At 60.7% G+C, this 57,671-nt stretch carries 50 protein-coding genes and 1 tRNA gene (1 of these 51 cut by a window edge); 25 read left to right on the top strand and 26 right to left on the bottom strand.

Annotated features, from left to right (window positions below; translation table 11 throughout):
• Positions 1-224: the 5' portion of a CinA family protein gene (locus tag AC1RR3_RS04520; protein WP_492819706.1), read on the bottom strand. The gene continues 259 nt to the left of window position 1, outside the view; the window shows 224 of its 483 coding nt (coding positions 1-224); it begins with the start codon at positions 222-224; its stop codon lies off the left edge, out of view.
• A 165-nt stretch (positions 225-389) separates the two neighbouring features.
• Here AC1RR3_RS04520 and AC1RR3_RS04515 point away from each other — a divergent pair, with 165 nt between their 5' ends.
• From AC1RR3_RS04515 to AC1RR3_RS04505, 3 genes are read left to right on the top strand one after another with little or no spacing between them, the layout of a single operon-like run.
• The gene (locus AC1RR3_RS04515; RefSeq protein ID WP_492819704.1) at positions 390-1,448 is read left to right on the top strand and encodes an amidohydrolase family protein; all 1,059 of its coding nucleotides are present in this window, start codon (positions 390-392) and stop codon (positions 1,446-1,448) included.
• 25 nt (positions 1,449-1,473) lie between these two features.
• The gene (locus tag AC1RR3_RS04510; protein ID WP_492819702.1) at positions 1,474-2,595 is read left to right on the top strand and encodes an amidohydrolase family protein; all 1,122 of its coding nucleotides are present in this window, start codon (positions 1,474-1,476) and stop codon (positions 2,593-2,595) included.
• Positions 2,595-3,008, top strand: a complete 414-nt coding sequence (locus tag AC1RR3_RS04505) for a Rieske (2Fe-2S) protein (protein ID WP_492819700.1) — start codon at positions 2,595-2,597, stop codon at positions 3,006-3,008. Before AC1RR3_RS04510 ends, AC1RR3_RS04505 begins: the two co-directional genes overlap by 1 nt.
• Positions 3,009-3,190: 182 nt before the next feature.
• Here AC1RR3_RS04505 and AC1RR3_RS04500 read toward each other — a convergent pair whose 3' ends face one another.
• Together AC1RR3_RS04500 and AC1RR3_RS04495 are read right to left on the bottom strand one after the other, a co-directional pair.
• On the bottom strand, positions 3,191-4,522 hold the full coding sequence (locus AC1RR3_RS04500; RefSeq protein WP_492819698.1) for an MFS transporter: 1,332 nt from the start codon (positions 4,520-4,522) through the stop codon (positions 3,191-3,193).
• Positions 4,523-4,663: 141 nt separating this feature from the next.
• Positions 4,664-5,563 (bottom strand): transcriptional regulator GcvA, encoded by a 900-nt coding sequence (locus AC1RR3_RS04495; protein ID WP_492819696.1) that lies wholly within the window; start codon positions 5,561-5,563, stop codon positions 4,664-4,666.
• A 110-nt stretch (positions 5,564-5,673) separates the two neighbouring features.
• Here AC1RR3_RS04495 and AC1RR3_RS04490 point away from each other — a divergent pair, with 110 nt between their 5' ends.
• Together AC1RR3_RS04490 and AC1RR3_RS04485 are read left to right on the top strand one after the other, a co-directional pair.
• Positions 5,674-5,877, top strand: coding sequence for a DUF1127 domain-containing protein (locus AC1RR3_RS04490; RefSeq protein WP_492819694.1), 204 nt, complete (start codon positions 5,674-5,676; stop codon positions 5,875-5,877).
• Positions 5,878-5,946: 69 nt separating this feature from the next.
• A complete protein-coding gene (locus AC1RR3_RS04485) occupies positions 5,947-6,570 on the top strand; it encodes a GNAT family N-acetyltransferase (protein ID WP_492819692.1) in 624 nt (207 codons plus the stop codon).
• 146 nt (positions 6,571-6,716) lie between these two features.
• On the opposite strand, the gene AC1RR3_RS04480 is transcribed toward AC1RR3_RS04485, so the two are convergent.
• Together AC1RR3_RS04480 and AC1RR3_RS04475 are read right to left on the bottom strand one after the other, a co-directional pair.
• Positions 6,717-7,547, bottom strand: a complete 831-nt coding sequence (locus tag AC1RR3_RS04480; RefSeq protein WP_492819690.1) for an enoyl-CoA hydratase — start codon at positions 7,545-7,547, stop codon at positions 6,717-6,719.
• 136 nt (positions 7,548-7,683) lie between these two features.
• Positions 7,684-8,385, bottom strand: a complete 702-nt coding sequence (locus tag AC1RR3_RS04475) for an SDR family oxidoreductase (RefSeq protein ID WP_492819688.1) — start codon at positions 8,383-8,385, stop codon at positions 7,684-7,686.
• Positions 8,386-8,606: 221 nt separating this feature from the next.
• On the opposite strand from AC1RR3_RS04475, the gene AC1RR3_RS04470 reads away from it, so the two are divergent.
• Positions 8,607-10,391: an acyl-CoA dehydrogenase family protein gene (locus AC1RR3_RS04470; protein WP_492819686.1), complete on the top strand. Its 1,785-nt coding sequence runs from the start codon at positions 8,607-8,609 to the stop codon at positions 10,389-10,391.
• Between the two features lie 44 nt (positions 10,392-10,435).
• A complete protein-coding gene (locus AC1RR3_RS04465) occupies positions 10,436-11,518 on the top strand; it encodes a Zn-dependent alcohol dehydrogenase (protein WP_492819684.1) in 1,083 nt (360 codons plus the stop codon).
• A gap of 93 nt (positions 11,519-11,611) precedes the next feature.
• On the opposite strand, the gene AC1RR3_RS04460 is transcribed toward AC1RR3_RS04465, so the two are convergent.
• The 10 genes from AC1RR3_RS04460 to AC1RR3_RS04415 all read right to left on the bottom strand — a co-directional run bounded on the left by AC1RR3_RS04460 (position 11,612) and on the right by AC1RR3_RS04415 (position 22,239).
• On the bottom strand, positions 11,612-12,739 hold the full coding sequence (locus tag AC1RR3_RS04460; protein WP_492819682.1) for a DUF6161 domain-containing protein: 1,128 nt from the start codon (positions 12,737-12,739) through the stop codon (positions 11,612-11,614).
• Between the two features lie 260 nt (positions 12,740-12,999).
• Positions 13,000-13,353 carry a nuclear transport factor 2 family protein gene (locus tag AC1RR3_RS04455; RefSeq protein WP_492819680.1) on the bottom strand — a complete coding sequence of 118 codons (354 nt, stop codon included), beginning with the start codon at positions 13,351-13,353 and terminating at the stop codon, positions 13,000-13,002.
• A gap of 33 nt (positions 13,354-13,386) precedes the next feature.
• On the bottom strand, positions 13,387-14,859 hold the full coding sequence (locus AC1RR3_RS04450) for an amidase (protein WP_492819678.1): 1,473 nt from the start codon (positions 14,857-14,859) through the stop codon (positions 13,387-13,389).
• Between the two features lie 236 nt (positions 14,860-15,095).
• Positions 15,096-16,067, bottom strand: coding sequence for an iron exporter MbfA (gene mbfA, locus AC1RR3_RS04445; RefSeq protein ID WP_492819676.1), 972 nt, complete (start codon positions 16,065-16,067; stop codon positions 15,096-15,098).
• Between the two features lie 67 nt (positions 16,068-16,134).
• The gene (locus tag AC1RR3_RS04440) at positions 16,135-17,283 is read right to left on the bottom strand and encodes an alpha/beta hydrolase (RefSeq protein WP_492819674.1); all 1,149 of its coding nucleotides are present in this window, start codon (positions 17,281-17,283) and stop codon (positions 16,135-16,137) included.
• A gap of 124 nt (positions 17,284-17,407) precedes the next feature.
• Positions 17,408-18,277, bottom strand: coding sequence for an MBL fold metallo-hydrolase (locus AC1RR3_RS04435; RefSeq protein WP_492819672.1), 870 nt, complete (start codon positions 18,275-18,277; stop codon positions 17,408-17,410).
• Positions 18,278-18,307: 30 nt separating this feature from the next.
• Entirely contained in the window at positions 18,308-19,498 is a 1,191-nt protein-coding gene (locus AC1RR3_RS04430) for a serine hydrolase domain-containing protein (protein WP_492819670.1), read from the bottom strand.
• Positions 19,499-19,523: 25 nt separating this feature from the next.
• Positions 19,524-20,135, bottom strand: a complete 612-nt coding sequence (locus tag AC1RR3_RS04425; protein WP_492819668.1) for a glutathione S-transferase family protein — start codon at positions 20,133-20,135, stop codon at positions 19,524-19,526.
• 164 nt (positions 20,136-20,299) lie between these two features.
• Complete coding sequence (locus AC1RR3_RS04420) at positions 20,300-21,142, bottom strand: fumarylacetoacetate hydrolase family protein (RefSeq protein WP_492819666.1); 843 nt, start codon at positions 21,140-21,142, stop codon at positions 20,300-20,302.
• Positions 21,143-21,390: 248 nt separating this feature from the next.
• On the bottom strand, positions 21,391-22,239 hold the full coding sequence (locus AC1RR3_RS04415; RefSeq protein ID WP_492819664.1) for an MBL fold metallo-hydrolase: 849 nt from the start codon (positions 22,237-22,239) through the stop codon (positions 21,391-21,393).
• A 131-nt stretch (positions 22,240-22,370) separates the two neighbouring features.
• Between AC1RR3_RS04415 and AC1RR3_RS04410 the strand changes: the two genes are divergently transcribed.
• Positions 22,371-22,802 (top strand): DUF3775 domain-containing protein, encoded by a 432-nt coding sequence (locus AC1RR3_RS04410; RefSeq protein WP_492819662.1) that lies wholly within the window; start codon positions 22,371-22,373, stop codon positions 22,800-22,802.
• 3 nt (positions 22,803-22,805) lie between these two features.
• Here the strand turns inward: AC1RR3_RS04410 and AC1RR3_RS04405 are convergent, their stop codons facing one another.
• The 4 genes from AC1RR3_RS04405 to AC1RR3_RS04390 form a co-directional block, all read right to left on the bottom strand.
• Positions 22,806-23,795: an NADPH:quinone reductase gene (locus AC1RR3_RS04405; protein WP_492819660.1), complete on the bottom strand. Its 990-nt coding sequence runs from the start codon at positions 23,793-23,795 to the stop codon at positions 22,806-22,808.
• The gene (locus AC1RR3_RS04400; protein ID WP_492819658.1) at positions 23,792-24,574 is read right to left on the bottom strand and encodes an SDR family oxidoreductase; all 783 of its coding nucleotides are present in this window, start codon (positions 24,572-24,574) and stop codon (positions 23,792-23,794) included. The genes AC1RR3_RS04405 and AC1RR3_RS04400 overlap by 4 nt, the downstream gene beginning before the upstream one ends.
• A gap of 225 nt (positions 24,575-24,799) precedes the next feature.
• Positions 24,800-25,312, bottom strand: a complete 513-nt coding sequence (locus AC1RR3_RS04395; RefSeq protein ID WP_492819656.1) for a CvpA family protein — start codon at positions 25,310-25,312, stop codon at positions 24,800-24,802.
• Positions 25,313-25,573: 261 nt separating this feature from the next.
• Positions 25,574-27,154: a GMC family oxidoreductase gene (locus tag AC1RR3_RS04390; protein ID WP_492819654.1), complete on the bottom strand. Its 1,581-nt coding sequence runs from the start codon at positions 27,152-27,154 to the stop codon at positions 25,574-25,576.
• 581 nt (positions 27,155-27,735) lie between these two features.
• Here AC1RR3_RS04390 and AC1RR3_RS04385 point away from each other — a divergent pair.
• From AC1RR3_RS04385 to AC1RR3_RS04355, 7 genes are all read left to right on the top strand, one after another.
• Positions 27,736-27,812 (top strand) — tRNA-Met (locus tag AC1RR3_RS04385).
• Positions 27,813-27,944: 132 nt separating this feature from the next.
• Positions 27,945-29,243 carry a tyrosine-type recombinase/integrase gene (locus AC1RR3_RS04380; protein WP_492819652.1) on the top strand — a complete coding sequence of 433 codons (1,299 nt, stop codon included), beginning with the start codon at positions 27,945-27,947 and terminating at the stop codon, positions 29,241-29,243.
• Between the two features lie 344 nt (positions 29,244-29,587).
• Positions 29,588-29,719, top strand: a complete 132-nt coding sequence (locus AC1RR3_RS04375; RefSeq protein ID WP_492819650.1) for a hypothetical protein — start codon at positions 29,588-29,590, stop codon at positions 29,717-29,719.
• 459 nt (positions 29,720-30,178) lie between these two features.
• The gene (locus tag AC1RR3_RS04370) at positions 30,179-31,171 is read left to right on the top strand and encodes an AAA family ATPase (protein WP_492819648.1); all 993 of its coding nucleotides are present in this window, start codon (positions 30,179-30,181) and stop codon (positions 31,169-31,171) included.
• Between the two features lie 17 nt (positions 31,172-31,188).
• On the top strand, positions 31,189-33,663 hold the full coding sequence (locus AC1RR3_RS04365; protein WP_492819645.1) for a S8 family peptidase: 2,475 nt from the start codon (positions 31,189-31,191) through the stop codon (positions 33,661-33,663).
• 155 nt (positions 33,664-33,818) lie between these two features.
• On the top strand, positions 33,819-34,961 hold the full coding sequence (locus tag AC1RR3_RS04360) for a hypothetical protein (RefSeq protein WP_492819643.1): 1,143 nt from the start codon (positions 33,819-33,821) through the stop codon (positions 34,959-34,961).
• A gap of 86 nt (positions 34,962-35,047) precedes the next feature.
• Complete coding sequence (locus tag AC1RR3_RS04355; RefSeq protein WP_492819641.1) at positions 35,048-40,336, top strand: hypothetical protein; 5,289 nt, start codon at positions 35,048-35,050, stop codon at positions 40,334-40,336.
• 24 nt (positions 40,337-40,360) lie between these two features.
• Here the strand turns inward: AC1RR3_RS04355 and AC1RR3_RS04350 are convergent, their stop codons facing one another.
• Together AC1RR3_RS04350 and AC1RR3_RS04345 are read right to left on the bottom strand one after the other, a co-directional pair.
• Complete coding sequence (locus tag AC1RR3_RS04350) at positions 40,361-41,791, bottom strand: hypothetical protein (RefSeq protein WP_492819639.1); 1,431 nt, start codon at positions 41,789-41,791, stop codon at positions 40,361-40,363.
• A 228-nt stretch (positions 41,792-42,019) separates the two neighbouring features.
• Positions 42,020-43,084, bottom strand: coding sequence for a YiiX/YebB-like N1pC/P60 family cysteine hydrolase (locus AC1RR3_RS04345; RefSeq protein ID WP_492819637.1), 1,065 nt, complete (start codon positions 43,082-43,084; stop codon positions 42,020-42,022).
• Between the two features lie 457 nt (positions 43,085-43,541).
• Here AC1RR3_RS04345 and AC1RR3_RS04340 point away from each other — a divergent pair, with 457 nt between their 5' ends.
• The 8 genes from AC1RR3_RS04340 (at position 43,542) to AC1RR3_RS04305 (ending at position 50,063) form a co-directional block, all read left to right on the top strand.
• Entirely contained in the window at positions 43,542-43,742 is a 201-nt protein-coding gene (locus AC1RR3_RS04340) for a hypothetical protein (protein ID WP_492819635.1), read from the top strand.
• A 468-nt stretch (positions 43,743-44,210) separates the two neighbouring features.
• A complete protein-coding gene (locus tag AC1RR3_RS04335) occupies positions 44,211-45,422 on the top strand; it encodes a hypothetical protein (protein WP_492819633.1) in 1,212 nt (403 codons plus the stop codon).
• Between the two features lie 339 nt (positions 45,423-45,761).
• Positions 45,762-45,962: a hypothetical protein gene (locus AC1RR3_RS04330; protein ID WP_492819631.1), complete on the top strand. Its 201-nt coding sequence runs from the start codon at positions 45,762-45,764 to the stop codon at positions 45,960-45,962.
• A complete protein-coding gene (locus tag AC1RR3_RS04325) occupies positions 45,959-46,171 on the top strand; it encodes a hypothetical protein (RefSeq protein ID WP_492819629.1) in 213 nt (70 codons plus the stop codon). The genes AC1RR3_RS04330 and AC1RR3_RS04325 overlap by 4 nt, the downstream gene beginning before the upstream one ends.
• Positions 46,168-46,830, top strand: a complete 663-nt coding sequence (locus AC1RR3_RS04320) for a DNA methyltransferase (RefSeq protein WP_492819627.1) — start codon at positions 46,168-46,170, stop codon at positions 46,828-46,830. Before AC1RR3_RS04325 ends, AC1RR3_RS04320 begins: the two co-directional genes overlap by 4 nt.
• A gap of 103 nt (positions 46,831-46,933) precedes the next feature.
• Positions 46,934-47,965 (top strand): hypothetical protein, encoded by a 1,032-nt coding sequence (locus AC1RR3_RS04315; protein ID WP_492819625.1) that lies wholly within the window; start codon positions 46,934-46,936, stop codon positions 47,963-47,965.
• Between the two features lie 131 nt (positions 47,966-48,096).
• Positions 48,097-48,360 (top strand): hypothetical protein, encoded by a 264-nt coding sequence (locus AC1RR3_RS04310; RefSeq protein WP_492819623.1) that lies wholly within the window; start codon positions 48,097-48,099, stop codon positions 48,358-48,360.
• A gap of 62 nt (positions 48,361-48,422) precedes the next feature.
• A complete protein-coding gene (locus AC1RR3_RS04305) occupies positions 48,423-50,063 on the top strand; it encodes a hypothetical protein (protein ID WP_492819621.1) in 1,641 nt (546 codons plus the stop codon).
• 68 nt (positions 50,064-50,131) lie between these two features.
• Here AC1RR3_RS04305 and AC1RR3_RS04300 read toward each other — a convergent pair whose 3' ends face one another.
• A complete protein-coding gene (locus AC1RR3_RS04300) occupies positions 50,132-50,461 on the bottom strand; it encodes a hypothetical protein (RefSeq protein WP_492819619.1) in 330 nt (109 codons plus the stop codon).
• Between the two features lie 168 nt (positions 50,462-50,629).
• On the opposite strand from AC1RR3_RS04300, the gene mobQ reads away from it, so the two are divergent.
• Positions 50,630-51,850, top strand: a complete 1,221-nt coding sequence (gene mobQ / locus AC1RR3_RS04295; RefSeq protein WP_492819617.1) for a MobQ family relaxase — start codon at positions 50,630-50,632, stop codon at positions 51,848-51,850.
• On the opposite strand, the gene AC1RR3_RS04290 is transcribed toward mobQ, so the two are convergent.
• From AC1RR3_RS04290 to AC1RR3_RS04280, 3 genes are all read right to left on the bottom strand, one after another.
• Entirely contained in the window at positions 51,795-53,162 is a 1,368-nt protein-coding gene (locus tag AC1RR3_RS04290) for a type IV secretory system conjugative DNA transfer family protein (protein WP_492819810.1), read from the bottom strand. The genes mobQ and AC1RR3_RS04290 overlap by 56 nt on opposite strands.
• Before the next feature lie 638 nt (positions 53,163-53,800).
• Positions 53,801-54,367, bottom strand: coding sequence for a hypothetical protein (locus AC1RR3_RS04285; protein ID WP_492819615.1), 567 nt, complete (start codon positions 54,365-54,367; stop codon positions 53,801-53,803).
• 274 nt (positions 54,368-54,641) lie between these two features.
• Positions 54,642-55,277 carry a hypothetical protein gene (locus AC1RR3_RS04280; RefSeq protein ID WP_492819613.1) on the bottom strand — a complete coding sequence of 212 codons (636 nt, stop codon included), beginning with the start codon at positions 55,275-55,277 and terminating at the stop codon, positions 54,642-54,644.
• A gap of 833 nt (positions 55,278-56,110) precedes the next feature.
• Here AC1RR3_RS04280 and AC1RR3_RS04275 point away from each other — a divergent pair.
• Entirely contained in the window at positions 56,111-56,323 is a 213-nt protein-coding gene (locus AC1RR3_RS04275; protein ID WP_492819611.1) for a hypothetical protein, read from the top strand.
• Positions 56,324-56,326: 3 nt separating this feature from the next.
• On the opposite strand, the gene AC1RR3_RS04270 is transcribed toward AC1RR3_RS04275, so the two are convergent.
• Positions 56,327-56,899 carry a recombinase family protein gene (locus tag AC1RR3_RS04270; protein ID WP_492819609.1) on the bottom strand — a complete coding sequence of 191 codons (573 nt, stop codon included), beginning with the start codon at positions 56,897-56,899 and terminating at the stop codon, positions 56,327-56,329.
• Between the last annotated feature and the right edge of the window lie 772 nt (positions 56,900-57,671).

Here is a 57,671-nt window from a genome sequence, read left to right as displayed (position 1 = left end):
GAGCGAAAGCCCTTCATGCCGTCATCCGAAATATCCATCAGTACGCGACGGGCATCGCGGGTGTAGACCACCGCGCCGCCGAGGAAGTAGGCCGACGCGCCGGGCACCGCGAGCAGGCTGGCCGAGATCAGGCCGCCAGTGGAGGATTCGGCGACCGCAATGGTCTGTTTGCGCGCGATCAGTTTGGCCGCGACCTGTTCCGCAATGCCGACGAGCTCTTTCATCCCTAAAACCCCTTTTGCCTTCGCAACCGAGCTCAGCCTTCCTAGCATATGACAGTGGCCTTGGCCGAGTTGCAGGCGACGGGCAGGCCTGCTTGAATGGTGGACACAAGAGCGGAGCGGCCGAGCGCCGCCCGCGACAAGACGAGGAAACGTGAGGGAGACGTGATGGCGTCCCTGATCGCCGGCGGCGTCGATTGCGACGTGCATCCGGCCGTGCCGCATCTGACCAGCCTGCTGCCGTACCTGAACGACTATTGGCGCGATCAGGTGACGACGCGCGGCATGGTCGATCTCGTCTCGCAATCCTATCCGCAGAACTCGCCGATCGTGGCGCGGCCCGACTGGCGGCCCGAGACGGGAAAACCCGGCGAGAGCCTGGCGGACATGCAGCGCCATGTGCTCGATCCCTTTCAGCTCAAGCTCGCCATCTGCAATCCGCTTTACGGCGTGCAGATGGTGTTTTCGGAAGATTTGCAGGCCGCGTTCTGCCGCGCGCTGAACGACTGGCTGGTGAAGGAATGGCTCGATCGCGACAAGCGGCTGCGTGGCTCGATCGTGATCCCCACGCAAAGCGTCGAGAAGGCCGTCGCCGAGATCGAGCGCTGCGCGCAGGACCGGCGCTTCGTGCAGGTCCTGATGCTGGTGATGGGCGACACGCCGCTCGGCAAGCGCGCGCTGTGGCCGATCTACGAGGCGGCGGAACGGCTGGATCTCGCGGTGGGCATCCACGCCGGTTCCGCCTATCACAATCCGCCGACCGCGGTCGGCTGGGGTTCCTACCACATCGAGGATTATGTCGGTCAGGCCCAGGCGTTCCAGACCCAGCTCACCAGCCTGATCGTCGAGGGTGTGTTCGTCAAATATCCGCGGCTCAAAATGGTGATGCTGGAATCCGGCGTCTCCTGGATCTCCCCCTATCTCTGGCGGCTTCACAAGTTCTGGCGCGGGGTGCGGATGGAGACGCCCTGGGTCGATCGCGCACCGCTGGAACTTGTGCGCAGCAACATCCGCTTCTCGTTACAGCCATTTGATGCACCGCCGGACGCCGAGACATTAATTCGCCTGTTTGATCATATGCAGTCCGACGAATTGGTCCTATTCTCCACGGACTATCCGCACTGGCAATTCGACGGCCAGGACGCGCTGCCCGAAGGTCTCACCCCCGATCTCGTGCGCAAGATCATGATCGACAATCCGCATGCAACCTATCCCCGCTTGACGTGAGCCCGCTGCCAAAGGAGGCAAGGCGATGAATATCCAGTTCCGCGAAGGCACCGAAGCCGCTTCCCCCGTCAATGCCAAGAACGCGACAAAGACCGCGATCGCGGACTGCGACATCCATCCGGCCCGCGCGACCCGGACCGAACTCTATCCTTATCTCGCCAAACGCTGGCAGCATCACCTCGAAGTCTACGGCGTTCATGCCTATCAGGGCATGATGGAAGGCCCGCCCTATCCGAAGGCGCAGCCGAACGCCTCGCGCCGCGATGCCTATCCGCCGGAGGGCGGGCCGCAAGGCTCCTCGCTCTCCTTCATGCAGAAGCAGTTGCTTGATCCCAACAACGTGCAGCTGGGGGTGCTCAATCCGCTCAACACCGGGCAGGGCATCCGCAACCACGAGCTCTCGGCTGCGCTGTGCTCGGCCATCAACGACTGGCAGATCGACAAATGGACCAGCAAGGACAAGCGGCTGAAGGCGTCCATTGTCGTCGGCAATGAGGACGGCCTGTCGGCCGCCGCCGAAATCCGCGAGCGCGCCGGCGACAGGAACTTTGTGCAGGTGCTGTTGCTGAGCCGCAATGTCGAGCCGCTCGGCCAGCGCCGCTACTGGCCGATCTATCAGGCCGCGGAAGAGGCGGGGTTGCCGGTCGGCGTCCACGCCTTCGGCTTTGGCGGCAATCCGATCACGCCGTCGGGCTGGCCTTCCTATTACATCGAGGAGATGGTCGGGCATTCGCAGTGCCAGCAATCGGCGCTGGCAAGCCTCGTGCTCGAAGGCGTGTTCGAGCGTTTTCCGAAATTGAAGATGGTGATGATCGAGGCCGGCTTCGGCTGGGCGCCGTCACTGGCCTGGCGACTGGACAAGGTCTGGCAGCGGCTGCGCAGCGAGGTGCCGCATGTGAAGCGGCCGCCGTCGGAATATATCCGCGAGCAGGTGTGGTGGACCACGCAGCCGATGGAGGATCCTGAAAGGCGCGAGGATCTGTTCGATGTCATCAAATGGATCGGCTGGGACCGCCTCTTGTTCGCGACCGATTATCCGCATTGGGATTATGACGAGCCGTCGCGCGTGCTGCCGGCGGGCGTTAGCGAAGACAACCGCGAGGCGTTCTATCTCGGCAATGCCAAGAAGCTGTACGGCATGTCCTGATGGCAAGACACGTCATTGCGCCTGTGGATGAGCTTCCGCCCGGCACGCGAAAATTCCTGGAGATCGACGGACGGCCGATCGCGGTCTTCAACATCAAAGGCGAATATTTCGGCCTGATGAACCGCTGCCCGCATCAGGGCGCGGCGCTGTGCGAGGGGCCGCTGATCGGCCTCGCGCAGTCGAGTGACCCCGGCGAGATCGAATACACCAAGTTAGGCGAGATCATTCGCTGCCCCTGGCACGGCTGGGAGTTCGATATCCGTACCGGCCAGTCCTATTGCGATCCCCGCCGCTTCCGCGTGAAGGCTTATCCTGCGCACGTTGAGCCAGGCGCGACTGTCGTGAAGGGGCTGTATGTTGCGGAGACCATCCCGGTGAAGGTCGAGAGCGACTACGTGGTGGTGGAGCTGTAAGCGGCACCGGAGGTCTGCCCCCTCGCCCCGTTCTTACGGGGAGAGGGTTGGGGTGAGGGGCTCTCTCCACACACGAGATCGTCGAGAGACCTGTACCCCCTCACCCGGATCGCAAAAGCGATCCGACCTCTCCCCGCAAGCGGGGAGAGGTGAAGAAGAGCGAGCCCCGGAATGATACCGTCCTAGTGCCCCGCAACCGGCTCCGCCGCCGTATCATACGTCGTCACAGCCCTGCCGCCGCCGCGATAGACGACCAGTGCCGCGATGATGCCGAGTGCTGCCGCAAACATCAGCCAAAGACCGGGTGCGGCCTTGTTGCCGGTGTAGTCGATCAGCAGGGTCGAGGCGAACGGCGTGAAGGTGCCGAACAGGGCGGCGGCGAGTGCGAAGGCCAGCGAGAAGCAGGTGGTCCGCACATGCGCGGGCACGATCTCGACAAGGGCACCGAGCATGGTGCCGCTGTACATGCCGAAATAGAACGAGAACATCATCTCGACCGCGAGCAGCTTGCCGAAGGTTGGCGCGGCCACCAGCCAGGACAGCGCCGGATAGGCGGTGAGGAGTGCAAGGCCGGCGATGGCGAGCAGCACCGGCTTGCGGCCGATCCGGTCGGACAGCGCGCCGCCGACCGGATTCCAGATGAAGTTGGTGACGGCGACCAGCAGCGTCACCAGCAACGCATCCTGTGTCGACAGTTTCAGCACGGTCTTGCCGAAGGTCGGCGTGTACACCGTGACGAAGTAGAACGTCGTCGTGGTCAGGATCGCGATCATCATGCCGAGGAGCACGATGCGCCAGTTGGCGAGCGCGGAGGCGAACACCTCGTTTGCCGTCGGGTGCTTCTTCATGGCGAGGAAGGCCGGTGTCTCCTCGAGCGTACGCCGCAGGAAGAAGATCAAGGGAATGATCAGGCAGCCGACGAAGAAGGGAATACGCCAGCCCCATGCGGCCACGGTGTCGGCCGGCATCACCTCGGAGAGGATGAAGCCGAGGATCGAGGCCACGAAGATCGCGACCTGCTGGCTCGACGACTGGAACGAGGTGTAGAAGCCGCGATTACCGGGCGTCGAGATCTCGGCGAGATACACCGACACGCCGCCGAGCTCGACGCCGGCGGAGAAGCCCTGCAGCAGGCGGCCGATCAGCACGATGATCGGCGCCGCGATGCCGATGGTCGCGTAGCTCGGACAGAACGCGATCACGACGGTGCCGATCGCCATGATGCCGAGCGTGACGATCAGGCCCTGGCGGCGGCCGATGCGGTCGATATAGGCCCCGAGCACGATGGCGCCGACGGGCCGCATCAGCGCGCCGAGCCAGAACACGCCGAAGGTGTTGAGCAGCGACGCCGTCTCGTTGGTCGAGGGGAAGAACGCCTTGCCGATCGCGGCGGCATAGAAGCCGAACAGGAAGAAGTCGAACTGCTCGAGAAAATTGCCTGAGGTGGCGCGAAGGATCGCGCCGATGCGCGACTTGATCTCGGGTGGATTGGTTGAAGCTGCTGGTCCAGCCATGACGTTACTCCCCTGAAGACGCGGCCGGACCGGAATTCATTTCACGGCAAGGCGACAGATTGATGCTGTGACAATCTGTCTACCCCATCTCGCGCGATGCGTTGCGAGTCAATCGAATTTGCTGGGGAAGCTGATGATTTTTCAGGCTTTATTCTGCGTTGCAGCAATCATCCATTGACGGAACGCGGCAAGCTTCGGCGCCTCGCGGCGGCCCTGCGGCGAGACCAGGTAGAAGCCGGCATCCGCCGGCAGCGCGATCTTGAAGGGCACCACGAGCCGGCCCTTGGCGATGTCGTCCTGGACATAGGAGGTCCGCCCCATCGCCACGCCAATGCCGTCGATTGCGGCCTGGATGGTCATGAAGATCATGTCGAAGGTGATGCCGGGCTGCTTGGCGATGTCGGCCGGCAGGCCCGCCGCCGTCAGCCAGAGACGCCAATCATCGCTGTTGGCGTTGGAGGTGTGCAGCAGCGGATAGCCTCGTAGATCTTCTGGCTGGCGCAGCGGCTTGTCGCCCCGAAGGAGAGAGGGGCTGCACACCGGAAACAGCTCGTCCGCCATCAGCCAGTCGGCGCGCAGGCCCGGCCATTGGCCGCGGCCATAGCGGATCGCGGTATCGACATCGTCGCGCTGGAAATCGACGAGGCTGGTCGACGTGGTGATGCGGACGTCGATGCCGGGATGCTGTTCCTGGAAATCGGTCAGCCGCGGCAGCAGCCATTTTGCCGCGAGCGAGGCCAGCGTCGAGACCGTCAGCACCTTGTCGTCGTCCTTGCGCAAGAGACGGTCGGTGGCGAGGCGGAGGTCGTTGAAGGCGGCGCGCACGCCCGGCAAATAATCGCGCGCCTCTGGCGTCAACGCCAGCGCGCGGTTCTGCCGGATGAACAGGCGGATGCCGAGCTCCTCCTCGAGCCTGCGGATCTGATGGCTGATCGCGGTCTGGGTCACGTTCAGCTCGCTTGCTGCCAGCGTGAAGCTGAGATGCCGCGCGGCGGCCTCAAACGCCCGCAATCCGTTCAGGGAGGGCAATCTGGCAGTCATCTGGCAGCAGGATACATGACGTTATTTCATGCGAAGAGGTACAAATTGTCGTTTGTGGCAGTGCACCCAAAAGCAGATATTGGCGGTCAACTTAGCTCCAGGAGCTGAAAATGTCTACTTTGATCCAGAATTCGATGACAAATCATCATGCAAACGGCCTGATCCAGCAGATCGGCGAGACCCTTCACGTGTGGCACGAGCGCTATCGCACCAGGCGCGAGCTGACCAACTGGACCGCCCGCGATCTCCACGATGTGGGCCTGTCCTGGACCGACATCGCCTACGAGGCCGACAAACCCTTCTGGCGGGCCTGATTGGCCGCCAGGCCGGCGCCGCCCGTTCACGGGGGCGCCGGCGGTCCCTTTTGCCTTGGGTCATTTGTCATGAGCACTCTCCGCCTGGAAGATTTGAAGCAGTACTCGGATGTCCTGCGCACCCGGCACGGTGAGGCGTTCAACGTGCGCTTTGTCGAGCCGCGCGACACTGAGGAGCTCCAGCACTATTTCCGCTCGCTCACGACCCGCTCACGTTACAATCGCTTCTTCGGCGCGATCAGCGAATTGCCGAAGGGCTTGCTGAACGATTTCCTGCAGGTCGGCGCACGCGATCGTTTCACTGTGGTCGCGACCAAGATGGTCGATGGCTTCGAGACCATCGTCGCCGAGGCGCGCTATGCGCTCCATGCTGAGACCGCGACGTTGGAATTCGGCTTGTCCGTCGACGATCGCTGGCAGGGCCATGGCATCGCGACCGCGCTCATGAAGAATCTCGAATGCCGTGCGGCGGCGCTCGGCGCCGAGCATATGTTCGGCGACACGCTGCGCTCCAACCAGACCATGATCTCGCTCGCGCGCAAATCCGGTTTCGCTTTCGTCAACCATCCCGACGACTGGAAGCTGGTGCGCTTCGACAAGGAGATCACGGTCGCTCCGAAGGACATTCCCTGTGCGAGCTGGCGTCTCGCTGCCCTTTCCCGTCAGGCCGAAAGCCCCTCAGCCTCGGCCTGACACCACTGCGAGCCCGGCCTGGTCGTCCAGCGCCGGGCATTTTTTCTTCGTAGCCCAGATGAAGCGAAGCGCAGTCCGGGAATCTTTTCCGCAGGCGCAGATTTTCCCGGATTACGCTTCGCTCCATCCGGGCTACGGATCGGCGCCTACTTCCCCGTGAACACCGCTTTCCGCTTCTCGATGAACGCCTGCACGGCTTCCTTGTGATCGGCCGTGGTGGTCAGGCGGATCAGCCGCTCGGCCTCGTGATCGCGGGCGGTCTCGAAGTCGAACAGCACGGCCTCGTCGAGATTGTCCTTCATGTAGCGCAGCGCGAGGCGAGGACCTTCGGCGAGTGACTTTGCCAGGGCGAAGGCCTCGGTTTGCAGCTTGTCGTCGGGCACGACGCGATTGACGAGGCCGATGGCTTCGGCCCTGATGGCATCGACGCGATCGCCGGTGAACAGCAGCTCGCGCGCCCGGGCGGTGCCGACCAGCCGCGTCAGCAGCCAGGCGATGCCGTAGTCGCCGCTGAGTGCGATGCGGGCATAGCCGGTGGCGACGAAGGCCGATTGCGCGGCGATGCGGATGTCGCAGGCCATGGCGATGGCAAGCCCGGCGCCGACCGCGGGGCCGGGTAGGGCGGCGATGGTCGGCTTGCGCACCGACACCAGCGCGCCGGTGAGCAATCGCTGCCGCTCCTGGAGATCGGTGACCTTGTCATCAAAGGACATTTCGAGCTTCTTCGGGTCGCGGTGCGCGCCCATGCCCTTGACGTTGCCGCCGGCACAAAAGGCTTCGCCCGCGCCGGTGATCAAGAGCGCGCCGACATCGGGGCTCTCGCCGCAGGTGCGGATCATCGTCCGCAGCGCCGGGGTCAGCGTGTCCGACAGCGCGTTGCGCGCCTCCGGCCGGTTCAGCGTGATGACAGCGACGCGGTCGCGAATGACGCAGAGCAGTTCATTGGTGCCGGTATCGATGGTGGTTTCCGTGGTCATCTCTGCTCTCTCCTCTCGTCATTGCGAGGAGCGAAGCGACGAAGCAATCCAGTCTGTTTCCGGGGAGACATTTCTGGATTGCTTCGCTTCGCTCGCAATGACGGTTGTTGTGACGTTGTCGGCCCAAGCTATCGCCTCAAAACTTCTCCACCCAGGGCCGCAGCTCCAGCTCCCAGCTCCAGGCGCTGCGCGGCTGCTGCAACACGCTCCAATAGCTCTCCGCGATCGCATCGGGATCGAGCATCGAATCCGGTTTGTCTTCCGGCTCTGTCCGCGCCGCGCTGCGGATGCCGCCGTCGATCACGAAATGCGCGATGTGGATGCCCTGCGGCGACAATTCGCGCGCCAGGCTCTGCGCGAGGCCACGCAGTGCGAACTTGCCCATCGCGAAGGAGGCGGACTGCGCATAGCCCTTGACGCTGGCCGAAGCGCCGGTGAACAGGATCGCGCCATGCTTGTTCGGCAGCATGCGCTTTGCGGCTTGCTGCGCCACCAGGAATCCGCCGTAAGCGCTGACCGCAATCGCGTTCGCGACGTCGGCCGGAACAAGATCGACGAACGGCCCGCGGGTGCGGCCGCTGGCGTTGTAGACGACGAGGTCGGGCGTGCCGATCTCGCGCTCGACCAGGCCAAACAGGCGTTCGACCTCCTCAGGCTCGGTGGCGTTGCAGGCATAGGCCTTCGCGCCCGTCTCGGCGCAGAGCGCACCGAGCTTCTCGATTTTCCGCGCGGCAAGCGCGACGCGGATGCCCTGTGCAGAGAGCAGGCGCGCCAGCGAGGCGCTCAGGCCTTCACCGGCGCCGACGATGAGCGCGATCTTGTATTTCGGATGTTCCATGGCGTGATCTCTCGGAGACGGGAAGCCGCTGATCTATGCATTCGCCGTGCGGACAACCAGCCGGGGTGGTCACAATTCCGCAGAGCGAATTGCTCCTTCACGGCGATCATGCCTCCCTGACAATTTGCGGCTTTATCCGCATCCTTCACGGGAGCATGATCGACATCATCCCAAGCGGCAAGCAATAAGAATGCCGTCGGGCGGAAACGAAGAGGACGATCATGCACAAGCCGGTCACAGCGCAGGAAAAAGACGTCGCGACCGCACCATCCGGCCTGTTGGCACCCGATACGTCAGGCATGAATTTCTACCGCGCCGATCAGGCGCTGACGGACCTTTTGCGCATCCATCTGCCGGAGTCGCTATTCCGCCACATTGAGCCGCAGCTCGATCGCCTCGGCGAACTCGCCGGCGGCCGGCTCGACGAATGCGCGCGGCTTGCTGACCGGCACACGCCGGTACTGCACCAGCGCGACAAGTTCGGCCGCGACGTGCAGTCGATCGAATATCACCCTGCCTATCGCGAGCTGGAGAACGCCGCCTTCGGCGAGTTCGGCATCCACGCGCTTTCGATCCGCAAGGGCATCATGGGCTGGCCGGACAAATATCCTGTCGTGGCCAAGCACGCCTTCACCTTCCTGTTCAACCAGACCGAATTCGGCATGGGCTGTCCGATCAACGTCACCGACGGCTGCGCCAAGCTGCTTTCGAATTTCGGCAGCGAGGCGCTGAAGGCAAAATATCTGGACGGCTTGACCTCGACCGACATGAGCAAGCTGACCCAGGGCGGCCAGTTCATGACTGAAAAGGAAGGTGGCTCCGACGTCGGCACGCTGACCACGCGTGCCGTGCAGGAGGGCGACCATTGGCGCCTCCATGGCGACAAATGGTTCTGCTCGAATGCCGACGCGAAAGTCGTGATGCTGTTGGCGCGCCCCGAAGGCGCCGGTCCCGGCACGCGTGGTGTCGGCCTGTTTCTGATGCCGCGCTTCCTCGACGACGGCTCGCAGAACCACTACCGGATCGTGCGTCTCAAGGACAAGCTTGGCACGCGCTCGATGGCCTCGGGCGAGATCAAGCTCGAAGGCGCGATTGCGTACGCCGTCGGCAAGCTCGATCGCGGGTTTGTGCAGATGGCCGAGATGGTGAACTCGTCGCGGCTGTCGAATGGCGTGAAGTCCACCGCGCTGATGCGCCGCGCCTATCACGATGCGATGACGGTGGCGAAGAACCGCGTGGTGTTCGGCAACCGCATCATCGACCTGCCGCTGGGGCGGCGGCAGATGCTGAAAATCATGCTGCCCGTGGAGCAGGCGCTGTCGATGAGCTTTCTCACCGCGGACGCGCTCGACCGCGCCGAAGCCGGCAGCCAGGATGCGGCGGCGCTATTGCGCATCCTGACCCCGACGCTGAAATTCCGCGCCACGCGCGATGCGCGAAAGGTCTGCGGCGATGCGCTCGAGATGCGCGGCGGCATCGGTTATATCGAGGAATTCGCGACGCCGCGGCTGTTGCGCGATGCGCATCTCGGCTCGGTCTGGGAGGGCACCGGCAACATCGTCGCGATCGATGCGCTGCGGCGTGCGGTCGGCCGCCATGGAGCCGAATCCGCGCTATCAGCCGATCTGCATGCCCGGCTCGATGACAGCGCGTCCGTGCCTCAGGCCTGGCGTGACAATCTGCGCGGTCTCGTCGATCGCGCCGTCGGTTTTGCGCGCGAGGTTGCGGCGAAGTCCGAGAACGAAGCCGATGCGCGGCGTGCCACCAGCCTGCTCTATCATGTCGCAAGCGCGGTTGCGCTCGCCTGGGAGGCGCATCGCATCCACGCCATGCGCGGCGATGCGCGCCGGCTGCTGCTGTCGCGTCTGGTGATCGACCACCGGGTGACGCCAAATGATCCGTTCCGGCTGACGGAAAATGCCGCGCAAGCGAAGATCGCAGCGCTGCTGCTCGGGGATCGCGATGCCGGCATGAGCGAGGTTGGCGAACTGGTTCTGGCGGCGTAGGCTGCGCCCGCGTTCAAAGCAAGAAAAGCGACAGGGAGTGCTCGATGAAGGCCGCCGTCCTCTATGAAGTCAACAAGCCGCTGGTCATCGAGGATGTCAGCCTGCCGAAGCCCGGCCCGCGCGAAGTGCTGATCCGAACGACGGTGGCCGGGCTCTGCCACTCGGATTTGCATTTCATGGAAGGCCTCTATCCGCATCCGCTGCCCGCGGTGCTCGGCCATGAATCGGCTGGCGTCGTCGAGCAGGTCGGCTCCGACGTCACCTATGTGAAGCCCGGTGACCACGTCGTCACGTGCCTGTCGGTGTTCTGCGGTACTTGCGATAATTGCACCACCGGCCGCACCGTGCTCTGCACCGACACCACCGTAAAACTGCTGCCGGGCGTCTCCAACCGGATGCAATGGTCGAAACCTGAGAAGCTGCATCAGTTCCTCAATCTCTCGTCCTTCGCCGAGCAGATGCTGGTGCATGAGAACGCCATCGTCAAAATCCGCAAGGAGATGCCGCTCGATCTCGCAGCGCTGATCGGCTGCGGCGTCATCACCGGCTACGGCGCGGTCGTGAACACGGCCAAGGTCACGGCCGGCGAAACCGTGGCGGTGATCGGCTGCGGCGGTGTCGGCATGGCCGCCATCAACGGCGCGCAGATTGCGGGTGCCGGCCGCATCATCGCCATCGATACCAATCCGGCAAAACTCCAGCTCGCGACCAAGCTGGGCGCCACCGACATCATCAATCCCGCCGACGGCGACGTCGTGAAGCAGGTTCGCGATCTCACCAATGGCGGCGTGCATCATTCCTTCGAGGTGCTAGGCCGCAAGGAAACCGCGGAGCAGGCCTTCGCCATGCTGGCCTCCGGCGGCACCGCCACCATCGTCGGCATGATTCCGTTCGGCCAGAAGATCGAGCTGCACGGTTTTGACTTCCTGCGCGAGCGCAGGATCCAGGGCTCCTCGATGGGCTCCAACCATTTCCGCGTCGACATGCCGCGCCTGGTCGATTTCTATCTGCGCGGCCGGCTGCATCTGGAGGACTGGATCTCGGCCAAGCTGAAGCTCTCGGAGATCAACGAAGGCTTTGCCAACATGAAAGCCGGCAAGACGCTGCGCAGCGTGATCGTGTTTTGACGCAGCAGAATATATTTGAGACGCAGCAAGCGGCGTTCCGCTGAAATGGACGACTCTGCAACGGGAGAGCGCAGCCTTGTCGCGAAATGACAGCTATTCCTTCTTAAGCAGGTCTAAAATTGTCGGCGGTGCGACCTCGTCAACTTGTATGCCCGGAAGAGGTCGGAAGATCGCATTCAACATGACCAGACGATCTTTTTCGGTCACGCCTGAATCTTTATCAGCAACAAGTGCAAGATAGGTACGCGTCATGGCTTGTCGCTGACGCGAATCGTCGCCCAAGATGCTATTGGTTTGAATGAATCTGGTGAGCACTTTGAGAGCCCACCCAACTCCGACAGCTGGTATAGCAATCAAGGCAACGCTGACATACTCAATATGATTGTCTTTGTCGCGCGGAAGCAACTCGACGATCTCCTTAAAATGGTTCGCGATTGCCCAGAGAGCGGCAACTATGACCGCCAAGAAGGCAACAAGTGAAAGAGCGGAGATTGCGCGATGCCAGCGCGCCCGATCGCTCCACAAGGCACTCGCCGAGCGGAGCTTGACCTCTTCCGAGAGTGATCGTTTGAATGCAGTTAGCTTATCCTCTTCGCCGGATTTGAATTCGTGGAACCGCGAGCGCAGGAGTTCTGAGGTTTCCTCCGCCCGGCTACGGGTTCGCTCGACGTGACCTTGAAACTCATAAACCCGCCCTGCAATATCGGATGTCAACGCTCCACCAGCGGCGTACACCAGCATCGAGCTCAGAAGGTCGAACGACACGTCTGAGATATTCTGCCGTCCCAGTACCGCGCGACACTCTACGAGCAACGCCGCCGCAACGAGCGTAGGCTCATCATGGGCGAGCTGTACGAGACCTACCAGGGCGTCTTTGGCGAGCAACGGAACCGACGAAACGAGCTCGATTAGTTCATTTTCGTCTGTTCCTTTTTCGTCTAAATCAATGCTGTCCTTCGCATCGGCAACTTGAACAATATCGATTTTCATACTCGACTGAATATCTCGAGCCAAAGCTCCGATTACACCGGGCATCGAGGTGCGCGAATTTTGGTTTAGGCTACCTAACAGAGTTTGCCAAAGTTGGGGCTGTGTGTCTTTCAATGCCTGGGCATCGGCGCGCTCATTGGCGCGAAACGTTTGCCGTCTGACCGACAGTAACCTTGCTAGTTTTAGGGGTGTAACAGTCGCAGAATTTGCGAGAGAAGCTATATTGATCACGGCTTATATCCGATCATCATGCTGGTCTGCTCTTTTGGTCGAAGCGCGAAATAGAGGAAGATAACTAAACGATCATTTTGCGCCGGAATTCTCTTCGCTTAGAGGCAGCAAATACAAAAGGGGCAGAGCTCAATCGTCGAGTTCGAGTCCAAGATCTGAATAAGTGCGCCCGAACGCGGTCAGCATCTTACTTAAGAGGTTGCCAATCTCCAAGGCAGCCGGCTCTAGATCGGTTGCGGACAGGGGCCAGTGTGCCTACCTCACCGCGACACGTGCGCGGACACTGCGAGCCACGTCCCGTTCTTCTTGGTCCAGCAATCGGTGTATCGCCCGGTCGCCTGCTGGCCGTCGGCCGTGGTGTAGCTGGTCGCGGCGTGGATGATGGCGAAATCGCCCATGATGCGGATGATGACGTCATGCGCATGCAGATTGCGGATCGTGACCGGCCGCGCCGTCTGCTTCAGGAAGGCTGCGCGGTCGACCAGCGTCTTGTCGGGATTGGAGCAATAGAATTCCGGCGCCAGGATCTCGTCGAAACGCTTGACGTCGCAGTTCTGTACCGAGGCGACGTAGTCGCGATTGAGCGCGGCGAGGTCTTCCATGTCGTCGCTCATGACGTTTCTCCCCTTGGGTCGTTGACGACAGGACTAATCATCAAACAAAGGCGGCGGTGTGAAGCCGCCGAACTCGCGCTCGATCAGCTCGGCGAGCTTGAGCGGTGTGCGATCCTCCAGCCACGGTCCGACGATCTGCACGCCGACCGGCAGGCCGTCTTTCGACAGTCCCAGCGGAACGGCCGTTGCCGGCAGGCCCGGAAGCGTCGCGATGCCGGGCCAGGCGAGCTGATCGGAATAGGGGTAGTCCTTGCCGTCGATGTTGATATGTCGCAGGCTCTGCTCCGGCGAATGATCATGCGGATAGGCCGGTGTCGGCATGATCGGGCAGATCACCGCGTCGAAACTCTTGAACAGCGCGCGCCATTGCGCACGCAGGCCGGCGCGGCTACCTGCGTCGAGGATCCAGCTGCGGTGGCTTGCGGTCATGCCACGCAGACGCTCCGCGCCGAGGCTCCGGTCCTCCGGCGACAGTTGGCTCGCTCTGGCCTGCGAGGCCGCCAATATGTCGGGTGGGAAGAATGCGCCGAGGAAGCCAAGCAGCATGCGCATATAGAGCCGAGACGTTTCCGCGAAGTCCGGGAGCAGTGCGCTCTCGCGCGCGACGGTCACGCCGGACTTCGCAAGATCGGTTGCGAGCTTGTCGATCGCGCTGCGGACGTCCCGGTCGGTCGGCAGCAGCGGATGGCTTTCGATCAGCAGCACGCGGAAATCCCGCAGCGACTGATGCCGTGCAACGGGCAAATCGAGCTTGTAGGCGACGCCGGCTTCCAGGGGATCCGGTCCGGCCATGACGTCGAGCAGCAGGGACAGATCCGCCGCCGTGCGCGCCATCGGGCCGATGACGGCGAGGTCGCCGTCGCGCGGAATGGCTGGAAACGGCGGCGGGGTTTCGCCGCGCGCCGCGCAGAGATTGATGGTCGGCTTGTGAGCGAAGATTCCGCAATGAAATGCTGGCACGCGCAGCGAGCCGCCGATATCGGAGCCGGTGGCGAGCGCGCAATAGCCCGTGGCAAGGGCTGCCGACGACCCCCCGGACGATCCACCCGGTGTGCGGCCGAGATCATAGGGGTTGTTCGTGGTGCCGTAGATGTCGTTGTAGCTCTGCCAGTCGCCGAGGCCCACCGGAACGTTGGTCTTGCCGAGGATCACGCCGCCTGCCTGTTTGATGCGTGCCACCACGAGCGCATCCTCCGCTGGCCTGAAATCCTTCTGCGGCACATACCCCCAGGTCGTAGGCAGGCCGACGATGTTGAAGGATTCCTTGATCGTCATGGGCAGGCCGAGCAGCGGCTTGCGCTCGCCGCGCGCCAGCGCCGCGTCCGCCTCGCGCGCGGCACCGAGCGCCCGGTCGAAATCCTTGACGCAGATCGCGTTGACCTTGCCGTCGTGACGTTCGATGCGGCTGATCGCATCCTGCGTGAGCTCGACCGACGAGACCTTCTTCGTCCCCAATGCGGCCGACAGCTCGACTGCGCTTTTGAAACTCCACTCCGATTTGGCCATGGCGCGTCTCCCGCTCTGGTTGTCGGCGGATGATGCGCAGTTTGCCGGAATGCCGCAACCGCCGTTTGATCGCGATTGATATGCCGGATTTCAAGGGGCGTGCGACGCCGCTTCATGCACACTGTCATCGCCCGGCTTGACCGGGCGATCCAGTATTCCGTGAGGCCAGCGATTGAACCGAAAAGCTGCGGCGTACTGGATGCTCCGCCTTCGGGGCATGACAGTGAGTGAGGCGCCTACGCCGCCCCGATCAATATCCCCACCGCCAGCACGATGGCGCCGCCGAGCACGATCTGGAACACGGCCTGGAGGAACGGCGTGTCCATGTAGCGCGAGCGGATGAAGGCGATCGCCCATAGCTCGAAGAACACGACGATCCCGGCGATCGCGGTTGCGATCCAGAACGCATTGGCCCAGCTGTCGGGCACGAGGTAGGGCGCGGTGTGGCCGAGCCCGCCGAGCGTCGTCATCACGCCGCAGGTGAGACCGCGCAGCCATGGCGAGCCGCGCCCCGTCAGCGAGCCGTCGTCGGACAGCGCTTCCGCAAATCCCATGCTGATGCCGGCGCCGATCGAGGCGGCGAGGCCGACAAGAAACGTCTGCCAGTTCTGGTGGGTGGCAAACGCAGCCGCAAACAGCGGCGCCAGCGTCGAGACCGATCCGTCCATCAGGCCGGCAAGCCCCGGCTGCACATATTGCAGCACGAACATGCGGCGGTTGGTGCGATCTTCCTCCGCGCGCACATCGGGGCTGAGGATCCGGTCCGCCAGCTTCGCGGCCATCTCTTCGTGGCCTTTCTCGGCTTCGGCGAGATCGCCGAGCAAACGGCGCACGCCGACATCCTGCGCCTGTTCGGCGGCCTTGACGTAAAAGCGCTCGGCCTGCATCTCCATCGTCTCGACCTCCCTGCGGATGGTGTCGAGCGGCAGGTTCTTGGTGAGCCAGACCGGACGGCGCTTCAGGAATCCCTTGACGTCCTCGCGGCGGATGGGAGGCAGGTGCGGACCGAAGCGCTGCTCGTAGATTTCCAGCAGCATGTGGCGATGGCCGCGCTCTTCCTCGGCCATCTGCTCGAAGATCTTGGCGGAGTCCGGATATCGCTCCCGCAGGTCCTCGGCGAAGGTCATGTAGATGCGGCTGTCCTCCTCCTCGGAGGAGATCGCGACCGCAAGCACCTCGCGCTCGGTTAGTTCAGCAAAAGTCTTCACGGCAGCCCTGGTTTGATAGTTTAGAATTATTCTAAATTATATAGAGTGCCGTGGTTCCCAGGTCAAATCAGGCGGCTTCGGTCTTTGCCAGGAATTCCAGCAACAGCCGGCTCACCTCGGCCGGTTGCTCCTGCTGCACCCAATGGCCGGCGCCATCGACGAGCTGGCAGCCGAGCATTTTCGTGCATCCGCGCCCCTGCATCGCCTCGAACACGCCGGGGCGCTGATAGGTACCCCAATCCTGCTTGCCCGAGATGAAGCAGGAGGGCACGTCGATGCTGCGTCCGGAGAACAATTGCATCTCGCTGTTGAGCATGCCCGATGTGCCGTAGCGGTACCATTGCAGGCCCCCCTGGAATCCGGTGCGGCCATATTCGGCGCTGTAATAGGCGAGGTCGCTGTCCGGCAGCCATCGGTTGGCTGCAATCGCGGTGGGCGACGGCATCTCCTTGGCCACCGTCTCGGCCATGGTCTCGCCGGCGTCCATCACGTAGTAGGTCGGCAGCTTTGCCAACTCATTCGCCGACCACGACTTCAGCGGGTACGGCTTGTTGTCGGTCCAGTCCGCGCTCTTGTGATGATAATAAGCGCGCAGGAAATCATGCACGCCCTGCGGCGCGTGCTGCATGTCGGCGTTGGCCGGGCGCGTCGCGTAATACCATTGATAGTGTTTGCGCGGGCGCGGCAGCGCGGCGAGCTCGTGATGCACGGGGTCTTCCACGGGCGGCTTCGCGGCCGCATCGACCGTGCCAAACGGCAGCGGCGGCGCTCCGCCGAATGGGGCGCTCATCAGCGTCACCGAACGAAACACATCGGGCCGGATCAGCGCGCACCACGCCGCGACCGGGCTGCCGAAATCGTGTCCGGCGAGATCAACCTGCTTGTAGCCGAACGCCGACACCAGTCCGAGCGCATCGCGCACCGAGTTGAGGAGCGAGAACGGCGCGAGGTCGCCGTCATAGTCCGCGGTCCATCCGGTGGTGCGGCCATAGCCGCGCTGGTCCGGCGCGATGACGTGATAGCCGGCCGCAGCCAGCGCCGGCATGACCTTGCGCCAGGAGAAGGCGAGCTCGGGAAAGCCGTGCAGCAGCAGGATGCAGGGCCGGCCCTTGGTCTCGAAGCCTGCCTCCAGCACGTGCATGCGCAAGCCGTTGATGCCATCGACATAACGCGAGCGGATGCCGGCGGGCAGGGGGATGTCGGGGAGATCGGCCATGATGTTTCCTCGTCATGGCCGGGCTTGTCCCGGCCATCCACGTTTTCATTGCCGTCGATTGTAAGAACGTGGATGCCCGGGACAAGCCCGGGCATGACGGAAGCGGGCCGATTGCGGCGTTCCGCTACACCGCCGCGCAGATAAACCCGTTGCCCTTGCGCCTGATCTTCCCCACCGACGGCGACGGGAAATGCGCGGTGCAGCACAGCGTGTCGGTGTCGCAATAGCGCTCCAGGAAACTGCGGCGCGTGGTTGCTGCCTTCGCCGGATCGACGTCGAACTTGATCGACAGCTCCGGATAGAGCGTCTGTAGCGGCGAATGCATGAGGTCGCCGGAGAACACGGCGTCGTCCTTGCCGCGGCCCATCGTAACCGCGATATGGCCCGGGGTGTGACCGGGCGTCGGCAGGATGCGGACGTGATCGCCGATCTGGTGGTCGTTGCCGACGAGCTCGTGGCGCTTCGCCTCGACCACCGGCAGCACGCTGTCCACGAACGGCGGAATCTCCGTCTTCGCATTCTGCTCCGACCAATGGTCGAACTCCTGCTTGGCGAAGACGTAGCGCGCGTTGGGGAAGGTCGGCACCCAGCGGCCGTTCTCCAGCCGCGTATTCCAGCCGACGTGGTCGACATGCAGATGCGTGCACATCACGAAGTCGATGTCGTCGACAGCAAACCCGGCGGCGTTGAGGCTGCGCAGGTACGTGTCGTCGGTCTTCATATTCCATCTCGGCCGCTGCGGCCGCGGTTTGTCGTTGCCGATGCAGCTGTCGACGAGGATGGTGTGATGCGGCGTCTTGATCACGTAGGACTGGAAGCACAGGAGGAAGGTGTCGGTGTCATCCAGCGCCTTGGCCTGCCGCAGCCAAGCGCGGTTCTCGGCCAGCACCTCCGGCGTTAGCCCGGGCATGAACTCAAGCGCCGGGAAGAAAGGGGCTTCCTGCTCGACGACACGATGAATGATGAGATCGCCGACGGTGAATTTCAGGCTCATGCTCACTTCCCTTGTTCGCTTTCCTTGCACTCAGCGTGCGTCACGCACGGATGGAATGACGATGTTGGAGAGGATGTCGATCGCGGCCAGCCCTTCCTTCGGCTGGCCGTATTGCGCGGCGGTCGTTGTCATGACGAGATCAAGCTCGGGCACGATGAAAATGCGTTGCCCGCCCCAGCCGAAGGCGCCGACCCATTTGATTTCCTTGCCGCCGGCCAGTGAGCGGCCCATCCACCATTGATAGCCGTAGAACAGCGTGCCGCCGAAATAACCGACCGCCTGGAATCGTGGGATGGTCGATTGCGCGATCCAGTCGGCTGTGACGATTTGTCGGCCGTTCCACTGACCGCGATTGAGCACGAGCTGGCCGAGCTTCGCCGCATCGCGGGGCCGCAAGCGCAGGCCTGCGGCCGCTGCGATCTTGCCGTTCTTATAGGCTTTCCACTCGACATCGGTGATCCCGAGCGGCTGAAACAGCGCCTCGCGCGCAAATGCCTCCAGCGGTTTGCCCGAGGCGCGCTCGAGGATGTTGCCAAGCAGTTCAGTCCCGCCGCCATTATAGGTCCAGAGCACATCCGGCGGCGCCGCGACCGGCCTTGTGAGCACATAGCCGATCGGATCGGCTTCAGAGAGGAGATGCGGCCCGTCGTTTTTCGGATCGGTCCAGTCGCGCGCTTCGTCCCATGTGATGCCTGATGACATGGTCAGCAGATGGCGCAGCGTGATGGCCTCCCAGCCGGCCTGCTTCACCGCCTGATGGTCGGGGAAGAATTTGAGCACGGGCTCGTCGACGCCTCCGATCAGCTTGCGATCGATCGCGATGCCGACGAGCAGCGAAACCACACTCTTCGATGCCGAACGCATGTCGTGCTTCGTCGTCGCGGTGAATTCGTGCTGGTCGTCCGGTTGTCCCCAGGGTTGATCGTAGCCGGGGAAATACTGCTCGAAGACGAGCTTGCCGTGGCGCGTGACGACAACCGAATGGACCGAGGTCGCGCGTTGCGCCAGTCGTGCAGCGATGCCGCAGAGTTGCGCGCCGTCCATGCCGACGCTGTTGGGCGCCGCAATTGTCCAGCCGTCGTCGCTTGACGACGGCGGTTCGCAGGCTGGGTTTCGTTCTCCAGGCGTCGTGCCGTCGGCTTGCATGGGAGTGGCCGAGACGGTCAACGCGAGCACAAGGCTCGCGCCGAGAATGCTGAGGCGGAGGAAGCGGTCGTGCATCGTCCTTCTCCCCGCCGTCCCGGTCCTACGCCGCTGGCGGCACCGAGATCTTGACGGAGGGCCGCTCCAGCATCTTCTGGTGGAAGGCGTCGAGCTTCGGATAGGCCTTGCGCCAACCGCAATCGGCGAAGCGGAAGTCGGCATAGCCGAGCACGCAAACGAGGCCGATCTGGGAGATGTCGAACGGCCCGTTCAGCACCTCGGGCATGTTCTCGAAGCGCGCCATGCCGGTCCAGGCCCGGTTCCAATGGTCGTCCGACCACGCCTGCCATTGCAGGCCCTGCGGCCGCACCATCTTCTCGTAGCGGCACAGCAGCATGGAATCGAGCATGCCGTTGATCAGCGAGTGATTGGTCTTGGCCTTCCAGCGCTGCGGGCCGTAATCGGGGATCAGGCTGCCGCCGGCCATCTCGTTGAGATATTCGACGATGACGTAGGAATCCAGAATCACGTCGCCGTCATTGGTGATCAGCACCGGCAGCTTCTTCAGCGGCGTGATGCGCGAATAGTCCTCGTTGACCGTGCCCGGCGCGACGGTCGCGGGCGTCAGCTCGATCTTGTCGATCAGCCCGAGCTCGATCGCGGCGATGCGCACCTTGCGGGCGAAAGGCGAGGCGGCGGAGAAGGAGAGTTTCATGCGGACGATTCCCTGCGGTCAGTCTTGTGCGAACGGTGTCTCCTCCGTCATGGCCGGGCCTGTCCCGGCCATCCACGCATCTCCGCGTGGTTAGACTGTGAGACGTGGATGCCCGGGACAAGCCCGGGCATGACGACAATGGGTGTCTTGGAGTGCGCCAAAGTTCACGCCGCCACGATCTCCTGGCGCTGCTCGCCGAGACCCTCGATGCCGAGCGTCACGACGTCGCCGACATTGAGGAAGGTCGGCGGCTTCATGCCGAGGCCGACGCCGGGCGGGGTGCCGGTGGTGATGATGTCGCCCGGCAGCAGCGTCATGAACTGCGAGACGTAGGAGATGCACTTGGCCATTGAGAAGATCATGGTCTTGGTCGAGCCGGTCTGGCGGCGCTGGCCATTGACGTCGAGCCACATCGCCAGGTTCTGCACGTCCTTGATCTCGTCCTTGGTCGCGAGCCACGGGCCGACGGGGCCAAAGGTGTCGTGCGACTTGCCCTTGGTCCACTGGCCCAGGCGCTCGGTCTGGAAGGCGCGCTCGGACACGTCGTTGCAGACGCAATAGCCGGCGACATGGTTCAGCGCATCGGCTTCGGAGATGTATTTGGCGCGGGTGCCGATGATCGCGGCGATCTCGACCTCCCAGTCGAGCTTGGTCGAGCCGCGCGGCTTCTCGACCACGTCGTTCGGGCCGGACAGCGAGGTGTTGGCTTTCATGAAGATGATCGGCTCGGTCGGGATCGCGGCGCCGGTTTCCTTGGCGTGGTCGCTGTAATTGAGGCCGATGGCGACGAATTTCGAGATGCCGGTAACAGGCGCGCCGAACCGCGGCTTGCCGGAGACGGCGGGCAGCGAGGCGGGATCGAGCGCGGCGAGCTTTTTCAGGGACTCCGGCGAATAGGCCTCGCCGGTGAGGTCCTTCACATGCGCCGACAGGTCGCGCAATTGGCCGGATTTGTCGATCAGGCCGGGCTTTTCCGCGCCCTTTTCGCCATAACGAACAAGCTTCATTCTCGTTTCTCCCTGGAGATGGACCGATCGGTTAAATAGCTTCATGGAACAGGGCGGCGGGAAATTCAACCGCTCAAAGTGAGGCGCATTGCAGGCTTCTGGATTCGGTGGGCGGGGCGAGGTCTCGTGCCCCGGACGCTGCGCAGCACGAAGTGATGCGCTGCAGAGCCGGGGCCCATGTCGCGGCATTCTAGGTCCCGGCTCTGCGGAGCAGCGTTGCACGCTGCACCGCGTCCGGGACACGGAGATCACTCCAGCGCCACAAACCTGAACGCATCTCCGTCCCGCTTGATGTGCCCGGCGGAGAAATGACCGCCGATCACCAGCGTCGGGGTGTCGGCAAAGCGCGAGAACACCCTGCGCCGGGACGCGGCGGATTGGGCGGGATCGGTGTCGACGACCGAGCACCAGTCGAGATGTGCCATCTGGCAGGGGTGATGGGCGACGTCGCCGCTGAGCAGCCCTTGCGCACCGCCGGATTCGACCAGGACGCTGATATGCCCGGGGCTGTGGCCGGGTGTCGGGATCACGCTGATCTCCTCGCAGAGCCGGTGATCGCCCGGGATCAGCTCGACCCGGCCCGCATCGACGACCGGCTTCACGGAATCGTTGAACACCGCGACCTTGTCCGGCTCGGCCGTATAGTCGCGCCAATATTCATACTCGGTCTTGCCGAACAGGTAGCGCGCTTTGGGGAAGGTCGGCACCCATTTGCCATCGACCAGCTTCGTATTCCAGCCGACATGGTCGACATGGAGATGCGTGCACAGCACGGTGTCGATGCTCTCGGGCGAGAAGCCTGCCGCCGTCATGGTCTCCAGGAATGGCGTGCTGCGGTTGTTCCACACCGGGACGCCGCGGCCCTGCTTGTCGTTGCCAAGGCCGGTGTCGACCACGATGCGGCGCGTCGGCGTCTCCACCACCAGCGAATGGATCGACATTTTCAGCCGGCCCTCCTCGGTGGCGAAGTGCGGGATCAGCCAGGGCAGTTTCTGGATCTCGTCATTGGTTGCGGCCGGCAGGATGAAGCGGGTCGAGCCGACCGTCTCCATTTCGACGATTTTTGTGATTTTGACCTTGCCGACTTCCCACTGCATGCGGCGCGCCCCTGATTTTCTTGCTTTCGCGAAAGATGCGGCCTTCCGCCGTTGAACGCAATGGATCATCTGTCGCGATGTGGCGTTATCGGAGGAACCCGAAACCAGCCAGATCAACAAAGGGGGAGCCCATGCCAGAGCTAGCCATTTCCGCCGAGAAGGTCGCCTTCATCATCGAGAAGGCCCGCGAATTCGACGTCAAGGAGGCGGATTCCGATCCGGATTCGGGGTCCAACGCCGCGGACGACGGCGAGACCGACGTGCTGGAGGACAATGCGTCCGATCCGGTCGCGGCCGAGCTCGCTGGCTTCATCCAGGCCATGAACGAGGACGAGCAGCTCGACCTCGTCACGCTGATGTGGATCGGTCGCGGTGATGGCGACGCGGAGGAATGGGGCGATCTGCGCGCCCGCGCCATCGAGGCGCGCGCCGAATACAAGGCGCCCCGGCGCGAGGCTGTCCAATATCTGCTGGGCGAGCCGATGCTGGGCGATCTCCTCGCCGACGGCATGGACGAGCTCGGCATCGACTGGACCGACGAGCGGACCACGCCCGTATCGTAACTCTTAGCGCACGCAGTCCACGATGACGGTACCGAGCTTGTCGCCCTTCTCGACGGCGAGATGCGCCTGTGCCGTGTCGGATAGTGCAAACTGCGCCGCGATGGTGTGGATACGCGGCCCCGCCGCCAGCCATTTCGAGATGTCCGTCTGCGCCGCTGCAAGCAGCGCGGGCGGCAATGCGAACAGCACCAGCGCGCGGAGCGTGATGCATTTTTCCATCAGCTCGCGCATCGGCACCACAGGCGTGCGATTGCCGTTGGTGGCGTAGACTGCAATGGTCGAATTGACTGCCATCAGCTTCAAGGTGGTCGCGATGTTGCCGCCAAAATCGACATCGACGACGCGGTCGACACCGCGTCCACCGGTGAAGGCCATCGCCTTGGCGACGACGTCTTCATTCCTGTAATTGACGACAAGATCGGCGCCAGCGCGCCGCGCCTGCTCGCCCTTCATCGCCGAGCTGACGGTCGCAATCACCTGTGCACCGCCCCACTTTGCGAGCTGCACCGCATAGTGCCCGACCGCACCGGCACCGCCGGTGACCAGCACGGTCTTGCCGACAACAGGCCCGTCCGCGAACAGGCCGCACCACGCGGTCATCGCGGGAATGCCGAGCGTCGCGCCCTCCGCGAAGGAGAGATTGTCCGGCAGCGGCGTCACCAGCTGCTCGGCGAGCGCGATATATTCGGCAGCCGTGCCGAAGGCGCGGCCGTTGCGCTGGCCGTTGAACAGCCAGACGCGGTCGCCAATCTTGAAGCGGGTCACGCTGTCGCCGATCTGGTCGACAAAACCCGCGCCGTCGCTGTTCGGGATGACGCGGGGATATTCCATGGTTCGATACGAGCCGCCGCGCCGGCCGACATCGGCAGGATTGACGCCGGAGGCTTCCAGGCGAATGCGAACGTCGCCTGGGCCCGCGACCGGCGTCGCCATCTCACCATAGGTGAGGACGTCGCCGGCCGGTCCCGTTTGCTCGTACCAGACCGCCCTCAAAGCGTGCCCGGGAAAGCGCCGCCATCGAGCAGGATGTTCTGGCCGGTGATGAAGCCGGCCTTGGCGCCGCACAGGAACGCGCAGGCATAGCCGAACTCATCGGGCTGGCCGAAGCGGCCGGCCGGGTTGAGCTTGGCGCGTTCGGCCAGGACCTGCTCCGGCGTCGTACCGCGCTTGTCGGCTTCGCCTTTCGCGGTGCTGGTCAGACGATCCGTCTCGAACGGGCCCGGCAACAGGCCGTTGATGGTGACGTTGTTGATCACGGTCTTGCGCGACAGGCCGGCGATGAAGCCGGTGAGGCCGGCGCGCGCGCCGTTGGAGAGACCGAGGATGTCGATCGGCGCCTTCACCGCGGCCGAGGTGATGTTGACGATGCGGCCGAACTTGCGCGCCATCATGCCATCCACCGTCGACTTGATCAGCTCGATCGGGGTGAGCATGTTGGCGTCGATCGCCTTGATCCAGTCGTCGCGGGTCCAGTTGCGGAAATCGCCGGGCGGCGGGCCGCCGGCATTGTTGATCAGGATATCCGGCTCCGGGCAGGCCTTCAGCACGGCCTCGCGGCCGGCCGGCGTCGTGATGTCGCCGACGATCTCGGTGACCTTCACATCAGGATAGGCCTTCCGGATCTCGTCGGCCGTTTTCTTCAGGGCTTCGGCGCCGCGCGCGGTCAGCGTGACGTCAACGCCGGCTTCGGCCAGCGAGATGGCGCAGGCACGGCCGAGGCCCTTGCTGGATGCGCAGACGATGGCGCGGCGACCTTTGATCCCAAGATCCACAGTTTCACTCCCGTAATGTCAGGCAGGTTTTGGACGGGCCGCACTCTAGCCAATCGTGGCGCCGCTGATAAGGGAGGGGTTCGCGTCAAAATGCATGGCGCGCGCTGCGGCGATGCAAATGCGCAGGCATGATCCGGACCCGAAGGCCGCGTTAGCGAAAAGTGTGGAGCGGTTTTCCGAAAAGATCATGCCCAAACAAAAGCTATAGCGCGATCTCATCGCGCGCTAGATGCGCCGTTCCTGCTTGAGGCGGTCGATCGCGGAGGCGGCTTCCGGCGGCAGCGACTTGAATCCCATCTGCCCCACCGCCGAGAACAATGGCCGCAGGTGCGAGCCGGCCAGGAAGGGCGGCTGGTGGTTGGCCGGCACGATCTGGTCGAACACCAGCACCAGCGTGGTGGCGACGAGACCGACCCTGATGGCGCCGAGCGCGGCGCCGCCGAGCCGGTCGCCGATCCCGGCCTCGCGTATCGTGTCGCTCAGCGCCAGCCGGCCGATATATCCAAACAGCATGCCGACGACCACGAAGATGCCGAAAAACCAGATCCAGTTCTGGAGCAGCGACGGATTCGGATTGTTGGCGACCTGCGGTACGATCAGCGGCATCAGTGCAACCGCAATCGGCGCGGCGAGCAGATAGGCGAGGATGGTCATGGCGCTGCCGAGCAGCCCGGTCCTGAAGCCGAAGCCGACCGCAATCGCGAGTGCCGCGTAGACCGCGAGATCGAAACTGTTCATGAGCGAGAGCCTGCCATGGAACGAATGAACGCCGAACCGATCATTCCGGTTTCAGATCGTTAAAATCGTCTGTATTTTTCGCTCCAGAAGCTGGGGACCACGCGAATATCAGCCCTATTCGATGTCGGTAAAGGAACCATGCTCGCGATTGATGCGATCCGGGTGAGGGGGCCTCTCCGCGAGTCCAACTCTCACCCCATGCGCGGATAGAGGCCCCTCACCCCAACCCGCTCCCGGTAAGAACGGGGAGAGGGAGAAGAACTACCGGATCTCTCCCTTGATCATATCCGCCGCCTTCTCCCCGATCATGATGGTCGGCGCATTGGTGTTGCCGCCGATCAGCGTCGGCATGATCGAGGCATCGACGACGCGCAGGCCTTCCACGCCGTGCACCTTCAGCTTTGGATCGACCACCGCCATCGCGTCTGTGCCCATCCTGCAGGTGCCGACGGGGTGATAGACGGTGTCGACGCGACCCCGCAGGATGGCGCGGATGTCGTCGTCCGTTCTCACATCGGATGTGAACATGTCCTTCTTCTGCAATGCGCGCATCGCAGGCGTCTCCATCAGGCGTCGGGTGGTCTTGAAGCCCGCGACCATCGTCTCGAGATCCTCCGCCTCGCCCAGGAAGTTCGGATCGATCATGGGGGCTGCGAGCGGATCGGCGCTCTTCAGCCATACGCTGCCGCGGCTCTTCGGTCTGAGCAGGCAGACATGGCAGGAGAAACCCGCCTCCTTGTGCTTTTTGCGGCCGTGGTCGTCGAGCATCGCGATGACGAAGTGCAGCTGAATGTCCGGCACGTCGAGGTCGGGGCTGGTCTTCAGGAAGCCGCCACATTCGGCGAAATTGGTGGTCATCAGGCCGCGTCGCTCACGGCGATACCGCTGGATGGCGCGGAGCAGGGACGGCAGCCGGCCGAGCGATGAATGAACGAAGTGCGGGTAGTCGGACGCGTAGACGAACACGAAATCCGGATGGTCCTGAAGATTGCGCCCGACGCCCGGCAAATCATGCACGACGCCGATACCGTGTGCGGCAAGCGCCTCGCGATCGCCGATGCCCGAGAGCATCAGCAGCTGCGGTGACTGGAAGGCGCCGGAGGCGAGAATCACCTCGCGGCGGGCGTGCAGCTGCTTTGTCTGCTTGCCCTGCACATATTCGATGCCGACCGCGCGCCCACCCTCGAACAGGATCTTCGTGGCATGCGCCCCCGTCTCGACACGAAGATTCGCGCGGGGCTGCAGATAGGCGCGCGCCGCGCTCCAGCGCTCGCCCTTGTGCTGCGTCACCTGGTAGCTGCCGAGCCCTTCGTGATCCTCTTCGTTGAAGTCCTCGCGGATGCGGAACTGCGCCTCGCGCGCGGCCTGATGGAAGATGTCGTGGATCGGATTGTCCGAGCGCAGTCTGTTGACATGCAGCGGGCCGCCCTTGCCGTGATACGCGCCGTCGAAATCAGCGTTGTTCTCCGAGCGCTTGAAATAGGGCAGCACGTCGGCGTACGACCAGCCTTCATTGCCGAGCGAGGCCCAGTGGTCGTAATCCCATTTGTGGCCGCGGATGTAGACCATGGCGTTGATCGCCGAGGAGCCGCCGAGGCCCTTGCCGCGCGGTTGATAGCCGATACGGCCGTTCAATCCCTGTTGCGGCACGGTATCGAAAGCCCAGTTGGCCGCCCTGTATGGCAAAGCCAGCCCGAACGGCGTGGTGATCCGCCAACTATCGTTCCGTCCGCCGGCATCGAGCAGCGCCACGGATGTCGCCGTATCCTCCGACAGCCTTCCCGCCACCGCGCAGCCGCCGGAGCCTGCGCCCACGACGACGAAATCGAATGTGTCCGTCACCGATGTTTCCCCCTCGAAGATTCTTTGTTGCTGTTGTTGTTGTTGTCATTGCGAGCGCAGCGAAGCAATCCAGGCTATCGCCGCGGAGGGATTCTGGGTTGCTTCGCTGCGCTCGCAATGGCCGCCAGCCGGTCGAGCCGCCCGGCGAGATCAGGCGCCGCCTCAGCCCGCGACCGCGTCACCACGGCGGGAAAGACGTCGTCGAGCGCCAGAGGCGCTTGTCAAGGATTGGTCCAAAGCATGGTCCAAGGTTCGGGCCAAGATTCGGTCCATGGCGTTCCTCCCCAACTGGCTTTTCGCCTTTGTTTTGTTGCCGCAAGCTGGTCCTTTGTGGAACTTCTGGCAAGTGTGTGGCAAATCGGCCGGAATCCGGTCCCGCGACCTGTCATAAAGTCGAAAAAAACGTCCGCGCAGCCCTTTCCAAAGGCAGCCCGGGTTGGTACATACCCCTCGCGCCCGAGGGCTTTGCCCGGGGTTGCCTTCCAAGGAAGCCTTTGGGACGGGAGAAGCAAGCCACGCGAGCAGCGTCGGCCCTCCATCCACCGTCCCCGGCATTTTGACGAAGGCATGCAACAGTTTAACGCGGGGTGGAGCAGCCCGGTAGCTCGTCAGGCTCATAACCTGAAGGTCATAGGTTCAAATCCTATCCCCGCAACCAAATATTCGATGTAATACAAAGGGTTAGGCGAAGGCCTAACCCTTTAATTTTGCGTAAATGGCCTAGCGCACGCCTAGCACAAAGTTCGACGACCGAGCGGTTCCGCGCTATCCTGAGTTGAGGAGGTGCGAGATGGCTCGGCACGAACTCTTAGGCGGCCTCATCCAGGTCTACCGGCGCGGCGATGGCCGCCACTGGCACTGCTCCGCTTCGATTGATGGGCGCCAATACCGCGCCACAACTCGCGAGGACGACCTCGTCCTCGCGAAGCAATTTGCCGAGGATTGGTATCTCGCGCTGCGCGGCAAGTCGAAGGCGGGGCTTCTCAAAAAGAATGAGAAGACCTTCAAGCAGGCGGCCGACCAATTTTTGAAAGAGTACGAGGTTATCACCGAGGGACATCGCAGCAAGCGATGGATCGAGGGCTACGGCATACGGCTGCGCCTCCATTTGTTGCCGTTCTTCGGTGACATGGGACTCTCAGAGATCACACCTGGCAAGGTCCAGGAATATAGAGTGCACCGGATCGCTACCTCGAAAACGGGGAAGGCGCCGGCACGCAGCACGATCCACGATGAAATCGTGACGCTGCGGCAGGTGCTAAAGACCGCCATTCGGCACGAATGGCTGGCGCATCTCCCGGACTTCTCCCCACCCTATAAGTCGCAGGGAAAGGTCGTACATCGCCCCTGGTTCAGTCCTGAGGAATACAAGCAGCTCTACACGATGACTCGCGAGCATGCGAAGGCCAGCCTACCGCATCACCGCTGGAATGCTGAGCAGCTGCATGACTACGTCCTGTTCCTCGGCAACACCGGCCTCCGGCCTGATGAAGCCAAGAATCTCCAACATCGCGACATTACGATCGTGGAGGAGGGGCGTAAGGGCGACAGAATTCTTGAGATCGAAGTGCGCGGCAAGCGTGGTGTCGGCTACTGCAAGAGCACGCCGAGTGCGGTGCTACCTTATGAGCGGCTGCTTACCCGGGCCAAATATGTCCCGCAAGGAAAGGCGCGTGAGCGCAGGAGAAATCCTCGACCAGCCCCGGTGCCGCAGTATCCGCAGCCGACCGACCCGGTATTTCCGGGCAATCACATCAAGCTGTTCAACCGTTTGCTCGCTAAGCATACGTTGAAGCTTGACCGCGACGGCAAGCCACGAACGGCTTACAGCCTTCGCCACACATATATCTGTATGAGACTGATGGAAGGGGCAGACATCTATCAGATAGCGAAGAACTGCCGCACCAGTGTGGAGATGATCGAGAAATTTTACGCCGCTCACATCAAGAATACTCTTGATGCCTCGGCCATCAATGTCCGGCGTCCGAAGTCTGTCCGCCAGGTGAAGCCGGTGATTGCGAGTGAGCCTGCTATCCAGTTCAACCCGGCTGCAATTGAAGCCTTAGAATCCAGGGATACTGAAGTTTAGCGGGCCAAGCTGGGCACGCACTTAGAGCCCGGAGGGGCTCCTCTTACGAGCCGGTAGCGGCTCGCTTCTTGCGCGAAGGCGCACTTACTAACTGCTTGCTGATGTGTTCTTGCCAAGGGCAGTCGGTTCTGCATCAAGCTTTCGGCGGCGCTATGCTGATGCTCCTGCGGTGCCTTGCTAACCAGCCGCAGACTGCTCAACGCACTTTTCGCAAGGGGGCGCCAAGCACAATACGCCGATTCGGGCGAGTTTTAGCTTGTTCTGTCGAGCGTTTGGAGAAAGCAATTCCACCAAATACCACGGCCAGCGCGGTTGACGCGCAGGCTTAGTGGACCAGCGTCGAGATGATCGAGAAATACCATGCGGCGCACCTGAAGGACGTGCTGGACGCCAGCGCGATCAACGTCCGGAAGAAGAAGCCACCGAGGAAGGAAGTGGTGGAAATCCGCCGTGGAGAGCTGGAAACGCTGCGCTAGGTTGCTCAAACCATGTGCGAAAACTACTGGATTCTCTTGGCCTTAAGCCAATTGCGCCTTATAGATGGGCCGATGCGGGCGTGGCGAAATTGGTAGACGCATCGGACTTAAGCCATTGAGTGCCCTGGGGGGAAACCCCAGGAGCAGAACTGCTCAAAGTCGGGGAAACCTTCACTGGCAATCCCGAGCCAAGCCCCCTCCCGGGGGAAGGTGTAGAGACTAGACGGGCAGCACCTAAAGCCTACGTGCCAGGGTGAAGGGATAGTCCAGACCACGAACGCCTTATGGCGGCGGCGAAAGCCGAAGTGGTACGAAAATCCGTAGGGCCGTAAGGCCTGTGCCGGTTCGAGTCCGGCCGCCCGCACCACTTGTCACCAAACACGGCGCGCCAATTAGTACTGGTTGCCAGAATCTGCAACCTGAAGGTAAACTTCCCAAGTGAGCAGCAAAGCACGTCCCATGGCCAGCGCAGATCAACTCAAGGCGCTTTTAAAGGCATACGCCGAGGGTGATGCCGCTCAATTTCATTCGATCGCTATGCAAATCGCTGCTGGTGAAGCGCGCAGCGGACACGGCAAGCTTGCCGAGGAACTGCGTGATCTTATCGATAAGTCGCGAGCAAGAGTGCCATCGCCGGGGCCATCCCCAATTCCGCTCGCCCGCCCTCGTGGCGAAATCGCTGACCTTCTGACAGTTACGTATCCGCAAACGCGCCTGCAAGACTTGGTTCTTAACGCCAATACAAGAGCAATCCTGGATAGAGTTGTTCGCGAACATAAGACAATCCGAGACATTCGCGCGCACGGTTTGTCGCCTCGCAAGAAACTTCTACTGGTTGGCCCGCCAGGCACCGGAAAGACGCTAACCGCGTCGGCGATCGCAGGCGAATTGTCATTGCCGCTCTTTGTAGTTCGCCTTGATCGGCTCATTACCCGGTTTATGGGCGAAACAGGAGCCAAGCTACGCTTGATCTTTGACGCTATCGCACAAACCCGAGCCGTTTATCTTTTCGATGAGTTCGACAGCATCGGTTCCGAGCGCGGCCTAAGTAACGACGTGGGTGAAATCCGCCGCATCGTAAATAACTTCCTGCAAATGGTTGAGCAGGATGAGTCCGACAGCCTCATCATCGCCGCCACGAACCATCCAACCATTCTCGATCGCGCCGTTTTCCGGCGGTTCGACGACATTGTCGAATACTCACTTCCCAATGAGAAAGAAATCATTGCAGCTCTCAAATTCAAATTTGTTTCGAGAAAGATATCGGATGCCGTAAATTGGCAGACATTGGCCAAAAAGGCCAAAGGCTTGAGCTATGCGGACGTTACTCGCGCCGCTAGCGACGCCATCAAGCATGCTCTGATTGAACGCCGCGAGTTGACCAGTAAGGATTTGACCTCCGCAATATCAGAGCGCAAGAGCGTCCTGGCTCACAGGAAGCCTGTAAAATAACTCAAACGAAATTTTGAATGCCGCGCTATCCGCACCTGTTATTGAACACTCCTGCGGAAGCCGCACGCTACACTGCGACACGAGGACATTCTCCCCCATTCAATCTACCAGATCGCCAGCGGCCAACGCATGCTGCGCAACTACGCGGCGCGCTGGATACCGCGCGTGCTCAACGGGGGCAGTTCCCGGTTCAAGTGGGGAATGGTTTCTATGAGTCTCCTGGTATTATTTTGGCCTTCGAGAGTGACCCCAATTTCCCGCTGGCCTTCGAAAGCCTTGAGCTACGCAAGAGCGGCATCGAATTGCTGTCAGTCACGACCGACGCCCAAAACAGAACGGTTGCAACCGTCATCGTTCCTGACAACAAGATCACCAGATTTGTGAAGGTCCTCGAAGCCTATCGTGATGCGGTCCCCGGCAGGCGAGACAATAAGAAACTTGTCGAGAGCATCGCGAACATCAAACTCGCCACCCTGCGCGAGTTGTGGACCGATGATCCGGTGCTCTATCCACCCGCCAACGTTAGTTTTGTATGGGAAGTTTGGCTGCGAGCCGCTCAGGACGCGGACGAAGACCCGCTGGGCCGCTTACGCGGTGCAGCTAACGATTTTGGATACGAGATAGTCTCCAATGAACTCAGATTTGTTGACCGGACCGTTATCCTAGTCCGTGGCACGCCGGAGCAATTGTCGCGGGGCGCTGAGGTGCTGGGAATCATCGCCGAAGTACGCAAGGCCAAGGCGACGGCCGACCTATATTCGACGCGCAGCGCGGAGGAACAGACCCTCGAGGTTGAGCAAACCCTCGCGAGGCTCACTCCACCCCCGGCAGGCTCGCCGGTAGTGGGTCTGCTCGATACAGGCGTTAACCGTGGCCACCCGCTCCTCGCGCCAGTCATCGGCGACGCCGATACACAGGCGCTCAAGCAAGCATGGGGGGCTCACGACGGCAACCAAGGCGGCCACGGCACACAAATGGCGGGGCTTGCTCTGTATGGGGACCTAACGGAGATCTTGGAAGGGGATGGCCCAATTGAACTTACTCACGGCCTTCAATCGTTGAAGCTCATCCATCCCACAGATCATCACGACCCAGACCTTTACGGAGCCGTTACGATCGAGGGCGTTTCTCGTCTCGAAATCGATGCTACTCGCCGAAAAATCTACTGTATGGCGATAACAACGACCGACGGCCTAGACCGTGGTCGACCGTCCTCGTGGTCAGCTGCAATCGACAACCTCGCATTCGGGGCAATCAACGACACCCCGCGAATGATCCTGATTTCCGCAGGCAACACGGAAATCTCTGACAGAGCTGAATACCCCAACTCCAACGAGACTTCCTCAGTGCATGATCCTGCACAATCATGGAATGCTCTGACGGTCGGCGGCTACACCAACCGTGCCCTCATCGATACTGAAAGAAGCCCAGGCTGGACGGCTCTTGCGACTCAAGGAGACCTAGCGCCATGCAGCACAACTTCCGTGACCTGGCCCCGCTCCAATAAAACTCCGCTCAAGCCAGACATTGTTATGGAAGCGGGAAACATGGGGTCGCCGCCAGATGGAGCCGATCCCGACTTCCTTCCCGAATTGCAAATGCTGACGACCAACTACGTGTTTGAGGCCGGGCGACCGCCGCTCGCCGAGTTTAGGGATACGAGCGCCGCAACCGCCCTCGCCGCTAATTTGGCCTGCGCACTTGCGGCCCGATATCCGAACTATCGACCCGAAACCATCAGAGCTTTCATGGTCCACAGTGCACGTTGGAACGACGCCATGCGCGAGCGGATGAAGTATGAGGATGGTTCGCTCGACACCACCCGATTGTTGCGGACCTTTGGGTACGGTGTGCCTGATCCAGAGATGCTGTTCTACAGCGCGCAGAATAATCTGACGTTGGTGGCGGAGGAAACAATCCAGCCGTTCTTCCTGGACGAAGATAGAGCGATCAAAAGCAACGACATCAAATACCATAATTTACCCTGGCCCCGAGAGGCACTGGAAGCTCTTCCGCTCGATACCCCCGTGGAGATGCGTGTAACGCTCTCCTATTTCATCGAACCAAGCCCAGGTGAGCGTGGCTGGGATAGGAAATACGGCTACCCATCACACGGTTTACGATTCAAGGTCATCCGACCAACCGAAACGCTTGAGCAGTTTAAACTGCGCATCAACACCTATGACCGCGACGAGGACTACGACGAGGACCACGCGGGTGAGACCGGCTACTGGGAGTTGGGCACCGGTAAGCCGACGAACGGCTCTATCCATTCCAACACGTGGCACGGAAGTGCAGCTGAACTGGCGCGTCGTGGACACATCGCTATCCATCCGACCATGGGTTGGTGGCGCACGCGGAAAAAGGAAGGCCGCTATGGCCAATCGGTCCGGTATTCCCTGATAGTCTCGATTTACACCCCTCAACAGGAAATAGACATCTACACGCCGGTTGCTGTGCAGATAGGCATCGAGATTCCAATTGAGATTTAAACCTTGACCTATCAAACCGACGAACGGCTTAAGAGCTACCTTGACACCAACCAGCTAGCGCAAGAGCGCATGTGCGCGCCGCGCTCGCTCTAGATAAGCGCTTCTCAAACGTAACGCCTCGCCACCCTCGCGGGGGGCCCGACGGCGGCCGCGATATGCAAGCCTACTTCAACGGCGAGCAATTGACGTTTGGCGCGGTTGGCTTTCTCACCCAAGCCAACGATTCAGCCGAGCATAAGAAGCGCGCGAGACACAAGTTCGAAGAGGATGTTGCGAGCGCGCTAAGCGCAGAGATCACGCCACAAGCCTTCGTCTTCTTCACCAATGTTAACCTCACTATCGGCGAAAAGGATGACCTTGTAGCGAGAGCCAAGGCCGCAGGCTTGGCATTTTGCGACGTTTTTGATCGCGAACGTATCCGCATTCAGCTTGACGGTCCCGATGGTTTCGCCGCTCGATTCCAGTACTTAGGAATTCCACTGTCGGATGCCGAACAGGCGAGCTTCTTCGCCAAATGGGGCGATGATATCCAATCAATGGTGACCACGGGATTTCAGCGCATAGAACGCGCGCTGGAGCGAATAACTTTCCTGCAAGAAAGCCACGATATCTTGAGCGGCATCACGCTACGGTTCGAGCTCGATCGGGAATATAGTGGAGAAGAAATCGGCCATTTCCGTGCCTTCTGCTATCTCCACCTCAAGGAGCCGAAGCTTAAGATCTTTGGCATTCTGTTCGGCACGTCAGACAGGTCCCAACGAGCAAGGCCGGAGTATCAAACCAATCCCGACCCGCCCGGAATCAAGCATGGGATAGGAGGAGGTCAATGGGAAGAATACTTTGACCCGGAAGCGTCAGAGGAGCAGCAAGCTGCAGAAGAGCAACAGACCAGATATAGGCTCGTCGGATCGTCGGCTTCAGTAGGAATGGACCCAGTCCGAGCGATCTACATAACCTATAGCCATGACCCATCTTTCCTCCGCTTCGAACCCCGGATTAATTTTCGGGATATTAACGAGGCCACCTTCATGCCGATGCTCAACAAGTCTCTGGCGGAGAAAGTGAAGGCAGTTAGTGTAATCGCCAACGGCTATCTCCTGCAGCGCACGACGAAGCCCCACTTCAACATCGATCCGGAGCCTTTCGATCCTGAAGTACCGCTTTCATTTGACCAGACCGAACTTCTTGACCCTTGGGTGAGGATTCGGCCGGAACGATCGTCCGCTTTCTCCCTTTCATTCTCTGATGAGACACCTAAGCGTCTTTTTGAATCCAAGCAAATCGTGGAAGAGCGATAGTGCGCACTGCGACCTCAGAATGAGACTTCTTGGCAACTCACGCCAAAGTACATATCATTGACGCGATGGGGCGGAGAGCCAAAGACTTGACCAAAGGGCCGAAACAATCGGCAACCACGCGATCAACTAGCGGCGCTGGCTTTGGCTTCGAGGACCAAGTCGCTGCATTCCTGCTTGTGAAGTCGCTCTCAGGACAGCCAATTCCCGGTCTCGGCGATACCGGCCTTGGAAGCGTCGTTCAATCTCAGACCAGCTCGCTCGGTTGGCTCATCGACGATCTTCTCGCCGCAAGTGCAGCTTCTGGGTCTCAGATAGCCTTGTCTTGCAAGAGCAACCGGCAAGTCTCCGGCAACGGGCTGCCCGACGATTTTGTCGGCGATGCATGGCGGCAGTGGAGTGACCCAAAGCCCGACAACCCTTTTCGCCGCGAGACGGACAAGCTGATGCTTGTCACGCGTGGCTCGCATCACATATTCGAGCCGCTATGGGCCGACATCAAGAATTGGTGCTCGCAGCCCGACAATCCTCTGGCCGTAGCACGCATGCGCCAAACCGCAGCCCATGCGAAGATCTTGGACAAGGCCAAAGCGGCTGTGCAAACAATAGCAAGCAGTGTCGCGGACGAGGACGTGGCCGCGCTATTTGCCAGACTGGAGGTGTTCCCAACCGACTTCCACCTACCCAACTCCCAAAGCCGCGACAACGCAATTGCGCAGTGCCGCAGATTGCTCGTGAGCGGCACGCAGGCCGAAGCTGTCGATCTTTGGGATGCACTTGTTAGCGAAGCGGAAGAAGCCCGTATCACGCATGGCACAATCAAGCTGGAGGTGCTTTGGCCAAAGCTCGTCCAACGGTTTAACCTCAAATCGCATCCCAATTATGAGCGTGCCTGGAAGGCGCTCGATGCGATTACCGCCGATTGCATGGCGGAGGTTGCCACGGCGCTACCGACCGGATTGTCGATCGACCGCGCCTCAGACGCGGACACCTTTGCCACACTTTTCTTTGGCAAAGAGTTACTCATCCTCTTCGGTGAGTCAGGCAGCGGAAAATCCGCGCTGGTGAAGGCGACCCTTCAGGCACGCTTTCCCGATTGGCGACAGGTCTGGCTTAGGCCGGACGATCTCGCGACCGCCCTGTCCGCAGCCAAGCGTCAATTGGCTGGCCTCGACTACCCCCTAGAGGAAATACTGAAGTTCAGCTTCTCTGCAAGGAACGTTCTCATCTTGGACGCCGCCGAGCGTCTTCCCGACGAGGTAATTGGCAGGGCGAACGCGCTTGTCGCCGCCCTCATCGCGCACAACGGCGCGGGCACTTCCAAATGGCACATTGTTGTAGTGGGCCAGAGTGACAGTTGGTCTCAAGGTCGCCTGCAAAGAATTGGGAGCACAGCCTTACCTGAGTACTGGGAACTCAAGCTCCTCGCGGAAGACGATGTCCGAAAAGCGTTGCTTTCGTCGCCACAGCTTGCGTGGGCCGCCACTCATGATGAGATTGTTTTAGCCCTTACTAACCCGCGCACTCTGGCCTGGGTGCTGGAAGCCGCACCCCGCTTCGCAGAGAACAACGTCTCGTCGCTGGCTTCGCATATCGCTATCGCGGATCATCTTTGGGCTTATTGGACGGACGGAAAGGTGACACTCCAGCGCACCATCATGGACCTCGCGGTCCGGGAAGCGAACTTCGAGCACAGCTTCGAAATTAGCAAACTTGGGCCCGGCCACGCCGAGGCGATTGAAAGGAAGCCAGCTCAGCTTCCGCTCAGGAAGAATAAGCATAACCGCTTTGAGTTCGAGCACGATTTGGCTTCCGATTGGGTTCGCTTTCAGCGCCTAAAGGAGATCGCGACAGAGACAAGCCAATGGGCCGGCTTCGCCGGCAATCCTCTGTGGCTTGCGGCGCTTCGTATGCTCGGTGGCTTCTTATTGCGTGATCCGACGCCCGACGGGCGCGCCTCCTGGGACGTGGCGTTTGACGCGGTAGTTGGCCATCCCGAGAGCACAACCACCGCGGATCTCCTGCTGGATGCGCTCTGCCTCGACCCCGATGCGGAGATATTTTTGCGGGAACGCACCGACTTGCTCATGCGCGAGCACGGAAAGCTCCTTGACCGGCTGCTTCGTCGCTTTCAGCACGTCGCGACCGTACCAGGCGGTCCATCAAAATTGCTGGGGGACGTCCTATTCGCTGACCCATCCTTTGGTCTGCATTTGGAGACGCAGTTTCGTACGCCAATGGCGCTCAGATGGGTCGCGATGGCGCGGTTTCTCCACACTTATCAAGCTCGTATTGCCGCTCTATGCTCGCCGACCGTCGCCAAGGTATGCGGTCGGTGGCTGTCTGCTTTTGTACCGACATACGCCGGCTCGCCGTTTCCGTTCCGCCGAGAGTTCGCGGAGCTCGCCTTGGCCACCGCGCGTGCGGTCCAGTTGGAGCAAGCGAAAGGGACGATATTTGCAGATGATTCCGTCAAAGACATCTACACGGCCGCGCTCGCTGCGGCGCCCGATCTGCCGGATGAGGTCGCTCAATGGGCCTTCGAGATGGCGAGACGTCGTCCGCTAGACGCCGGCTTGGCCTCGCAAGTCTCAGAGCATAGACGGCAGAAAACTGCCGAACATGAGGAGCGGCTCAAGACTGACGAGGCCTATCGCCTCGACCACGAGCGTCGACGTGCGCATGTCCCGACTTACATACCTTCCGGCCGCAGATTGCCGCCCTGGCCTCTCGGTCCAGGCGGCCGCATCGACCATCATTTTCATGAGGCTTGCTCAACTGGAACTGCGCTGCTCCCGCTTATGAAGGTGCGCCCGACCGAGGCGGCCGAGCTGTTGCTAGCGTTGCTTATCGAGGGCAAACCAGAGGAGAGCTACAGCCGCTCCCCCTTTCGCGACGAAGTAGGCCTCGCGCACGATCGCACTGCCTATCCAACCGGGTTCTGGAAAAGCCCCTTCTTCTCGTTTTTGGTGGTCGATCCCATTGGGCTGGAAACTCTGCTCAAGCTGGTCGAATTCTGCACTGAACGTTGGATTCATGGGGTTCAACGAGATTCGGGAGGTGCTTACCCCAGCATTACCCTGACTTTGGAGGATGGCACCAACCGCGAATACCTGGGCGGTAGGCGCGTCTTCGAGTGGTGTATTGCTAATGCTAGCTCTACAGGACAACTGAACTCTGGCTTGGCAGCGCTCGAACGTTGGCTGGCCGGAAAAATCCAAGCTGGTGAGGACGTCGAGGCGCTAGTCCAGCACATCCTGTTGAATACACGTTCTGTGGGCGTGCTGGGAGTGCTGGTCAACATAGGCAAGCTCGGGCCAGCTCTTTTTCTTGGCCCGCTAAAGCCGCTGGTGGCGAGCAGCCATCTCTACAGGTGGGACCAGGACATCACCGCCTCGCTTGGCGATTATTTCGCAGCAATGCAGCTAGCACCTCAAGGTGAGATTGTGTTCGGTCTCGCACGAGACTGGCACTTTGCTCCGCACCACAAGGTTACGATGCTGAGTGTGGTGTCTGAGCTCATAAATGCGTTCCCTCCTTTTGCCGATCACGTGCGGACCGCCACGGCGGAATGGCCGATTCTCGACAACGCTAAAGCTGCGATTGAGCAACGAATTCGTGCGGCGCACTTGGATAGCCGCAATTTTGAAGCCAAGACTGATCCAGCGAGTGGCGTCACAAAGCACGAATTCAAGTGCCCACAAGACCTCATCGAAGAAATACAAACGTTTCAGAACGACCGTGCTCCTGCAACGCAGGTTTTGCTTCTACCCCAGCAATGCCTCACGGTCCTCAACCAACCTAGACAACTCCAGTCGGACCAGGCCGACGCGCTAGCATCCTGGTTAGGAGCCATCGCCAACGAAGCTGGTCTTGAAGACGAATTCAAAGAGCGCGCGAGAACCGCCATCGCATGCACGCTGATGGCGCGAGCGGCTGACTGGCTAGAGCACCATAAGGACAAGGACGCAATTCATGGCATCGTTACCGACGCCCTGGGAAATGTCGGCGATAGTGCGGAAACGCTGAGGGGAGCTGCCTACACAACCAAGGACCATCTGAGTTTTGTCGCCTATGCAGTCTTTGAGCAGTGGCTCCGCAACCCGGGCAGCGAAAGCGACGCGGCTGTCATGAGGCTCATGACGAGTGGAGACCGCGGGGCAGAAGGCGTCTTATTCGGCCTTGCCCATAGGTATCGCAAAGAACTGGGTGTTCGTTGGCAGCGCCTGCTTACGCTCGGACTATTATGGGCAGGTCTCTCCATTCTAAGGCCGCGGTTTGGGGAGGAAGCGCCTTGTTGGGACGGTTGGTTGAAGCGCTTCAGAAGATGGCCGCTAAGTCATGCCCCTCAATCGATCGCAGAGACCAGTCCCGTCTCAATTGCCCGCAGAATTGAGCGATTAGAGCGTGCGAGATGGCAAAGAGAATTTGACCGCGCAGACAATGGAATACGCTCGCGCATTCCACCGGAGCAAAGGCGTTCCGATGGTCTCGATTGGTCACTTCTCGAAGCTGCCTTTGCCTGGCTAACCCCGTCAAATACGCCGTCGGCAGGGTCCGCGGTGGCCGAAGAGCACGTTCGCGAGGATGAAGATCTCCTCCTATCATTATGGTCCTTCGAAGTGTGGCGCCGACATCAACCAAAGGGGGACCGCGATGACGAGCCTCCCCCCAATCAACTGGGGTACAGGTTGCTGGAGGAATTGGCGAAGAAGACGCTAAGCGCATCGGGGCAAGACACGCGCCGCTTTTGGGAGCCTGTGCTTGTGCTAGGAGCACCGGCTCACTACAGCGTAGGCCATTTCCTGACCTGCTGGTTCATGCTCGCGTCGAAGGCTGACGCCAACAGGTTCGCAGCTCAATGGCGCCAGATGATCGAATATGCGCTCGCCGCCCCTACGTGGGGAGAAGGCGACCCTTGGTATTACGGCCAGCGTCTTCTTACTCAAGTGCTCGGTTGTGGCGCGGTAAATTGGCTCGATGCGAACCCGGCCTATCAGACAGCCGCCCAGGGATTTAGGGACCTGTTTGAAACTTGGGCTACCAACCATCTCAGACGAGACGACAACAATGTCGTCGCACTCTGCTCCTTTCTAGCCTCTTCGACAGGGAAACCGTTGCGGATAGCAGGCCTTAATTGGCTACGGTCTGCTCTTACGGGCGAGAACCCGGTCTATATCGGTTGGCGCTCCTCGGCGCCAACCGCGCTTGTCGACTTACTTGACGTGATCCTTGCGGAAGATCTTGTTGCCCTTTCAGCAGACCCGGAGGCGCGCTCCACGCTTCTCGCCTTAGTTGACCTCCTGGTCGCAAGGCAGGTCAACGCCGCCTTGACCCTTCAGGAGCGCGCTCGACGTTTATTGCGCCCAGATCGATAATGCAGTCCGGTTTGCGACGGATTTTTACTCCGACCGGGCCCACCTGGTCTTGAGCATGGCGGCAAGTTCAATCGATTCCGAGACCGTTAAGCCCGATAGCTCATTAGCCAGTCCTGGAACATCGACCGCTCTCCGGCTTCCCGGATACTCATCCTCCGCGATGCGGGACATGATCGCGCTTCCAGCTTTGAAATAGCCGAGGTCCGCCCTAACCTTCTGAGCCTTTTCGATGTCTTCGGCAGACCAGCTCCCCGTGTCTATTAAGAAGAAATCTTCCGAAGAACCTTTCACCCCTCGGGCGTCCATTGCTAAACCCACAATAAGGCGCTTCTCTGGATTAACCGCCTTTGCGGCAACGCAGCGCAGCTGAAGGTCTTTCGAGCGCTCTGCTCGATATGCGGCGTGATCTCCTCCCTGATCGCCTCGTCCGATGTACAGCACATAGCTAACGTCAGCTTGATCCGATGGCAGCAAGGTGCTGATCGCTTGCGTTTTGGCGATCTCCGCCCGCTCCAATATCGCCTTGGACAAGATCCGTCTGAAAAATCGAGTTTCTCCTGCCATGACGCGGACGATCCGCTCATGATCGGACATGGTGTGTTCGTTTCCAAACTCGAGCGTTTCGTTCAGGTAATGATCGGAAATATATTCAATGAGCCCATCCCAAAAATAGCTAGCCTCGTTTGCCTCCCGGCCAGCTAAAAACTCTGGTGATGCCTCCACCTGCCCCCACAGGTTCGGCTCAATCCGGTAGGGTCCTTCCTCGACGGGAAACGTCCGGTCGTGCCAGAGATAACGGGCCAAAAGATCGGTTTCCGCTTCCGCAAACTTGAAGTTACCCGTTTCCATCAAAGCAACTTTACTGTCGAGATAGTGGATAAAATCCTTGATAGTTGAGAGTTCGCTGAGCACCGTTATTAGGCACGTATCGTCAAACACGTGTACCCAGCCAGATGACTTGTCCGTCCGGCCCACCGTAAATCGTCCGGCATCGTTCAAGACGGCTGGTTCGATCTTCAACGCACGCGTGCCCGTTTCGGCTTCCGCGCGATCGAGAGCGCCCAGCGCGACACATATCCGATGCACGCGCATATCGTTCGCGTTCGGCAGCTCTATCGGAAGCTTTTCAGTGCATTTGGCGTCCAAGAATACCCTGTCGGGGCAAGACCGTATCCAACGCTCCGCCTGTGCAATCTGATGCGCCGAGTCCGCGATAGACTTCCTATACCAGCGCGACCAGTCGAGATCGGCGTCACCTGTATTCGGGTAGCTGCACGATTTGTCGGAGAAAATGATGACATCGTTTCCGAACACCACCAGGAGATCGATCAGCTCTTTGCCCGGCGGCTTCTTGAACAGATTGGGATAGGTCCAAAGCTTCAGGAATGACCTGTCGCAGAGTTCTGCCAGCAACTTCTCCGATGCTGTTAGGCCTTCCGAGCGCTTGAAGCGCATCGCTCATTCCTCTCACCAGGGCGTCTTTTCCGCGATCACTGTTCGACCGGCTATCGAATTTTCGATAGTCTACCACAGGCCGCGCCGGGGATGCCGCACTGCCAACTCTGCGCGTCAGGAAAGCCTGACCGGGCTCTACGCGCAAGCGCGCCGGACCAATTGTCCCGGCCTCCGGTGACGATCCCTCGCGAAAAACAGCTACGTTCCTGCTGGCACCTTTGTTATCTGCTAGGCTTGATGGTGTCGGGTATCTGTTGCCAGCTCGATGAGCATGCTCACGTCACCTGCATTGCGGAAATGCATCGCCGCCAGCTTCAGCCAGAGCTGGTGACGGCGATATGAATAGATTTTTTGGCATGTAGCACCGTTTTGTTGATACCGCTCCCGTGTGTCACGGTACGACTTAGCGACCATGCCCAGGTGCTCCAAGATCTGATTGCGCTTAGCAACTGAAATGTCCGACGCGAGCAGCCCAGCGCGCGCGCTTTCAATTTCCCCCCGGGCGCCAATCACGGTAGGGACAGAAAGCATGAAGTAATTAAGCCTGCTCAGCTCTGAAAGGAGCAAGTCCTCCGCTTCCGTGCCCACTCCTTGCTTCTGGCGAGAAAGAACCTCCAAAAAATCGTACAGGCTTCCAGGTGGAAAGTTCACGCCATCTGTAGCGGGATCTTCCAAGGTATCAATATGGCCCTTGACGGCGAGAAACGCTTCTTGGGAGACTTGCATCTCTCGCTCCATTGATGTGCCCTTGTAATCCTCATCTCTGTCAGCCTTTCGCCCTCGTTCGACTTCAACGAGCGGCAAGGGAATACTCATCATTCCCGACTTGTTCTCGATGTCGGCTGGTGTCACCTGGGCGGCGATCTTCCCCGGCGCAATGGTATAGCCGGCCTCGGCATAGGCCGTCGCGACTAGTTGAGAACAGAACAGACTGGTCGGATCAGGAGCCTTGCGGCCGCCCACCTTTGTCGACAGGGCGCCTCTCAAATCGTATTTCTTATGCGCGAGGTTTCTAGCTACGGCTGCGGCCTTTTGCGCTTTTCCTGGATCTTCCACCAATCGGAGCAGCAGCCAGCGCCTGGGATGATGCACCAGAACTCGCTGAAAGCTGATCACCCTCACTCCGTCGCCAACCGCTTCGATGAAGTCCGTGTTTCCCAGCCAGAGAAGTGCGTGGCTGTAGGTCCCCCGGTCGGCCAGCGCGATTGCCTTGCTGCGCAAGCGTTTCCCCTTCTCCAACACGACATCACCCGGTTGAAGCTTTTCCGGATCGAATATCCAAGTTCTGCGCACCTGCGTACTCTTTCTTTCGTCTTGCCTGCTCGTTCTTGATAGCACGCGGCTTGATTCCTGGCCTATCGAGCAAAACTGATCGAGGTCCGGTCCTTTTGCATCTCAAGTCCGTCTCCCGTTGCGCGTCTAACCCCAATGCACGGCCAGGAGGACGGGGAAACTAGGCCCGAGGTGGGTACGCGCAAGGCATCCAACCGTATCCTAGACGGAGCCCTCGGCCGCACCCTTGAGATTTCCTGTCCGGCCGCGATTGGCGTAGCCGGCTGACAAAGATATTTTGTCTGACCAACCGTGTTAGGCGAGACACGCCAGAACGCAGCTCTTTCTCGAAGGCGGTTCCGGCATGCGAAAACTCCGCTACGCTCACATCAACCGCATGCCGGCTTAACCGGCACAGGAAACGTTTTTGTCTCCCGACCGGCCTGCCGCCTGCGGCATCATCCAACGGGAGAATACAATGGCCACCAGGTCATCCACCAAGTCGAAGAAGCCTACCCACGAGGCGTTCGTCGTCACCGGCGAAGGCGAAAGCGCGTTCTGGACCAAGCTGGGCGCGGCTTGGCCGCATGACGACGGCAAGGGGTTCAACGTCGAACTGATTGCCCTACCCGTCAGCGGCAGGCTCGTCATTCGCGAGCGCAAGGCTGGGAGCACCTGACCGGCTCCATAGCCGGCCGCATTAGCTGCCGGCTCCGCGAAGTAGCCTTGTGCGATTCTTCCCAGAGCAGCGGTTAGGCACGCTGGCGTGGTGAGGGAAACCATCCTCCAGACTTTCGGAAATGGTCGAAGCCCGTTGAGAGCTGATGACCCGCAACGTGCAGAGCTACTTGCCCCGCGTCGGAAACGATGCGGGGCACTTTTGTTGAGAACCCGTTCACTTGCTGGCGCGTCGGCGAGCCGACCGGGCTCTACGCGCTTCGCGCGCCGGGCCGAGGGTCCCGGCCTTCGGTGACGATCCCTCGCGCGATCCGAACCTGCCTCGCTGATCACCCTTGACAACCAACAACCTCTGCTTGAATCATCCACGGGGCCGGTTTGGGCGGCTTTTGCCTTGACGTTATCCATTTGGACCGAGTTGCGTTTGGGGGCGTACATGCGGATTTGGGGAGGGGCGCTAGCCTCGCTGATGGCTATTGGACTTGGCTCCTGCACGAGTCTTTTCTACGTCCACGATCCGCAGTCGGGCATCATCTCCGCGGGACAAATTCCAAACTTTCTGAAATCCCTGCGCTGCGAAATGATCATGTTCTACCAGATCGAGCGTTCGCGAAAGGTCGCCTACGATCAAGAGAAGGACAAGGAATATGCGTTCGCACACTACGCGCATTTCGCGGTGGAGCCTCAGCTTTTTGGCGTGTTCACACTCGAACTGAAGGTCACGGATACGGCCAACCTGGGGACTGGCACCTCGCTCGATTACAAGCACGTTTTCGATGCCTCGACCAATCAGGTAACCCATGTCGGCCCAACGTTGGGTAGCCAGGGTATCTACGATCTGATTTGGACTTTCATCATGAAGCAGGATGCCAAGCTTGCCATCGCTGATCCTGTGTCAGCGACGCTGGCAGATGGAAGCTGCCTTAGCGGCCCGGTCAGTTCGCTTCCTGAGCTCGAGGCGCTGGCCGAAGGCAAGACGCCGCAGATTGCTGCATTCAACCGCATAAGCGTCAACGGCTCGGCGCCTTTGGCGGCTTGGCTTCGCGACAATGGCAGCCTTATGAGCGTGAGCTATCTCTCTCCTGCAAAGGGCGAAGAGGTCGCAGAACCGGCGCAGATGACCTACACGTTTTCGCTTCAGGCCTCGGGCGGTCTGGAGGCCAAGTATTCTTTCACGTCCATTCACTGGAGCCCGCTCGCAGCTCAGGCGTCCGGCTCGTTGCAGCAAAACAGCATCGTTGCGTTCTACATCAATGGGCGCAGGGCGGCTTTTGCGAACGGAGCCAAAGGTGGGCAAAGCGGCTTTGGACCGCCTCAACCCCAGTTGGGTAGCATCGACAACCCGATCTACATCACTGAGAGTCCGAAGCCGGCGCCATCTCCGACGCCCAAGCCGACTCCCTCTCCAACTCCCAAGCCGTCGCCAACCCCGACGCATCCGAAGTTTGACAAAGAGCTTCAGGGCGTCCGCCCGCCGACGGATGATGGCCTGCCGTCGCCAACACCCACTCCCACTCCTGCACCAACCCCGAGCGCAAGCCCGACTCCAACACCTACGCCCACACCGACTTCAACGCCCAAGCGCCGCCTAAGGCCGCACCAGCAGCCAGGCCGGGGCGGCGAGGTGCCGTTCTTCATTGCTCCGCTTCCCATCAATCCACCCACTATGACCCCGAACTAGCGTTACTTATCCATAGATTGATCAGACCCTTGCCCAAAGGCGCTTAATGCAGCGTCCCTGCCGGGACCATGGCATCGTGTCATCGCCTCAGCCAAAAAACGGTGTGGCGCGGTCCTATTGCGTCTCAAGCCCATCTCCCGTCGTGCGTCTAACCCCAATGCGCGGGCCAGTAGGACGGGGAAACTGGCGCCGAGGCGCGTACGCGCAAGGCATCCAACCGTATCCCTGAAGGGTCCCTCGTCGGACCCTCCGTTGCGCGCCCGCTATCTCCTCGTCTCCCAAAATTTCCCGTCCGGCCGCGATTGGCGCAGCCGGCAAAACCAAACGGGAGATAACCAAATGAAACGCAACGAAAAGAACCAGCGCCCCCACGGAGTTTTCGTGGTCGAGGGTGAAGGCGACAAGGCCTTCTGGACCAAGATCGGCGCAGCCTGGACGCACGATGACGGCAAGGGCTTCAACATCCAGCTCAGCTGCCTGCCCTTGAATGGCCGACTGGTTATTCGCGAACCGAAGGCCGACGTGGAGGCGGGGCGATGAGCCCCGTCGCCACCCGGCGCTTCCTCGTCAAGTGCTTTGACTACGAGGAATGGGGCGTCATCGTCGAGGCTGCCAGCCGCGAGGATGCCATTCACAAGGCCGAGGCCATCTACCTTACCGACAGTCTTGGCAACATGGACGGCTTCGAGCTTCTCCGCAGCGACTTCGGCTGGGAAGCGCGCCCCCTGGTGCAGGAGGTGCAATCATGAGCGGCCTCCCCATCCAAGACCGCAACACCGTGCTTCACGGTGATTGCGTGGAGGTCATGCAACGCATGACCTCCGGATCAGTGGATTTCATCCTGACCGACCCGCCGTATATCTGTCGCTACCGGTCGCGTACCGGCCAGACCATCGCGAATGACAATCGCGATGAATGGCTGGAGCCCGCCTTTGCCGAAATGTACCGGTTGCTCAAAGCCGATACATTCTGCATCAGCTTCTACGGCTGGAATGCCGCCGACAAGTTTATCGGTGCATGGCGCAAAGCGGGATTCCGCCTTGTCGGCCATCTTGTCTTTCGGAAGCGCTATGCTTCCTCCATCGGCTTTCTTGAAAGTCGACACGAGCAGGCGTACCTCCTCGCCAAGGGACAACCGACGTTGTCCGGCTCGCCCGTCGCTGACGTCATCGACTGGGAGTACACCGGCAACCGGCTCCATCCTACTCAGAAGCCCATCAATATCTTACGTCCGCTTATTGAAGCGGTCTGTCCGCAGGATGGACTGGTGCTCGACCCGTTCTGCGGATCCGGATCAACGCTGATCGCGGCAAGGCTTGCCGGACGCTCGACGATTGGTATTGAACTGGAACAGCGCCACTGCGAGACCGCCGAGCTTCGGCTAAACTCGAGCTTGGGTCGAGACTGAACCCGCCGAAAGCTGGCGTGTCCTCGCCGCCCATGTGCTTGTGGTCGAAGCCAGCTTTCTGCTATTTCTCGTTGATTGCGGGGACGAGGGTTGTGGGGGCCTGATGCCAGGGGCGCGCGTTCTATTTGCACTGTCGATTTTCATGGGATCGGGGGCCGCTTTGGCCGGCGAGCCTCCGGGACAGCGGCCGCAGGTTGTTGCCCAGGCGCAGAGCGATGCGGACCGCATCCGCACGCTCGAAGAGCGCATCAAGCAACTGGAGAAATCAGCAGGCCAGGGGCAAAATGCGACGCCGCCGGTGTCATCCGCAACGGCGGACCCTGGTGAAAGGGAAATACCGGGTTGGCGCGTCCGGCTGTATCCGTACACGCCTGACGGTGACCTTCGGTTCAAGAGCCACCTGTTTCAGTATTTCTTCCTGAACGGCCCGTTTGACTTCAAGCTGGGCCATCAGAGCGGTCGTGACGGCCTCAAATTCACCTATCGATACGAGGCCATCTATCGCGCGACAAAGCCCGGAACCTATACGTTCGCCGTCGACCTGAAGTGCAACGAGGCGCCCAGCATCAGTGCCTGCATTTACATCGCCCGGGTGGACGGAAACACACTGGACTCCTTCACCGGCCGAAACCTCAACGGCCGGCGAACGTTCGAAGTGCCGGTGTCGGAGCCTCGCGAGTTGGCGCTCGACCTGACATTCACCGGGTCACAACAGACGTACATCAAGATTGTTCAGAGTGAGTTCAAGCTTCTCGCCCTGGTTCGTGCGCCCCAGGATTTCGACTTCAGGGACGTCGGCCAGCAGCCGCCACAGTACGAGTTGTTCAACCGTGTCCCGAACAACTTCAACCAGATTCCTGCGCGTTACGGTGAAACCGCCTACTTGCAACAGGGTGGGCTTCCGCAGGGCTCCGGTTCGACCCCATCGGGCACCGGTACGCCCCCGGACCAGAGAGCGCAGCGTCCGTGGAATGCTCAAAGGTTTGAACGGCCGCCACCGCCTCCGCCGAGACGTTATTGGGACGGGCAGAAGTGGGTGGTCCAACCCGTTGAGCCTGGGCCGTCAACGGCCTATCCCGGCTCCGTCCCGGAGCCCAGGTCCGGTCCGGGAGGGGGTAATATCGAAATCCGCTAGTTGCCCGTCAGGAATGCGGTCAGCGTAGCTTTCGCGACCCGCCATGAGGAAGTGCCAGACAAAGGCACCTTTCCGTTTGGACCTTGGTCCCGCACCGCCCCCCGGCGAGATGCGGGGCCAGAGATACCCTCATGGACATCAACATCCGAGAGCTTGCGAAGCAAGCTGCCGTCGGGACTTTGACCCTCGTACTCCTTTTCGTCGGCACGCCTGCCATCATGTGGCTGGCGGGCGTCGAGACGGACACGATCCTCTCCATCATGGCGATTGTGGCCTTCATAGCCACTTGTTTCCTGGTGGCTGAGGGCGGCGCGCGCGTGATCGGGATATTGATTTACCTTCTGAGCATTGCTCTGATCCGGATCTTCAAAGCGATGTGCAGCCGCAAAGCCTGAAATGCGAGGGGGATGCAGACAAGTCTTCATCCCCCACCTAATTTTGAGTCGGACAGCCCGGAATGCCTTCTCTCAAATACCGCGCCAATCTGATCCTCTTGCTCGTCTCGCTATCCTCTTCCGTGATCTATTTGATTCACGAAGTGGCCTTCCATGTCCATCTGGTGGACTTTCTTGGAAGCACCCCGACCGATGACGAGATACATGCGATTGAACGGTACGGAAGGAGCCTGACAGGCATCGCCGCGGCCCTCTTTCTTATCCACTTGCTCATGGGGGCGTTTATCAAGCATCGCCTCACCGAACAGAATTGGCGCCTTTTTGCCGCTGCATCCGCGCCAGCCGCCGCCGTGCTCACTCTCGTCTGTATCGGGGCCGCCCAAACCACCATCAACTGGTGGGTGACACGCGAGACCAACGCCCGTTCGGAAGACCAGCGCCGCCAGGCGCTTCTGTCAACGTTCATCGTTTCTCATGTACATCAAACTCGCGACGACGGTCCGGTTTGGCGCGTGAACGGCCGACCAATTGTCGAAGATTTGAGGGCATCAATACCCGGACGCTTTGTCCTCGCAGCACTTCCGTTCCTGCTAGCAGCGATACCCGACCTCGAAGAGCAGATGAAATCCCAGCTTCGCGCCATCGTTGAGCGCGACGTTGCGGACGCGGTGCCATCAGCCCAGCAGCTTTACAACAAGAGCTTCGTGGGCCTGACCGAGCAACTCATCGGCCCAGGCTTCGATGCCTATCGCTCTGCGACAGACCGGTACAATGAACAGCTTGGAAAGAACGATGCTACCGCGTTGCGAAACTGGGGCAAGTATCTCGACCGCCTTCGGGCGCGCGGGCTCTCTCCGGATATGGTGCGAGGCAATCCCAAAATCCTGAATCAGGTATCGCAAGAGTTGCGCCGGGCGGAGCCGGCATTGCCGTCCGGGTGGGTACCGGTGAACTACAAGAGCTTCCTTGACCGCTACAACGAGGAGACCAGGAATGCCTACAAGTCCGCGCTCCAGGGAATTGGATTTCAGGACCGGCTGACACCGCCATTGATTTCTAACATCGAGGACTACGTGCAGAACGCCGACATCAAGGCGCGATGGTGCGCGGAGACGCAGCGGTCCGCGCAGGTGCCGGGGTTAGACGGATTCGCAGGTCGGCTTTGCGCCTTCGGTCCACGCCTGGGGTCCTCCGAGGACGTCTTTGCGGCCTTCCGCAGCGATGTCTACGATCCGCTCTTCGAGCGAATCCTCAACGAGCACCTGGCACGTTTCGAGTCCGCTTTGGATGCGTACCGCGACGGTGGCCGGTACTTCAACGACGCTTACAAGGCCATGAAGACCGTGATCGTCGTTCCGATTGCCTTGGTGCTATCCTTAGCCGGTGGCGTCCTGCACTTTGGCAAGTGTAGCTTTCTGGTGTTTCAGTTCACACCCTTGCGGCGCAGTTGGTGGGCATCTTTCGCGGCGGCATTCCTGATCTGGGTGGGGGCAGTCTCGCTGATCGTCCAGCAGCGCACTCCGGCCGCGTTGCGGCCGGAAGACCCGCTCGCCGCCGCAGTGGAGCGAGGCTTATCCCATCAATTCGGGGCTTCCGGGACGTTCACCCTGCACAAGGCGGCCCAATTGGAAACCGCCATCTACCCGGTTGGCCAATGGTTGCTCGATCGAGGAATCTACCCGGGGAAAGCAGTCCCTCAGTGATGATGGCGCTGGTCCGCGGGGCGCAACCTCCCCAACCGACGCATGCATCAGGCAAACGACATCCTACGTCACTGCTGGCACAGGTAGCTAACCGCCTCGAAGGAGAACGACGCGGCGAGGACACCGAAGAGCAGTAGGCAGGCACCGACCACCGTCATCCAGTGTCTGGCTCCGCCAAGGGTGACGCCGAGAATTGCGATCAGGAGTCCCGCCACGCCCAAGATTTCCAGGGTGGTTTGAGCAGCGAGTGCTTCGGCCACCACACAGGAATACCCCGGCGTGCCCCGCCACCAGGACAGCCCCCAATCCAGGGCCACCAGCAGGAGGAGGACGGCCACGACGTTGCTGAGGGCACGGAAGAACCGAAACGACGCAGGGGCTGTCGGCTGGCGTGTCATTTGGGCATCGGGTGTGAGGCAACGCGGAGACAATTGCCACGGACCGGAGAAAAGGCCAAGCTCGAGGCAAATGCGCACTTATACATTCGGCAGGGCCGAACATAGGTGCGACGGCCAGCACGAGGGCGTGCTTGACGGCCGTAAGGCGTCGCCAGGGCGACAAATCTTATGGAGGGGTCCGTGGCTTCGTATCACCTCTCAGCCCAACCCGTGAAGCGCTCGGAAGGGCGCTCTGTGGTAGCCATGGCTGCCTACCGGGCCGGCGTGCGGCTGAAGGACGAGCGGCGCGGCAACGAGGCCGACTACCGGCGACGGAAGGGGATCGCGCACAAAGAAATCGTGGTCCCAGAGGGCGGTGCCGAATGGCTGGCCGACCGGGAGCGGCTCTGGAATTTCGTGGAGCGGATGGAGGTCCGCCGGGATGCGCAGCTCGCCCGTGAGATCAACATGGCGTTGCCCCACGAGTTGACAGATGCGGAACGGGTGGAGCTGGTGCGGGCGTTCGTCCGGCAGGAATTTGTCAGTCGGGGCATGGTGGTGGATTTCGCCATCCATAAGCCGGTCCCGGAAAAGGGAGACGACCCCCGCAACTACCACGCCCACCTCCTGCTCACGCTTCGCCAGGCCGAAGCCAAAGGCCTGAGACGGGTAAAGACCCGTGAGTGGAATAGCGACACCATGCTGCTTGCCTGGCGTGAAGCCTGGGCCAAGTGCCAGAACGAGGCGCTAAAGAGTCGTGGTCACCGGGCCACGGTTGATCACCGCAGCCTTGCGGTTCAGAAGGCCGAAGCCGTTGCCCGCGGCGAGACCTTGAAGGCGGTCGTTCTCGATCGCGTACCGGAAATCCATGTCGGCCCGAAAGCGAAGAAGGCCGGGCTGGCTGGTCCTCCCAAGAGCCGTGACCGGATGGTGGGACCCAAGCGCGGCAAGCCGAAAGAGGGAAAGCAGCGTAAGCTTCGATACACGGAGATCGACCGGGGAAGCCGGGGGCAGGAGAACATCACCCGCCTAGGCGGCAATGCGCATTCGGTGGCAGGAAAGCTTGCCAAAACCGAACTAAGGCTGGCGCGCTTCCGCAGGCGCGCGCGCTACTACGAACGCATGGAACGCTTTCACAGCCAGCCTCAGGCCAGGAAGCCTTTCCAGCGCAAGAATGACGTGATGGACCTGTTCGTCAGCCGCGCCGGGCACTACAGGAAGAGGCGCAAGCAGGTGGCGTGGTGGATCGACCAGTTGGATCAGGTCATCCACGCTCTGCTCGGCATTCGCGAAAACGCCCTGATGCGGCGGACGGTGTGGAGCAACCGGCTCAAGCGCTGGCGCCAAAATGACTTCAAGCCGTCTCGGCCTGGCGGACGGCTTCGTCACCGGCACCAGCCACAGCCTTAGGCGGCCAACGGTCGTATTTGCCCTTCCACTTCAGGTGATACCAGGCGCGGTAGTTGACCTTGGTAGCCAGTACCGGGAAGCGCAGAATGTCGCTGCGATAGATGACAACCGACCGGTTGCCGGGCAGGCGCATCACCTCAGAAGGGTCGAGCAGCCAACGGCCAGCTTCCGATTGGCCAACGGATTGCTGCTGCCGAACGAGGTCTGTGTTGGATTGCGAGGTGCCCTCGTTGCGGGTGATGGACGTCGTTTGTCCAAGCATCTCCGAAACAAAGCGCGCGGCTTCCAGGTCGGCGACATTAAAAAACACCTTGCAGGTGCTGTTGGCGAGAAACGATCCAGCGCGTCGGTAGAGCGTTCGCAACTGGCTCATGTCCTGGAAGACCAATAGCGGCGTGCAGTACGCACGCAAATAGCCGACACCCCGCTCCAGGGGATCAAGGCTGCCGAGCGCTGCCGCCTCGTCGAGCAGCAGCAGGACCTTATGGCGCGGCCGGGGGCGGTCCTTGGCGCGCGTGAGCGCGTTGATGACGCTTCCGACCATCACACGGAGGAATCCCGAATAGACCGCAAGCTTCTCTTCGTCGACGACCAGATAGAGCGTGGTCGTGCCGGTGAAGAGCTCCGACATATCGAACGAAGAGGACGCAGAGATCTCGCCGGCAGGGCTGCCGGCCGACCAGACGCGCGTGGCCTTCTCGACGTTGGAAAGCACGCTCTTGAATTCCTCGCTTGCCTCCATGTTGAGAAAGCTGGACGCCAATTCCGCCGCGGCGCTCGTGCCATTGGTCGCGATGTCGTTGAGCAGGTCTTTGAGTGACTCGGGACGCAGTGTTGAGAAGGTGCGGACCTGCGACAGCGTGCGCAGTTCCGGCGCGAGCCGGAGAGTATGCAGAATGAGGCAGGCAATAAGGCCCTCGGCCTTTGAGTCCCAGTGCCCCTCGTGTCCATCCGGGATCACCATCAGTTTCGCCAGTGCTTCGGCATCGTCGCGCTCGTGGTAGGTACCTACCCTCACCATGCTCAGCGGGTTGAAGCAGTCGGATAGCTCGGGACTGATTGTGTCGAGGGCACGTACGGTGCCGAACTTGCTGCGCTGGCGTTCGGTGATCGCGCGGTTCTCGCCCTTGATGTCGGTGCAGACTACCGAGCCCGGATATGAAAGGAGGTTCGGGATGACGATGCCGACACCCTTGCCCGCACCCATCGGCGCGAACACCGTGATCATGCCGTCCTTGTTGAAGCGCAAAAAAGAACGGCCTACGCGGCCGACGATTGGTCCCTGTCCTCTTCGGACGCCCGCCCAGAACATTTCCCAGCTTGACGCGAACCTGGCAGAGCCCAAGGCGCCCCCTGGTCCCCAGCCGCGCCAACGACCGATGTTGAACAAAACGGAGTACGTTCCCAGGACAACCGTCCCAAGGAGCCAAACGGCGTAGAAGATCGCCTTCAGGATGAACCGCACCACGTCCATAGCGCTAGGTTGCCACAGATATCCGCGGGACAGGAATCCGAAATTTGTTATGGAAGCCTGAAATCGTCAAGATCCGGCACTCCGTCGTACATCATACGACTTGCCCATCATCCGAAGGGGTTGTTCGCCCTCTTATGCGCTCTAAGCCACCCCCAGCTAGGCCGTACGTGCGGCTTGCGGGCAACCTTCGAGCATCTTGAGAACGTCGTGCGGCGTGTCGGGATAGTACAGCATGGATATACCAGGCCGACCACTAGTCTCGAACTTTGCAAGGCGCGATACAGCGTGGCTCAATATCTCGTTTAGGCCCTGCGCAACATACATTCCTCGACCATGAACATGGATGACTTTTGCATCTGATGGAGCATCGACCTTCGTACAGATCTCGTTCCACAATGCATCACGGAGTGCGATGCTCGGAAAAGCATACTCTACGTGGGCAAATCCATACTCGTCAGTGCGCGGCGCATGCGGCATTACTTGTTGCTTTCCTTCAGATTAGTATGACCCAGATCAGCAATTGCGTCCATTCGCATATTGAACTGCTGCTCACTCCCTTCTTTCAGCGAACTCGCAATTTCCTCTCTGCCTCTGCTCGTGGATGCTGGAACTGGCAAATCCCGGTTTGATACTTTGAAGGCTTCCACTTCAAAGTCGTGACCGACAGCGTCTCGGTAGCGGATTGACTTTGACACATGCGGTGGAGGCCTCGGTGTGCCCGGCGCTCCTTCGGGTTTCACGCGAATAAGGCCCCCGTCCGGGTGTTCGTATATGTCGTGGGAGACAATATCTGGATCTGTGCTGTCTTGGGTTCTAACTACCTCGTCCGGCCCCCCTTTCTTCACGTATCCACGACCGTCCTTGAGCTTTTCGTTGGACAGTTTGAATCCTCGTTCCAATGCGACTTCACGGATTTGCTCCGCGCTCATGTTCGTCATGTCAAAATTACGGACCGAGTTGCCAACCTCGCGACGGTCGTAAGCTTCCAACGTTGAGCGCATACGATCGCCTTCAGCGCTCCTCAGATAGGTCGTATTCCACACTCCTGCGGGATCCTCCCAAGATCTCTGGGCTTGTTGGACTGTGGAACGGTAGGAAGCGTCATCGTGTCGTTTTGGAAGTGGTGGCAACTCGCGGTTCGGTCGGGATGCCGCCGGAGCGTCGTTGTATCCTTTCCTGGTCTCAAGTTCTCGCGTCGGCCGCTTGTCTGGATGCGTGCCGTACTTTGGGGCCGGGCCCTCAGCCAGGATAGGAGTGAGTAAGAATATGCTGAGCGCAAAGAACACCGCTGAGCAAAACGGAAACCGATGCATGCTGCTACTTTACCTGCTTGAGTTGAAGCTTCGATTGCCGCAAGCGACACTCCTTTTCGATGCAATCCCAGGCATTCAGTTCGAGCACTTGTCTAGCGCGACGTTGTTTTTCGCCATCGAGGAATGCAGGCGCTAGCCGGCCGACCTGTTGCCTTAAGGCCTGCTCCAGGCGCTCGACTTGTTCATGAGTGCCGGTATCGTCGGTATGCAAGATGATAAAGTCGACGAGATCGTCCGAATTCGTATCGATGTCGGTAATGATTAAGCCGACGACCCCGCCTGGAAGGTCGACGCGCTCGTAGTCGCAGTCAAAGGAATCCTGGCAGAGCGAATAGCGCTTTCCACCTTGACGTCGGTCAAGACAGGACGTGGTCCCGTCGAGCTTCACTATGCAAAGCGCCAAATCAGGCGGGCCGCTGGTGGGCACCATGACGCTCGCGCGGCCGCCGAGATTGCCCCCACCGAAGCCATCCCATGGCTGGCCGTTTACCTTCGACTGATCGGCGGTGACCGTGATTGTGTAGCGCTGGAGCCCTGTGGCTCCCATCGCCTCCAGCGGAAGCAAGGCTACAGCCGAAGCAGCCATAAAACAAAGGACTTTGAACATGATGCTGCTATTGGCCAAATGATAAGACTGCAATGCGAAACCCTAACCGATCCCGGTCATCTTGCAACTGCAAGTCGCGGCTCGGGTTCGCGCTGCCCCGTCACCACGTCAAGGGTGGGACGAGCGGCGAAGCCGCCCTTGACGTGGCGCCGTGCCAGCGCAGATGGGCTTGCCATCGCCAATGCCCAGGTATGGGCATGGCCCACGCTAAGCACCCGCCGTTGCGCCACGGCACAATTGGGGATAGCCTACGCCTCTATCAGAGCGAGTATTAGGTAGCCACGTTCCTGCAAGCGGGAAGTCTCCGTGACAGAAACCGTAACAAGACAGCCTTCGATGGCATTAGTGACGGTAGCGCCGCCGTCTGTCTCGCAGCAACTCGTGCCCGTCCTGTCTCGGAGCCCCGTCGCCGCTGTTACTGTCACCGATATCGGAGACAAGTTATCCGCCCCAGCCGCTCGGGCCTGGCAGGTCGCCTTGATAAACAATCTTCCAGACCAAGATCGTGCAGCGGTCATCTACGGCTTGCAGGATGTGCGCAGCAACCGGGAGCAATTCGCAGCCATTAATGGGCGAGCGGCCGAGGTTTGTAGTCGAACCTCGACCACGGTTGCCGCTTCAACTGTCGTAGGTTCGTTGTGGCTTCAATTTTCTGCAACACCACCGAGTCCCGTCGTGTTCGGCATTTTGGTCGCAACCAGCCTCCTGACCTACGGCTTTGGTGAATTTCTTTCCTACAGTTGGTTCCGAAGAAAACTGCGAGCCGACAACGAGGTGTCAATTGTTAAGGAGGTACTCGGTCAAATACGAGCGCCAGCGCCTCCTTCAACGCCTCAGGCTCCCTCTCCGCCTGCCGGAGCAGCGCCATGAGCTTACATTTCTCCACCTCCGAACTTTGGCTCATCGCTATCGTACTCGGCGTAGCATTTCTGACCGTTTACGCCTTGCTCATATTCACGATGCTGACTCGCAGACGGCTTGAGCGCGACATCGAGCGCAACAATAAGTTTCTAGACAGCCTGCTGGACGCAATCGATGACAAGAGTAAGTCCGATCTGGAGTCGAACTCCAGTCGATAGGCTTCACGCGCAGCTTCGAGCGGGCTTTGGCTTCAACCTGGAAATCGTAGCTGGACTTACCCGAAAGCATTGCGCAATCACTTCCAGGCGTTCTCCGGCGAGGCGCCGCTGAAGGGCATCGCGCTGCTGCTCCGGCGACAGCTTCGGTTTGCGCCCGAACCTCACACCTCGCAGGCGCGCGCGTTCACGTCCCGCCGCAGTCCGTTGGAGTATGTCCTCGCGAGTTTTGCGAGCGATGTAGCCAACCAGAGCCGCTAGCACTTCGCCAAGCTCGTGCGTGGTGTCCGCCCAGGGCTCTGCCAGCGATTTGTATGCAGCGCCTCGCGAGGTAATCTCGGCCAGGATGCTCAGCATCTTGAAGGGGCCGCCGCGTGTAAGGCGGTCGAGGGCCGAGACAATCACAACGTCGCCCGGCCGCAGCCTCCGAATAAGTTGGGAGAGCACGCGGCGATTGTCCTTGGTGCCGCTTTCCTTTTCACAAAACACCCGCTCGCACCCGGCAACATCGAGTTGGGCGATTTGAATGTCCAGCTCCTGGCCCGAGGTGCTTACACGGGCGTACCCGTAGACACGCATGGGATTCAATTGTCCGCTTGCAAAACTCCTGATTTTTGCAAGTCCCCTTCCCCCACCGCAACGATAAGTCCGCCGGTGCACGTTTATTGAATCTTTTCGAGGGGTTGCACGATTCATGAAACTAAAAGGCCCGTTTCCTGTTTTTCCTAGCGTGCGCTTTTCTGGCGTATGCGTAAATCAGGAATTTCGCACATGTATCGCTCCATCGTTATCCGATGGAGACTTTCATGCGCGTCGCAGTTTGCCCGCCTAATCGGGCTCCTCTTTCACGTATCCATAGCCGTTCCGTTTTGCTCGTCATCTCACTTCTCGGGAGCGTTGCGGCACCGATCCCGCTAGCCCTCGCGCAGCCGGTCATGTCAGCGGAGCCTCCTCCAGGCCAGCTTGGTGCCGGTCAGGTGGTCTACGTTTCTTGCGGACCTGGGAAGGCCCGCAAGATCACCGGCGGCAGCGACAGAGCTATGGGCCCGAGCGGTCAGTCCGTGAAGTTGAGCGGTGGTTCGGCGCGCCAGCGCGGGCCATGCGTCAACCACTAATATCAGGCGCCACAGCGCGGAATTCATGCGCCCAGAATTATTGAACCCGAATTCAACGTCATCAACATTCACAAAGGGGTACCCTCAATGCGTCTACTATCTGTGCTCGTTGTCACCGTAGTCGCAATCTCTGGCCAAGCTATGGCTCAACAAACTGCTTCCCAAAAGGGAAAGCAAGGCCAGGCTTCCACCTGCAACTACGAGAGCTGCGTGTCCCGCGCAAAGTCTCATGGTTG

It is taken from the genome of Bradyrhizobium sp. GW821-FHT13H05, assembly GCF_058804065.1.
The sequence above is the reverse complement of the archived record's forward strand: the minus strand, read 5'-3'. Positions and strand labels throughout refer to the sequence as shown.

Excerpts from the sequence above, each read along its gene's own strand:
- AC1RR3_RS04515 (WP_492819704.1), top strand. The coding sequence starts at position 390 with ATGGCGTCCCTGATCGCCGGCGGCGTCGATTGCGACGTGCATCCGGCC.
- AC1RR3_RS04510 (WP_492819702.1), top strand. The coding sequence starts at position 1,474 with ATGAATATCCAGTTCCGCGAAGGCACCGAAGCCGCTTCCCCCGTCAAT.
- AC1RR3_RS04505 (WP_492819700.1), top strand. The coding sequence starts at position 2,595 with ATGGCAAGACACGTCATTGCGCCTGTGGATGAGCTTCCGCCCGGCACG.
- AC1RR3_RS04500 (WP_492819698.1), bottom strand. The coding sequence starts at position 4,522 with ATGGCTGGACCAGCAGCTTCAACCAATCCACCCGAGATCAAGTCGCGC.
- AC1RR3_RS04495 (WP_492819696.1), bottom strand. The coding sequence starts at position 5,563 with ATGACTGCCAGATTGCCCTCCCTGAACGGATTGCGGGCGTTTGAGGCC.
- AC1RR3_RS04490 (WP_492819694.1), top strand. The coding sequence starts at position 5,674 with ATGTCTACTTTGATCCAGAATTCGATGACAAATCATCATGCAAACGGC.
- AC1RR3_RS04485 (WP_492819692.1), top strand. The coding sequence starts at position 5,947 with ATGAGCACTCTCCGCCTGGAAGATTTGAAGCAGTACTCGGATGTCCTG.
- AC1RR3_RS04480 (WP_492819690.1), bottom strand. The coding sequence starts at position 7,547 with ATGACCACGGAAACCACCATCGATACCGGCACCAATGAACTGCTCTGC.
- AC1RR3_RS04475 (WP_492819688.1), bottom strand. The coding sequence starts at position 8,385 with ATGGAACATCCGAAATACAAGATCGCGCTCATCGTCGGCGCCGGTGAA.
- AC1RR3_RS04470 (WP_492819686.1), top strand. The coding sequence starts at position 8,607 with ATGCACAAGCCGGTCACAGCGCAGGAAAAAGACGTCGCGACCGCACCA.
- AC1RR3_RS04465 (WP_492819684.1), top strand. The coding sequence starts at position 10,436 with ATGAAGGCCGCCGTCCTCTATGAAGTCAACAAGCCGCTGGTCATCGAG.
- AC1RR3_RS04455 (WP_492819680.1), bottom strand. The coding sequence starts at position 13,353 with ATGAGCGACGACATGGAAGACCTCGCCGCGCTCAATCGCGACTACGTC.
- AC1RR3_RS04450 (WP_492819678.1), bottom strand. The coding sequence starts at position 14,859 with ATGGCCAAATCGGAGTGGAGTTTCAAAAGCGCAGTCGAGCTGTCGGCC.
- AC1RR3_RS04440 (WP_492819674.1), bottom strand. The coding sequence starts at position 17,283 with ATGGCCGATCTCCCCGACATCCCCCTGCCCGCCGGCATCCGCTCGCGT.
- AC1RR3_RS04435 (WP_492819672.1), bottom strand. The coding sequence starts at position 18,277 with ATGAGCCTGAAATTCACCGTCGGCGATCTCATCATTCATCGTGTCGTC.
- AC1RR3_RS04430 (WP_492819670.1), bottom strand. The coding sequence starts at position 19,498 with ATGCACGACCGCTTCCTCCGCCTCAGCATTCTCGGCGCGAGCCTTGTG.
- AC1RR3_RS04425 (WP_492819668.1), bottom strand. The coding sequence starts at position 20,135 with ATGAAACTCTCCTTCTCCGCCGCCTCGCCTTTCGCCCGCAAGGTGCGC.
- AC1RR3_RS04420 (WP_492819666.1), bottom strand. The coding sequence starts at position 21,142 with ATGAAGCTTGTTCGTTATGGCGAAAAGGGCGCGGAAAAGCCCGGCCTG.
- AC1RR3_RS04415 (WP_492819664.1), bottom strand. The coding sequence starts at position 22,239 with ATGCAGTGGGAAGTCGGCAAGGTCAAAATCACAAAAATCGTCGAAATG.
- AC1RR3_RS04410 (WP_492819662.1), top strand. The coding sequence starts at position 22,371 with ATGCCAGAGCTAGCCATTTCCGCCGAGAAGGTCGCCTTCATCATCGAG.
- AC1RR3_RS04395 (WP_492819656.1), bottom strand. The coding sequence starts at position 25,312 with ATGAACAGTTTCGATCTCGCGGTCTACGCGGCACTCGCGATTGCGGTC.
- AC1RR3_RS04380 (WP_492819652.1), top strand. The coding sequence starts at position 27,945 with ATGGCTCGGCACGAACTCTTAGGCGGCCTCATCCAGGTCTACCGGCGC.
- AC1RR3_RS04375 (WP_492819650.1), top strand. The coding sequence starts at position 29,588 with ATGATCGAGAAATACCATGCGGCGCACCTGAAGGACGTGCTGGACGCC.
- AC1RR3_RS04370 (WP_492819648.1), top strand. The coding sequence starts at position 30,179 with ATGGCCAGCGCAGATCAACTCAAGGCGCTTTTAAAGGCATACGCCGAG.
- AC1RR3_RS04365 (WP_492819645.1), top strand. The coding sequence starts at position 31,189 with ATGCCGCGCTATCCGCACCTGTTATTGAACACTCCTGCGGAAGCCGCA.
- AC1RR3_RS04360 (WP_492819643.1), top strand. The coding sequence starts at position 33,819 with ATGCAAGCCTACTTCAACGGCGAGCAATTGACGTTTGGCGCGGTTGGC.
- AC1RR3_RS04350 (WP_492819639.1), bottom strand. The coding sequence starts at position 41,791 with ATGCGCTTCAAGCGCTCGGAAGGCCTAACAGCATCGGAGAAGTTGCTG.
- AC1RR3_RS04340 (WP_492819635.1), top strand. The coding sequence starts at position 43,542 with ATGGCCACCAGGTCATCCACCAAGTCGAAGAAGCCTACCCACGAGGCG.
- AC1RR3_RS04335 (WP_492819633.1), top strand. The coding sequence starts at position 44,211 with ATGGCTATTGGACTTGGCTCCTGCACGAGTCTTTTCTACGTCCACGAT.
- AC1RR3_RS04330 (WP_492819631.1), top strand. The coding sequence starts at position 45,762 with ATGAAACGCAACGAAAAGAACCAGCGCCCCCACGGAGTTTTCGTGGTC.
- AC1RR3_RS04325 (WP_492819629.1), top strand. The coding sequence starts at position 45,959 with ATGAGCCCCGTCGCCACCCGGCGCTTCCTCGTCAAGTGCTTTGACTAC.
- AC1RR3_RS04320 (WP_492819627.1), top strand. The coding sequence starts at position 46,168 with ATGAGCGGCCTCCCCATCCAAGACCGCAACACCGTGCTTCACGGTGAT.
- AC1RR3_RS04315 (WP_492819625.1), top strand. The coding sequence starts at position 46,934 with ATGCCAGGGGCGCGCGTTCTATTTGCACTGTCGATTTTCATGGGATCG.
- AC1RR3_RS04310 (WP_492819623.1), top strand. The coding sequence starts at position 48,097 with ATGGACATCAACATCCGAGAGCTTGCGAAGCAAGCTGCCGTCGGGACT.
- AC1RR3_RS04305 (WP_492819621.1), top strand. The coding sequence starts at position 48,423 with ATGCCTTCTCTCAAATACCGCGCCAATCTGATCCTCTTGCTCGTCTCG.
- AC1RR3_RS04300 (WP_492819619.1), bottom strand. The coding sequence starts at position 50,461 with ATGACACGCCAGCCGACAGCCCCTGCGTCGTTTCGGTTCTTCCGTGCC.
- mobQ (WP_492819617.1), top strand. The coding sequence starts at position 50,630 with ATGGAGGGGTCCGTGGCTTCGTATCACCTCTCAGCCCAACCCGTGAAG.
- AC1RR3_RS04290 (WP_492819810.1), bottom strand. The coding sequence starts at position 53,162 with ATGTTCTGGGCGGGCGTCCGAAGAGGACAGGGACCAATCGTCGGCCGC.
- AC1RR3_RS04275 (WP_492819611.1), top strand. The coding sequence starts at position 56,111 with ATGAGCTTACATTTCTCCACCTCCGAACTTTGGCTCATCGCTATCGTA.
- AC1RR3_RS04270 (WP_492819609.1), bottom strand. The coding sequence starts at position 56,899 with ATGCGTGTCTACGGGTACGCCCGTGTAAGCACCTCGGGCCAGGAGCTG.